This window comes from Peptococcus simiae (assembly GCF_046097595.1).
Classification (GTDB): Bacteria; Bacillota; Peptococcia; order Peptococcales; family Peptococcaceae; genus Peptococcus; species Peptococcus simiae.
This window is the reverse complement of the sequence record NZ_JBJUVG010000011.1, coordinates 1-57,671: the sequence shown is the minus strand read 5'-3', so window position 1 is coordinate 57,671 and position 57,671 is coordinate 1. Positions and strand designations below refer to the sequence as shown.

50 protein-coding genes (1 of these 50 running past the window's edge) are annotated in these 57,671 nt (G+C 53.8%); 49 read left to right on the top strand and 1 reads right to left on the bottom strand.

From position 1 onward, the window contains the following. The 27 genes from nifS to ACKQTC_RS07470 form a co-directional block, all read left to right on the top strand. On the top strand, positions 1–640 hold the 3' portion of the coding sequence (nifS, locus tag ACKQTC_RS07600) for a cysteine desulfurase NifS (RefSeq protein ID WP_408977844.1). It extends 566 nt beyond the left edge of the window; the window shows 640 of its 1,206 coding nt (coding positions 567–1,206); its start codon lies beyond the left edge, outside the window; it ends in the stop codon at positions 638–640. A 43-nt stretch (positions 641–683) separates the two neighbouring features. Continuing rightward, the gene (nifU, locus tag ACKQTC_RS07595; RefSeq protein ID WP_458295186.1) at positions 684–1,127 is read left to right on the top strand and encodes a Fe-S cluster assembly scaffold protein NifU; all 444 of its coding nucleotides are present in this window, start codon (positions 684–686) and stop codon (positions 1,125–1,127) included. A gap of 137 nt (positions 1,128–1,264) precedes the next feature. Beyond that, positions 1,265–2,005 (top strand): cysteate racemase, encoded by a 741-nt coding sequence (gene cuyB, locus ACKQTC_RS07590; RefSeq protein ID WP_408977843.1) that lies wholly within the window; start codon positions 1,265–1,267, stop codon positions 2,003–2,005. Then, on the top strand, positions 2,002–3,891 hold the full coding sequence (locus ACKQTC_RS07585) for an FAD-dependent oxidoreductase (protein WP_408977842.1): 1,890 nt from the start codon (positions 2,002–2,004) through the stop codon (positions 3,889–3,891). The genes cuyB and ACKQTC_RS07585 overlap by 4 nt, the downstream gene beginning before the upstream one ends. Before the next feature lie 22 nt (positions 3,892–3,913). Continuing rightward, a complete protein-coding gene (locus ACKQTC_RS07580) occupies positions 3,914–4,840 on the top strand; it encodes a DUF1385 domain-containing protein (protein ID WP_408977841.1) in 927 nt (308 codons plus the stop codon). Between the two features lie 23 nt (positions 4,841–4,863). Further along, positions 4,864–5,496, top strand: a complete 633-nt coding sequence (locus ACKQTC_RS07575; protein WP_408977840.1) for a GNAT family N-acetyltransferase — start codon at positions 4,864–4,866, stop codon at positions 5,494–5,496. Continuing rightward, on the top strand, positions 5,493–6,959 hold the full coding sequence (locus tag ACKQTC_RS07570) for a hypothetical protein (protein WP_408977839.1): 1,467 nt from the start codon (positions 5,493–5,495) through the stop codon (positions 6,957–6,959). Before ACKQTC_RS07575 ends, ACKQTC_RS07570 begins: the two co-directional genes overlap by 4 nt. 92 nt (positions 6,960–7,051) lie before the next feature. Next, entirely contained in the window at positions 7,052–8,131 is a 1,080-nt protein-coding gene (gene prfA / locus ACKQTC_RS07565; protein ID WP_408977838.1) for a peptide chain release factor 1, read from the top strand. Next, positions 8,118–8,954, top strand: coding sequence for a peptide chain release factor N(5)-glutamine methyltransferase (gene prmC / locus ACKQTC_RS07560; RefSeq protein ID WP_408977837.1), 837 nt, complete (start codon positions 8,118–8,120; stop codon positions 8,952–8,954). The genes prfA and prmC overlap by 14 nt, the downstream gene beginning before the upstream one ends. A gap of 1 nt (position 8,955) precedes the next feature. Beyond that, on the top strand, positions 8,956–10,380 hold the full coding sequence (locus tag ACKQTC_RS07555; protein ID WP_408977836.1) for a DHA2 family efflux MFS transporter permease subunit: 1,425 nt from the start codon (positions 8,956–8,958) through the stop codon (positions 10,378–10,380). 158 nt (positions 10,381–10,538) lie between these two features. Next, positions 10,539–10,793, top strand: coding sequence for a GlsB/YeaQ/YmgE family stress response membrane protein (locus ACKQTC_RS07550; RefSeq protein ID WP_408977835.1), 255 nt, complete (start codon positions 10,539–10,541; stop codon positions 10,791–10,793). 13 nt (positions 10,794–10,806) lie between these two features. Beyond that, positions 10,807–11,472 carry an HAD family hydrolase gene (locus ACKQTC_RS07545; RefSeq protein ID WP_408977834.1) on the top strand — a complete coding sequence of 222 codons (666 nt, stop codon included), beginning with the start codon at positions 10,807–10,809 and terminating at the stop codon, positions 11,470–11,472. A 60-nt stretch (positions 11,473–11,532) separates the two neighbouring features. Beyond that, positions 11,533–12,480 carry an NAD(P)-dependent oxidoreductase gene (locus tag ACKQTC_RS07540; protein WP_408977833.1) on the top strand — a complete coding sequence of 316 codons (948 nt, stop codon included), beginning with the start codon at positions 11,533–11,535 and terminating at the stop codon, positions 12,478–12,480. Between the two features lie 222 nt (positions 12,481–12,702). Further along, a complete protein-coding gene (gene mraZ / locus ACKQTC_RS07535) occupies positions 12,703–13,140 on the top strand; it encodes a division/cell wall cluster transcriptional repressor MraZ (RefSeq protein ID WP_408977832.1) in 438 nt (145 codons plus the stop codon). A gap of 8 nt (positions 13,141–13,148) precedes the next feature. Beyond that, the gene (rsmH, locus tag ACKQTC_RS07530) at positions 13,149–14,084 is read left to right on the top strand and encodes a 16S rRNA (cytosine(1402)-N(4))-methyltransferase RsmH (RefSeq protein WP_408977831.1); all 936 of its coding nucleotides are present in this window, start codon (positions 13,149–13,151) and stop codon (positions 14,082–14,084) included. A 14-nt stretch (positions 14,085–14,098) separates the two neighbouring features. Continuing rightward, positions 14,099–14,566, top strand: a complete 468-nt coding sequence (locus tag ACKQTC_RS07525) for a hypothetical protein (protein ID WP_408977830.1) — start codon at positions 14,099–14,101, stop codon at positions 14,564–14,566. Then, complete coding sequence (locus ACKQTC_RS07520) at positions 14,563–16,785, top strand: penicillin-binding transpeptidase domain-containing protein (RefSeq protein ID WP_408977829.1); 2,223 nt, start codon at positions 14,563–14,565, stop codon at positions 16,783–16,785. The genes ACKQTC_RS07525 and ACKQTC_RS07520 overlap by 4 nt, the downstream gene beginning before the upstream one ends. Positions 16,786–16,879: 94 nt before the next feature. Then, positions 16,880–18,247, top strand: a complete 1,368-nt coding sequence (locus ACKQTC_RS07515) for a UDP-N-acetylmuramoyl-tripeptide--D-alanyl-D-alanine ligase (RefSeq protein ID WP_408977828.1) — start codon at positions 16,880–16,882, stop codon at positions 18,245–18,247. A gap of 18 nt (positions 18,248–18,265) precedes the next feature. Beyond that, the gene (gene mraY / locus ACKQTC_RS07510; protein ID WP_408977827.1) at positions 18,266–19,261 is read left to right on the top strand and encodes a phospho-N-acetylmuramoyl-pentapeptide-transferase; all 996 of its coding nucleotides are present in this window, start codon (positions 18,266–18,268) and stop codon (positions 19,259–19,261) included. Between the two features lie 3 nt (positions 19,262–19,264). Then, a complete protein-coding gene (murD, locus tag ACKQTC_RS07505; protein WP_408977826.1) occupies positions 19,265–20,614 on the top strand; it encodes a UDP-N-acetylmuramoyl-L-alanine--D-glutamate ligase in 1,350 nt (449 codons plus the stop codon). Continuing rightward, positions 20,607–22,067: an FtsW/RodA/SpoVE family cell cycle protein gene (locus ACKQTC_RS07500; protein ID WP_408977825.1), complete on the top strand. Its 1,461-nt coding sequence runs from the start codon at positions 20,607–20,609 to the stop codon at positions 22,065–22,067. Before murD ends, ACKQTC_RS07500 begins: the two co-directional genes overlap by 8 nt. A 51-nt stretch (positions 22,068–22,118) precedes the next feature. Next, complete coding sequence (gene murG, locus ACKQTC_RS07495) at positions 22,119–23,234, top strand: undecaprenyldiphospho-muramoylpentapeptide beta-N-acetylglucosaminyltransferase (protein ID WP_408977824.1); 1,116 nt, start codon at positions 22,119–22,121, stop codon at positions 23,232–23,234. A 17-nt stretch (positions 23,235–23,251) separates the two neighbouring features. Then, positions 23,252–24,631 carry a UDP-N-acetylmuramate--L-alanine ligase gene (murC, locus tag ACKQTC_RS07490; RefSeq protein WP_408977823.1) on the top strand — a complete coding sequence of 460 codons (1,380 nt, stop codon included), beginning with the start codon at positions 23,252–23,254 and terminating at the stop codon, positions 24,629–24,631. Positions 24,632–24,659: 28 nt separating this feature from the next. Continuing rightward, entirely contained in the window at positions 24,660–25,628 is a 969-nt protein-coding gene (locus tag ACKQTC_RS07485) for a cell division protein FtsQ/DivIB (protein WP_408977822.1), read from the top strand. A 100-nt stretch (positions 25,629–25,728) separates the two neighbouring features. Further along, positions 25,729–26,814 carry a cell division protein FtsZ gene (gene ftsZ, locus ACKQTC_RS07480; RefSeq protein ID WP_408977821.1) on the top strand — a complete coding sequence of 362 codons (1,086 nt, stop codon included), beginning with the start codon at positions 25,729–25,731 and terminating at the stop codon, positions 26,812–26,814. A gap of 173 nt (positions 26,815–26,987) precedes the next feature. Then, positions 26,988–27,197 carry a hypothetical protein gene (locus tag ACKQTC_RS07475; RefSeq protein WP_408977820.1) on the top strand — a complete coding sequence of 70 codons (210 nt, stop codon included), beginning with the start codon at positions 26,988–26,990 and terminating at the stop codon, positions 27,195–27,197. Between the two features lie 23 nt (positions 27,198–27,220). Further along, positions 27,221–27,616: a PWWP domain-containing protein gene (locus ACKQTC_RS07470; protein WP_408977819.1), complete on the top strand. Its 396-nt coding sequence runs from the start codon at positions 27,221–27,223 to the stop codon at positions 27,614–27,616. 52 nt (positions 27,617–27,668) lie between these two features. Here ACKQTC_RS07470 and ACKQTC_RS07465 read toward each other — a convergent pair whose 3' ends face one another. Further along, complete coding sequence (locus ACKQTC_RS07465; protein ID WP_408977818.1) at positions 27,669–28,244, bottom strand: 5-formyltetrahydrofolate cyclo-ligase; 576 nt, start codon at positions 28,242–28,244, stop codon at positions 27,669–27,671. A gap of 187 nt (positions 28,245–28,431) precedes the next feature. Between ACKQTC_RS07465 and ACKQTC_RS07460 the strand changes: the two genes are divergently transcribed. From ACKQTC_RS07460 to ACKQTC_RS07355, 22 genes are all read left to right on the top strand, one after another. Next, a complete protein-coding gene (locus ACKQTC_RS07460) occupies positions 28,432–28,719 on the top strand; it encodes a co-chaperone GroES (RefSeq protein ID WP_408977817.1) in 288 nt (95 codons plus the stop codon). Positions 28,720–28,763: 44 nt separating this feature from the next. Then, positions 28,764–30,389 (top strand): chaperonin GroEL, encoded by a 1,626-nt coding sequence (groL, locus tag ACKQTC_RS07455; RefSeq protein WP_408977816.1) that lies wholly within the window; start codon positions 28,764–28,766, stop codon positions 30,387–30,389. 138 nt (positions 30,390–30,527) lie between these two features. Then, positions 30,528–32,381: an asparagine synthase (glutamine-hydrolyzing) gene (asnB, locus tag ACKQTC_RS07450; RefSeq protein ID WP_408977815.1), complete on the top strand. Its 1,854-nt coding sequence runs from the start codon at positions 30,528–30,530 to the stop codon at positions 32,379–32,381. A 73-nt stretch (positions 32,382–32,454) separates the two neighbouring features. Next, positions 32,455–32,730, top strand: a complete 276-nt coding sequence (locus tag ACKQTC_RS07445; RefSeq protein ID WP_408977814.1) for a GIY-YIG nuclease family protein — start codon at positions 32,455–32,457, stop codon at positions 32,728–32,730. After that, positions 32,727–35,315, top strand: a complete 2,589-nt coding sequence (gene polA / locus ACKQTC_RS07440; protein ID WP_408977813.1) for a DNA polymerase I — start codon at positions 32,727–32,729, stop codon at positions 35,313–35,315. Before ACKQTC_RS07445 ends, polA begins: the two co-directional genes overlap by 4 nt. A gap of 14 nt (positions 35,316–35,329) precedes the next feature. Beyond that, on the top strand, positions 35,330–36,160 hold the full coding sequence (mutM, locus tag ACKQTC_RS07435; protein ID WP_408977812.1) for a bifunctional DNA-formamidopyrimidine glycosylase/DNA-(apurinic or apyrimidinic site) lyase: 831 nt from the start codon (positions 35,330–35,332) through the stop codon (positions 36,158–36,160). Positions 36,161–36,169: 9 nt separating this feature from the next. Next, positions 36,170–36,757 (top strand): dephospho-CoA kinase, encoded by a 588-nt coding sequence (gene coaE, locus ACKQTC_RS07430; RefSeq protein WP_408977811.1) that lies wholly within the window; start codon positions 36,170–36,172, stop codon positions 36,755–36,757. Then, positions 36,758–37,939 (top strand): MFS transporter, encoded by a 1,182-nt coding sequence (locus ACKQTC_RS07425; protein WP_408977810.1) that lies wholly within the window; start codon positions 36,758–36,760, stop codon positions 37,937–37,939. Between the two features lie 137 nt (positions 37,940–38,076). Continuing rightward, entirely contained in the window at positions 38,077–38,796 is a 720-nt protein-coding gene (rpsB, locus tag ACKQTC_RS07420; RefSeq protein WP_408977809.1) for a 30S ribosomal protein S2, read from the top strand. 80 nt (positions 38,797–38,876) lie between these two features. Next, positions 38,877–39,536, top strand: a complete 660-nt coding sequence (tsf, locus tag ACKQTC_RS07415) for a translation elongation factor Ts (RefSeq protein ID WP_408977808.1) — start codon at positions 38,877–38,879, stop codon at positions 39,534–39,536. 58 nt (positions 39,537–39,594) lie between these two features. Then, positions 39,595–40,323 carry a UMP kinase gene (gene pyrH, locus ACKQTC_RS07410; protein ID WP_408977807.1) on the top strand — a complete coding sequence of 243 codons (729 nt, stop codon included), beginning with the start codon at positions 39,595–39,597 and terminating at the stop codon, positions 40,321–40,323. Further along, positions 40,316–40,873, top strand: a complete 558-nt coding sequence (gene frr / locus ACKQTC_RS07405) for a ribosome recycling factor (RefSeq protein ID WP_408977806.1) — start codon at positions 40,316–40,318, stop codon at positions 40,871–40,873. The genes pyrH and frr overlap by 8 nt, the downstream gene beginning before the upstream one ends. A 174-nt stretch (positions 40,874–41,047) precedes the next feature. Next, positions 41,048–41,812, top strand: coding sequence for an isoprenyl transferase (locus ACKQTC_RS07400; RefSeq protein WP_408977805.1), 765 nt, complete (start codon positions 41,048–41,050; stop codon positions 41,810–41,812). After that, on the top strand, positions 41,809–42,600 hold the full coding sequence (locus ACKQTC_RS07395) for a phosphatidate cytidylyltransferase (RefSeq protein WP_408977804.1): 792 nt from the start codon (positions 41,809–41,811) through the stop codon (positions 42,598–42,600). The genes ACKQTC_RS07400 and ACKQTC_RS07395 overlap by 4 nt, the downstream gene beginning before the upstream one ends. Before the next feature lie 18 nt (positions 42,601–42,618). Beyond that, entirely contained in the window at positions 42,619–43,767 is a 1,149-nt protein-coding gene (gene dxr / locus ACKQTC_RS07390; RefSeq protein WP_408977803.1) for a 1-deoxy-D-xylulose-5-phosphate reductoisomerase, read from the top strand. After that, complete coding sequence (rseP, locus tag ACKQTC_RS07385) at positions 43,764–44,834, top strand: RIP metalloprotease RseP (RefSeq protein WP_408977802.1); 1,071 nt, start codon at positions 43,764–43,766, stop codon at positions 44,832–44,834. The genes dxr and rseP overlap by 4 nt, the downstream gene beginning before the upstream one ends. Before the next feature lie 5 nt (positions 44,835–44,839). Continuing rightward, positions 44,840–45,916: a flavodoxin-dependent (E)-4-hydroxy-3-methylbut-2-enyl-diphosphate synthase gene (ispG, locus tag ACKQTC_RS07380; protein ID WP_408977801.1), complete on the top strand. Its 1,077-nt coding sequence runs from the start codon at positions 44,840–44,842 to the stop codon at positions 45,914–45,916. Further along, on the top strand, positions 45,913–47,622 hold the full coding sequence (locus tag ACKQTC_RS07375; protein ID WP_408977800.1) for a proline--tRNA ligase: 1,710 nt from the start codon (positions 45,913–45,915) through the stop codon (positions 47,620–47,622). Before ispG ends, ACKQTC_RS07375 begins: the two co-directional genes overlap by 4 nt. 9 nt (positions 47,623–47,631) lie before the next feature. After that, on the top strand, positions 47,632–51,312 hold the full coding sequence (locus ACKQTC_RS07370) for a PolC-type DNA polymerase III (RefSeq protein WP_408977799.1): 3,681 nt from the start codon (positions 47,632–47,634) through the stop codon (positions 51,310–51,312). Positions 51,313–51,533: 221 nt separating this feature from the next. Beyond that, on the top strand, positions 51,534–55,055 hold the full coding sequence (gene nifJ / locus ACKQTC_RS07365) for a pyruvate:ferredoxin (flavodoxin) oxidoreductase (protein ID WP_408977852.1): 3,522 nt from the start codon (positions 51,534–51,536) through the stop codon (positions 55,053–55,055). A 163-nt stretch (positions 55,056–55,218) separates the two neighbouring features. Then, positions 55,219–56,580: an aldehyde dehydrogenase gene (locus ACKQTC_RS07360; RefSeq protein ID WP_408977798.1), complete on the top strand. Its 1,362-nt coding sequence runs from the start codon at positions 55,219–55,221 to the stop codon at positions 56,578–56,580. Positions 56,581–56,654: 74 nt separating this feature from the next. Beyond that, entirely contained in the window at positions 56,655–57,344 is a 690-nt protein-coding gene (locus tag ACKQTC_RS07355) for a zinc ribbon domain-containing protein (RefSeq protein ID WP_408977797.1), read from the top strand. Positions 57,345–57,671 lie beyond the last annotated feature (327 nt).

The following is a 57,671-nucleotide window of genomic DNA, read 5'->3' as shown; positions in this document are numbered from 1 at the left end:
TGTCAAGGCCCAGAAGATTGACATGCTCTCCCTGTCCGGCCATAAAATCCATGCCCCCAAGGGAATTGGCGCTTTGTATGTTCGCAAGGGCATTATGCCGGTTAACCTCCTACACGGTGGCGGTCAAGAGAGAGGCCGTCGGGGCGGGACAGAAAATACCGCCTTCATCGTTGCCCTCGGCCAGGCCATTACCGATGCAGTGGAAAACATGGAAAAAAATACCGACCACTGCCGGCGGCTCCGCGACCGCTTAATCGAAGGCCTCTTGGCCATTCCGGCCACCCGGTTAAACGGGGCCCGGGATCCGCGTCTGCCCGGGAATGTGAACGTATCCTTCGAAGGGATTGAAGGGGAGTCCATCCTGCTCATGCTGGATGCTTACGGGATTTGCGCCTCCAGCGGGTCGGCCTGCACCTCAGGGTCCCTGGATCCGTCTCACGTGCTTTTGGCTCTGGGCCTGCCTCATGCCATTGCTCACGGGTCTTTACGTCTGAGTGTCAGTGAAAACAATACCGATGAAGAAGTCGATTACATCTTAGAACATGTGCCGGCCATCATTGAACGGCTGCGGAATATGAGCCCGGTCTGGGATAAGGAAAACCAGCGCATGATTATGGAAGATGATAACCTTAAAAAATAAGCCATCAGATTAGTGCCTTTAATTAAAGAGAGGAGTCTTCACCTTGTATACAGATAAAGTTATGGATCACTTCAGAAATCCCCGGAATGTCGGCGCCCTTGAAGATGCCAATGCCATTGGCGAAGTAGGTAACGCCAAGTGTGGCGATATCATGAAGATGTACCTTAAAATTGAAGATGACATCATCAAGGACATTTCCTTTGAAACCTTTGGTTGTGGGTCTGCCATTGCCACCAGCTCTATGGCCACTGAAATGGTCAAGGACCATCCCATCTCTGAAGCCATCAAGTTATCCAATGATGCTGTTGTCGAAGCCCTGGGTGGCCTACCGGCCAATAAAATCCACTGCAGTGTTTTAGCCGAACAAGCCATTAAGGCAGCCCTGGTTGACTACTACAACCGCCAGGGACAAGACGGCGAAGCCATGGTTGGCAAGCTCATGACTGAAGAAGAAATTGAAGCCACCAACCACATTGAGGAAGACTAAGGATAAAAAGCTGAATACAAAAACGTCTTTTACCTTTTGCGGTAAAAGACGTTTTTTACCTTGCTTGACGAGAGGCGGTCTCACTTATACAATATTGGGAGCATAAAAATTTAAAGACCGTTAAGGAGGGGTATGTCATGCGTGAGGCTGTAGGTGTTATTGGTGGCTTAGGGCCGGCTGCAACGGCTTATTTTATGGAACGGGTGATTGACTTTACCCAGGCCGACTGCGACCAGGGCCATATTAATATGATGATCTTTAACCACTGCACCATTGGCGACCGGACGGCGTATATTTCCGGGGCCTCATCTGAGGATCCCCTTCCCTTAATGATAGAGGATGCCCGGGACATGGCTGCCCTGGGCTGCCGTTTTATCGTCATTCCCTGTAATACGGCTCATTATTTTTATGAAGACATTCAATCAGCGGTAGACATCCCGGTGGTTAATATCGTGCGGGAGACCCTGCGCTATGCGAGCTGCGAGGCCCAGGATCCCCTTTGCATTGGGATTATGGCCACAGATGGTACCATTATGACGGAAAGTTACCAGAAGGCCGCCGAGGAAAGTGGCTGCAGCTGGGTCACCTGTGACCCGGGCATGCAGAAAAAGTTAATGGACATGATTTACCAGGGCGTCAAAGCCGGCCGACCGGTGGCCCTGGCGGATTTTGAGGAAATAGCCAACCACCTGCGCCAAAAGGGGGCCAATTGCCTTGTTTTAGGCTGCACCGAGTTGTCTGTTTTAAAACGCGACCTCGCCCTGCCGGATGAAGATGTCATTGATTCAATTGACGTCCTGGCATTAGAGACGGTACGTCGCAGTGGAAAACCCATGACCGCTGCCGCCTTGCGTGTGAAAGGAGTCAAGTGTAGATGAAAAAATGGAGGCATTTGCTCTGCCTGGTTGTCATTTTTGCCTTAGGCCTGACCGGGTGCAGCACAGGACAGAAGAGTACAGAAACAGTCGAGCGTCCGACCATCACCAATGCGGAAAAGGTCGCTGACCAATATGATGTCATCGTTGTCGGTGGGGACCCGGAAGGGATTGCGGCCGCTATTTCGGCTGCCCGCAATGGCCAGAAGACCCTTCTCTTATGTGCCTCAGATCAACTGGGGGGCCTCTATACCGATGGCGAATTAAACTTTATCGATGTGCCGGAAACCAGAGACGGCACTCAGCTGGTCCATGGGATTTATGATGAATTCTTCAAGGCTGTTGGCGGGTCAGGCTTTGATATTGATAAGGCCTGCCAGGTTTTCTTTGATATGGTCAAGGCCGAGGACAATATTACCCTGCGGGTCAATAGCCAATTCAAGAGCCCTATCATGGAGGGGAATACCCTGCGCGGGGTCATCGTCACTGAAGATGGGGCCGAGAAGGCCTACCGGGGCGATGTGATGATTGACGCCACCACTGATGCCGACCTGGCCGCAGCGACCGGGGCCCCCTACACCTATGCCGGGGAAGACATCGGTGAAAAAGACCGGGAAATGGGGGTTACCCTGGTTTTCGGTCTCAAGGGGCTCGATTGGGATAAAATTGTCCGCCATTTAACGGTCCAACGGGCCAAGGGCGAGGTTGGCAAGGGGTCAACGGATATGGGGGCCAAGGATAACATTGCCTGGGGCTACACCCGTGAAGGCTATGGCTATGAACCGAGCAATGATGCTGTCCGCCTGCGGGGCTTTAACATGAGTCGGCAAAGCGACGGGACCGTCCTCTTTAATGCCCTGATTCTCTTTGATGTTAACCCCTTGGACCCGGCCAGCCGGGCCGATGGCATCGCCCGGGGGCAGAAGGAACTGGAAAAAATCGTTCCCTATTTACGGGAAACCTGTGTCGGCTTTGAAAAGGCTGAGTTGGCCAACACCGCCCGAGACCTCTATGTCCGGGAGAGCCGTCACATTGAAGCTGAATACATGCTGACCATTGACGATGTCCTGGAAAACAGGCCCCAGCCGGATATGGTTGCCGTGAGTAATTACCCGGTAGACGTCCAGCCGACCAAGGCGCAAAAATTCGGCACCGTCATCGGCTTCCCGGACCAGTACGCCATTGGTCTCAGGTCCCTGGTGCCGAAAAATGTTGACCAGCTGTTTGTCGTCGGCCGGAGTGCCGGCTTCCGGTCCATGGCTGCCGGCAGTGCCCGGATTGTACCGACCGGGATGGCCTGTGCCCAGGGGGCCGGGGTTGCCGCAGCAGTGGCCCGGGAACGGGGCATGAGCCCACGGGCCCTCTGCTATGATGACGCTGGCATGAAAGAGGTACAGACCCGCCTCAAGGACCAGGGGGCCAACCTCAACCATGTGCAGACCCGAGAAGCCGTCATGGACCACTGGGCCTATCCGGGGGTCAAGACCCTGCGCAGCATGGGCTTTTTAGACGGGGGCTATGACAACAACTACAAACTGGATGACCTTTTAAGTAAAAACCGCTATCAGAATATGATCAACGGGTCCCTGCGCAAGCTCGGCTTCCCGCCGGACCCGGCTGTTTTAGTGAACGACAACCCACCGGTTCGCCAAGTGATCGGGACCATGGCCCGGGCGGCCGCCGAATTAGAAGGGCGGAAGCTGCCGGATGACTTCCAAACCTACCGCCACTACCTGATGGAAAAGGGCATCTTAACCCAAGACCTGGCGGCCTATTTCTCCGAACCGGAAAAACAGCCCCAGGGGGCTGAGGCCACCCAATTGGTCGCAAATTTTTACCAATGGGGGCGGACCCTGCCGGGTGCCCAACAATTAATCGGTGTTGAATAAATGATTTGTAAAGGAGGCGCTTATGCATAAATCTTATGGTGGACAAGCGCTCATAGAAGGCGTGATGATGCGGGGCAAGCACCACCAGGCCATGGCTGTGCGCCTAGATGATGGGCGGATAGAAAGCCTGGTAACGCCCTTTACCCCCTGGGGAGAGGCGCACCCGATTTTGCGCCTGCCTTTCATCCGGGGAAGCGTCAACATGGTTGAATCCCTGGTCGTTGGCATGAAGGCCTTGAGCTGGTCAACGAATGTAAACTTAAGCGGGGGGATGGATGCCGAAGAAGAGGCGGTCAAGCCCTGGCAAATGGCCTTAACCGTCCTCATGTCCCTTCTATTATCGATTGGGATTTTCTTCCTGCTACCGGTGCTTTTGGCCCATGCCGCCGGCCCTTGGATTTCCGGGGTCCTGGCCCAGAACCTCCTTGAAGGGGTCCTGCGGGTTGGGATTTTTCTCCTCTATATTTGCCTAATCGCACAAATGCCCGATATTCACCGGGTCTTCCAATACCATGGTGCTGAACACAAGAGCATCCACTGTTATGAGAAGGGGGCCCCGCTGGCGCCGGCTTCAGCCCGGCGCTTTTCCCGGCTCCACCCCCGGTGCGGGACCAGCTTTCTCTTTATCGTTATGGTCGTGAGTATTTTCGTATTTTCCTTTACCGGCGTGGATAATATCCTCTTACGGCTCTTTTCCCGGGTACTTTTGCTACCGGTCATTGCAGGGGTGAGTTATGAAATCCTCAAGTGGACCGGCCGGCATATGGACCGGCCAATCGTCCGCCTCATTGCCTGGCCGGGTATGCAGATTCAGCGGATGACCACCGCTGAACCGGATGAAGATATGCTGGAAGTGGCCCTGGTGGCCTTGGAAAAAGTCCGCTTAGCCGAAAAAGACCAAGAGCCGGTGCCCTTTACTCAGATGACCTATCTTGCCGCACAACATTAAGGGTGAAAGGAGATTACCGGCCCATGAAAGATATGGCCCATATTCGGTTGGCGACCGTAGAAGATGCGGAAGCCCTACTGGACATATACCGCCCCTATATCAGCATGACCTGGCTGACAACGGAGGCAGAGGTCCCGACGCCGGAGGCCTTCCGCACCCGGGTTGCCGACGTCCTTGAAAAATATCCCTTTGTCGTGGCCGAGGTGGGGGATGACCTGTGTGGCTATGCCTATGCGCACAGGTATCGGGCCCGTCCGGCCTACGATTGGAGCGCCGAGCTGTCTATTTATCTAGATGAAGACTGGTCCGGTTACGGCCTGGGTAAGCTCTTGTACGGCACCGTCATTCAATTGTTGGACTACCAGCATGTGCAGACCGTTTATGGTATGATTGTCCGGGATAATGAGCCCAGCGCCGGCCTCCACCTGGGTATGGGCTTTAGCCCCATCGCCACTTATTCCAAGGTGGCTTACAAGCGGGGGGCCTGGTTGGACCTCATGCTATTTGAAAAGGATATTGGCGACCACCCGATTCCGCCGCCACCCTTTTTACCCCTTCATAAAGTTAAGCCGGAAGCCCTAGAGGAAACGCTGACGGTAGCAACAAAAAAATTCATCAATGAGTTGGAACGGAAATCGGCAAGGAGGATGACATGAGTTCACAAAATAAGTATGACGAAGCAACCCCGGCAGGCAGCTACTGGGCAAGGGATGCCAAACATGTGGTGGTCAGGGCCCACCTGCCCGCCGGTCGCCTGTCGGTGACCCAGTGGCATACTTTAAGACAAATTTTAGACAAACACCCGGACCTGGACCTACGGATCACCACCCGGCAGAACGCCCGCCTGTATGGTGCCGACCCGGTTTTAGCGGAAAGTCTCCTGGAGGAAGTCAGCCAGGCCGGTTTCCAGCCCGTCGGTAAAAAAGGCGATGTGGTCATCAACCCGGATTCGGGTCTGCGCCAGGACGAGGCCTTTGACGTTTACCCCTATGCCCTGGCCATCAGTGAATGGCAGAGCAGTGGTCTGGGCCGGTCCGCCCAGGTGCCCGGAAAGTTAAAGCCCTCTATGACCTCTGCCCCGGATGCCCTGGCCTCGATTTCTTACGCCGATATTGGCTTTATCGCCAGACGGAATGAGGCCGGTGAAGCGGGCTTTACCGTTCTGGGCGGCGGAAGCCTGGGGGCCATGCCCCGCCTGGCCGTTACCCTATTAGACTTTATCCCGGCCAAGGATGTGTTACGGGCCATGGAGGCCTACGCCCAGGTCTTTATCGACCTCTTTGCCGATAGCAAGATTGGCAAAAAACGGATGCGGTTTAAAATCCGTGAGCTCGGTGAAGAAGGCTTTATCACCGTCTTCCAGAGGGCCTATGACCAGGTCAAGGCCAAGGACATTGCCGGCCTGCCCAAGGATGCCCTCCGCAAGAGAGACTGGGGAGAACTGGCTGACCGGACCCATCCCAACATGGTCCCGACCCGGTTTGAAGGCATTTACAGCGTCTACCTGCCGGTGCCTGCCGGTATTGTCCCGGTCGACTTCGTCCAGACCCTGGATAAGTTCGTAAACTACCTGGAATACCGGCCGGAACTGGCCCTGTCTGCAGAGCAGGAAGTGGTCGTCCGCGACTTAGCCGGGGACGACGCCCTGGCCCTTTTGGATATGATGGCCCCTTATATGGCGGCCCATGCCGTTGGCGACCAGCAGAATCGGATTGCCTGTGTCGGGGCAGACCTCTGCCGCTTTGGCCTGGCCCACAATTCGGCCGTCAATGACATTCTGAACAAGTTTGACCCGGACGACTTACCCAAGATGGGGATTTCCGGCTGCATGAACTCTTGCTCCGGTCACCAAGTCCGTCCCTTGGCCTTTTGGGGGAAGAAGTCTGACCATACGGATTTCGCCAACGATATCTTTGAGGTGGTTGTCGGCGGTTCAGCCACGGATGGCCAGGGGGGCTTTACCCTGGGCCAAAATATTGGCGCCATTGCCCTAAAAAACCTGGAAGCCTTCCTCCAAGACCTGATTCGTCGGCAAAAGGCTTCCGGCCAGTCCTGGGAGCCCTTCCTCCAAGACCATGTTGAGGAAATTAAGACCCTCCTCGAGACCTACCAAGGCTAGGCTTGCACATTTGCTGGGATAAGCGTAAAATATATATGCCCCTGGTTGCCAGGGGCATTATTTTGTACATACGACCTTAAAGGAGGAAGCCCATGTTTGAACAACTTCCCGCATTAGATAAACGCTTTGAAGAATTGAACCAGGCCATGGCTGACCCGGCCCTACTTTCCAATCAAGAAGAGTTTCGTAAAACGGCCAAGGCCCGGGCAGACCTGGAAGACGTGGTCATGGCCTGGCGTGAATACAGCGGCCTTTTACAGGAAAAAGAGGATACCAAGGAAATCATCGAAGCCGAAGATGACCAGGATATGGTGGACATGGCCAAGGAAGAGCTACACGAACTCAACGACCGGATTGCAGCCCTGGAGGAAAAAATCAACCTCCTGCTCCTGCCCAAGGACCCCAATGATGAACGGAATGTCATTATGGAAGTCCGGGCCGGCACCGGCGGGGACGAGGCCGCCCTCTTTGCCAGCGATCTCTTCCGGATGTATGCCCGGTATGCCGAAGACTGCGGCTGGAAAGTCGACATCATGAACTCCAATGCCACTGATGGCGGCGGCTACAAGGAAATCACCTTTATGATTGTGGGCAAGGGGGCCTATTCAAAATTAAAATTTGAAGGCGGCGTCCACCGGGTCCAACGGGTCCCGGCCACAGAAAGCGGTGGCCGCATCCATACCAGTGCTGCAACGGTCGCTGTCCTGCCTGAAGCAGAGGACGTAGAAGTGGACCTGGACATGAACGATGTCCGGGTAGACGTCTTTTGTTCCTCCGGCCCCGGGGGGCAGAGTGTCAACACCACCCAGAGCGCCGTCCGGGTTACCCACGAGCCTAGCGGCATTGTGGTCAGCTGCCAGGATGAAAAGTCCCAGCAGATGAACAAGGAAAAGGCCCTTAAGGTCCTCAAAAGCCGCCTGTATGAAAAGATGATGGCTGAACAACACGGGGCTGAAGCCGAAGCCCGTCGGTCCATGATTGGGTCCGGGGACCGCAGCGAACGGATCCGGACCTATAACTTCCCCCAGGGGCGGATCACCGACCACCGGATCAACCTGACCATCCACAAGCTGGACCAGGTCTTGGATGGGGAATTAGACGAACTCATCGATGCCCTTGTCTCCACCAACCAAGCCCGCCAATTAGATGAGGCTGCCCGTGACATCTCCTAAGACCTGGCAAGGCTTATTTGACGAGGCCCTGGCCCAAGTCGGCCGGGACCGGCGGCTGGCTGTGGAGCGGTTGATGGTCCATGCCCGGGATATGGACCGGGCCCTGGCCCTGGCCCACCTGGATGAGCCGGCTCTAGCGGCCGAGGAGGAGGTTTTTACCAGGGGGGTCCGGGAGCTTTTAGACCACCGGCCCCTGCAGTATATTTTAGGGGAGGCCCCCTTTGCCGATTTTTCCTTACAGGTCGGTGAAGGGGTTTTAATTCCCCGCTTTGATACGGAAATCCTGGTTGACCAGGTCCTGGCCCTGGTGCCTGAAGGGCCCTTCCGCCTGTTGGACCTATGTACTGGTAGCGGGGTGGTGGCCATTGCCCTGGCCCGGCGCTGTCCGGACGGGGAGGCCTTTGCCTCGGATATCAGCCTCGAGGCCCTGGACCAGGCCCGGGCCAATGCCCGGCGGCTGGCTGTCGAGATTACCTTTGCTGAAGGGGACCTCTTTGCCCCCTGGCAGGGGCAGACCTTTGATATCATCACCGCCAACCCCCCTTATATCAGTAGTGCAGATATGAAGACCCTGCCGGCAGAAGTCCGGCAGGAACCCCACCTGGCCCTCTGGGGTGGGGAGGATGGCCTGGATTTTTACCGTCGCTTGGCCCAAGAGGGCCCGGCCTACCTCAGACCCGGCGGCTACATGGCCTGTGAAATAGGGGCCGGCCAGGGGGAGGATGTGGTTCGCTTATTTCACCAGGCAGGCTTTCAAGACCTGGTCATCCATTATGATTGGCAAGGCCACGATCGCGTGGTCCTAGGAAGAAAGGAGAGGTAAGATGTCAGTGGCGCAAACGCCAACCGAAGCCGCCTTAGAGCGGCGGAAGCAGGAGCGGGCCATGGGGGCCATTATCATCATTGCAGCCTTCCTGGCCCTCTTCAATGTATCATCTGTCAATGTGGCTGTTCCCCGCTTTATACAGGAGTTTAATACCTCAGTGACCCTGGTCCAGTGGATTAGTATTGGTTACACCGTAGTGATGGGGGTTGTCAGCCCCCTGGCCGGTTATTTTACCCGGCTCTTTACCCTTAAAAACTATTTTATTATGAGCATGGGGGCCTATGTGGTCCTATCCATCCTGTCGGGCCTGGCCCCGAATATCTACCTGCTCATCATTGTCCGGGGACTTCAAGGTCTGGCCGGAGTTGCCTTAATTCCGACGACGATGATCATTATCTACAGCTACATCCCTCGCCATAGACAGTCCTTATACTTAACCATCCAAAATATGAGTCTGTCCCTGGGGCCGGCCCTGGGCCCGGTTATTGCCGGCTTGATTTTGGCCGCTGCCACCTGGAAGTGGATTTTCTGGTTTAACGTCCCCCTGGGCATCCTGGCCATTTACCTATCCCTGGCCTACCTGCCCAAGGAAGAGGCCCATACGACGGAACGGATTGACTGGCTCAGCTTTGCCTTTGTGGCTGTGGGTTGTCTGCCGGTCCTCTTGTCCTTTAGCCTGGCCACCAACTTGGGCTTTACTTCACCGATTGTCCTGGGGATGCTGGTTGGGGGGAGCTTCTTTGTCTTCTGCTTTGTCCACCGGCAACTCCACCTGACCAACCCGGTCCTGGACTTCACTGTCATGCGCAACCGGGAGTACACCCTGACCCTGGTCAGCAACGGGCTCCTGTCCATGGGGCTGGCCCTGGGGCCCTTTATCTTTTCCATCTACTTCCAGATGGTCAAAGGCTACAGCCCGCTGACCATGGGTCTCCTGCTCCTGATTCCCGCTATATTTTCAGTTGGCGGGGCCCCTGTAGCCCAGGCCATGTATGACCGGATGCCTTCCAAAACCGTTATTATCTTGGGCTGGGTGGCTCTGTGTGCCGGGAGCATCACCCTGGGCTTTTTACAATTGACAACCCCACTTGTCCTGGCTATGGTCTTTTTCTGCTTCCGCTACCTGGGCATCGGCCTCCTGGGCATGCCCATTACCGACCATGGGATGCGTGAACTGCCCAGAGAAAAGAGCGATGATGGGTCCACCTTAATCAACTGGATTAAGCTCATGATCACCGGCCTTTCCTTGTCTGTCTTCACCCTGATGTATGAAAAGGTAACGGCTTATTTTGCGGCCACCATGTCTACTGAAGGCGCTACCCTTATGGGGGTCGATGCCGTCTTTCTATCCTCTGGGCTGACCTGTATTATTGGCCTTGTTTTATCTCTGAAACTCAAGCGGCTCCATCCCAAGGATATGTAAAAAAGCTGTCGCCCCTTTCCGAACCCGGTTGATGCCGGCAAAGGCAGGGCGACTTTTTATTTGCCGCTGCTTTTGGGCATTCCTGTTTAAAAAGTAGCTGATCGCGGTTATATATAAGACAGGACTGATTGATGTATATATGAAAAGGAGGCTTTACTATGGGAATTATTTCTTGGTTAATCGTTGGTGCCTTAGCCGGTTGGCTTGCCAGCATCATCATGGGTAAAAACGCACAAATGGGTGCCTTAGCCAATATCGGTGTCGGCATTGTCGGGGCCTTTATTGGTGGTTTCCTGCTATCCTTCATCGGCCATGGTCAAATCACCGGGATTAACTTACCGACCATCGGGACCGCTGTCTTAGGGGCTGTTGTCCTGCTCTTTGTTGTAGGTAAGATTCAAGGAAGAAAATAAAAAGAGGTGTCATATGTCGATCAAAGGCATCATTTTTGATCTTGACGGGACGCTTCTGGATACACTAGATGATCTCGCAGATGGGGTGAATGCCGCTCTGCGAGATTTCTATTTTCCGGAGCGCAGCCGTGAAGAGGTGCGCCATTTTGTTGGGAATGGCGTGGGCAATTTAATCCGCCAGGCCGTCCCGGCCGGAACCGACTCAGCAACCCTTGGTCAGGTGCATGAGGCCTTTATGGCCCACTATACGGAAAACCTGATCCAAAAGACCCGGCCATATCCGGGTATCGTTGATCTACTGGAAACCCTGGCCCTTTCCGGCTATCACCTGGGGGTTTTGAGCAATAAACCCCACAGGGCAACGGAGACCCTGGTCCGCCACTTTTTCCCGGATACCTTTTCCTATATCCTGGGACATAAGGAGGAGAACCCTCGTAAACCGGACCCGACTACACTTTTAAAAATGGCCGGTGATATGGGACTGGATCCGGAAGAGATTTGTTATATTGGCGACTCGGAAGTGGATGTGGCTACCTGCCGGCAGGCCCAGGTCGCTGGGGCCTTTTGCCTTTGGGGTTTCCGGTCTGAAGAAGCCTTAAAAGAGGCCGGGGCTGGCCTTTTCTTAGATGAACCGGCTGAACTCTTGGCCCGGCTCCTGGCTGGGGAGGTCAGCTTGTAAAAACGACAGAATTGATGTATATTTTAGTTAATTCAATCCTCAAGGAAGAAAGGTGATCGTATGAAAAAAATAGTTGTGTTAGAGCCCTTGGCTGTGCCGGATGACCTGCTCCACCAGCTGGTTGATGAAAAGCTGGGCGGACAAGCTGACCTGGTGCTCTATGACCAACGGGCACAAAGTGATGAGGAAATGATCGAACGGGCGAAAGATGCGGAAATCGTCGTGATTGCCAACCAGCCGATGAGCGAAAAGGTTGCCCGGAGCCTGGAAAAAATTGAGCTCCTAGCGGTGGCCTTCACCGGCTTTGACCACATCCCTGTTGATGTCTTTAAAGAACGCGGCGTGACTGTTTGTAATGCCTCCGGCTACTCCAATGAAGCGGTCACAGACCTGGTCTTCGGGATGGTCATCACTCTCCTGCGGAATATCCGGGAATGTGACCAAGCAGTGCGCCAAGGCGGGACCAAGGATGGCCTGGTGGGCCAGGAACTGTCCGCCCTTACCTTTGGGGTCATCGGGGCCGGGGCCATTGGCCAGCAAGTCATCAAGGTGGCCAATGCCTTCGGTTGCCGGGTCCTGGCCTTTAACCGGAGCAAAAAAGAGGTGCCGAACTGCGAATTTGTAGACCTGGATACCCTGCTCAAGGAAAGTGATGTGGTCTCCATCCACCTGCCGAGCAATGCCGATACCAAGGGCTTTATCGGGGCAGATGAGCTGGCCAAGATGAAGGATACCGCCATCCTCATCAACTGTGCCCGGGGTCCGATTGTTGATATTGATGCCCTGGCCAAGGCCCTAAAAGACCAGTCCATTGCTGGGGCAGCGGTGGATGTCTTCTATACCGAGCCGCCCTTGGCAGCAGACAACCCCCTCTTCGATACCCCCAATACCCTTCTGACGCCCCACGTGGCCTTTGCGACAGATGAAGCCTTTGTTAAACGGGCCCATATCGTTTTTGGTAACATTGCCGCCTTCCTGGCCGGCAAGCCTGAGAACGTTGTCGTGTAAGTTTAATAAAATTAACAAATAGATATTCATAAACTGGGTTTATGATTTAGCCGACCGCTATAGGTCGGCTTTTTTGTTGGGAAAAAACGTTCGGAACATACGCTCCGGGGCTTTCTTATGGGGCTGGGGGCTGGATTAAAGAGGCAATGTGGTGTAAAGTGGTATAAAGTGGAGCAAAAGGGTTTCAAAAAGCAGAATTTTGTAGAGAAAGGGGGGCGGCAGATGTTCTTAGGCGAATATAGACACAGTTTGGATGCTAAGGGACGTCTGATCATCCCCAGCAAGTTCCGCGAAGGCCTGGGTAACCGGTGTGTGGTGACCAAGGGCCTGGATGGCTGCTTGTTTGTTTTTCCCATCGATGCCTGGGAGGCCCTTTCCAAGAAGCTGGCCCACCTGCCCTTGACCAGGCAGGATGCCCGGTCCTTCACCCGCTTTTTCTTTTCCAGCGCCAGTGAAATAGAGTGTGACAAACAGGGACGGATTGCCATCCCCCAGGGCCTGCAAGGTTATGCCGAATTAGATAAAAATGTTGTTGTCATCGGCATGAGCGAACGGATAGAAATCTGGGGTACCGATCGCTGGGAAGCCTATGAAGCTGGAAATGCCGGCTCTTTTGAGCAGTTGGCAGAGCTGATCGAACCCTTTGATATCGGGTTATAGGAGGAAGTATGTTTCAACATATACCGGTTTTAGCAGAAGAAGTCCTGGCCCACTTAGTGGTCAAGCCCGGCGGCATTTATGCCGACGGGACCCTAGGTGGCGGTGGTCATGCCGGCCTTATCCTAGAGGCCTCGGCACCGGATGGCCAGCTCATTGCGACAGACCGGGATGAAGTTGCCCTGGCGGCAGCCCGGGCCCACCTGGCCCCCTATGGTGACCGATTCAAGGCCTACCATGCGAATTATACAGAATTGGCGGATTTGATTGCCCGCGACTACCCTAAAGGGATTGACGGTATCTTACTGGATATCGGCGTTTCCTCGCCGCAAATAGATACTCCGGACCGGGGTTTCAGTTATATGCATGATGCCCCCCTGGACATGCGGATGGACCAGAGCCAGGGCCCCAGTGCCCGGGACCTGGTCAATGACCTGTCTGAGCAAGCCCTCCATGACCTCATTAAGGACTACGGAGAAGAGAAGTGGGCCGCTCGGGTTGCAGCGCTGATTTGTGAGCGCCGGGCCCTGGTCCCGATCGAAACTACCTTCCAGCTGGTTGATGTCATCGAACGGGCTATCCCCAAGGGGGCCCGGGAAAAGGACTCCCATGTGGCCAAGCGCACCTTTCAGGCCTTGCGGATTGCAACCAATGATGAACTAGGGGCCCTTGAAAAGGCCATTGACCGCCTGGTGGATGTTTTACAGCCTGGTGGGCGCCTGGCAATCATCACCTTCCATTCTTTAGAAGACCGAATTGTAAAAAATAAATTTAAATACTTAGCGGCCTCCTGTATTTGTCCTCCGAAATTGCCGGTTTGCACCTGTGATAAGGTGGCTACGGTCCGGATGGTGACCCGGAAGCCGATTACGGCCAGCGCTGCCGAATTAGACCATAATCGCCGGGCGGCCAGTGCCAAGTTGCGTGTTGCTGAAAAAATCATCTGACAGGAGAGATAACCATGACTCAGTCAGGCTACTACCATGACTATAAGGGTCGCCAGCAGGCTGGCAATCGCTTTGAAGCCCGGCCGGATGACCGGTATAAGCGGGCCTTACGCATAAAAGATAAGTCCAAAGACCAAGTGAAGCCCGCGGAAAAGAGCAAGGCCATCTTTAAATTTCCCCGCTTGCGGGCGGTGGCCCTTATTTTTGTCCTAGGCCTGCTTGTGGCGGCCCAATACAGTGCTGTCCAGACCATGGGTTACCGGGTCAGTGAGGCCCAGTCCCGCTTGTCCGAAATTAAGGCGGTTAATGCCCAGTTGGAGCAGGAATACGCTGCCCTGGGGAATCTGGCCCGGATTGAAAAGCAGGCCACTGAAAAGATGGACATGGTTATGCCTGACCGGGTCCTGACCTACCAGCCGTCCAAGGCTACCCTGGCGGCCCAGAAAAAAGAAGCTGAAGAAACCGCCGGAGGGCGTCGATGAGAAACAAAAATCGCATTGGCGTCATCATGGGCATCGCCTTTTTTATCGGTTTATTAATTATGGGTAAACTCCTTTATGTGCAGGTCTTTGCCAATGAATCCTTTAGCAGCATGAGCCTGTCCAACCGCTTACAGGAAGTCTCTGTCATGCCGGACCGGGGGCTCATTTACGACAGCAAGGGCGAGGCCCTGGCCATTAGTGTCAAAAGGAAGTCGGTATACATCACGCCGGCGGAAATTCGCAAGTTAAAGGATAAGGACAGGGTCATTGACACTTTGGCCAAAACCCTGGCCATGTCCAAGAGTGACGTCCTGGCCGCCGTGAATGATCAAACCAGTGACTTCCGCTGGCTGAAAAGACACGCCGACAACAAAGCTGTGGAAAAACTGCAAAAGGAAAACTTCCGTGGGGTCGGCTTTACAGATGAATATAAGCGGGAATACCCCAAAAGCCGCCTGGCTGCCCAAGTCCTGGGCTTTGCCGGGGTCGATAACCAGGGGCTCAGCGGCATAGAGCTCCAGTGCAACTCGATTTTAGCCGGCAACCCCGGTAAGCTCCTGGTCGAATATGACGGCAAAGGCAATATTATCCCCCAGTCCATCCGGGAGTCTATTCCGGCGACGGCCGGGGATGATGTTTACCTAACCATCGATGGTACCATCCAGTACATTGTCGAGCGGCAGCTGGCCAAGGCCTCAGAGCAGTTTGACCCGGAGGGGATTACCTGTATTGTCCAGGAAGTGGACACCGGGAATATCCTGGCCATGTGTAGCCTGCCGGATTTTGACCCCAATAACTACGCCAAGTCCGATGAGAAAAACTGGCAGAACCCGGCGGTATCCAAGGTGTATGAACCGGGGTCCGTCTTTAAGGTCGTCAGTGCCTCTATGTTTTTAGATGACGACGTGGCTACCCCCCAGAGCCAGTACAACTGCCCGGGCAGCATTTTAATCAATGGGCATGAATTGCGGTGCTGGACCTACCCGAACGGGCAAGGCCCCATGACCCTCCGGTCTGGTTTGGCCATGAGCTGCAACATCGTTATGGCCAAGAGCGTGGCCCGGCTGGGCAAAGAACGGTTTTATGACTACCTTCACGGCTTTGGCTTTACCCGTAAAACCAACATTGACCTCCCGGCTGAGTCTGACCCGGTCCTGGTCCCCAAGGACCAGGCCGTTCCCCTGGACCTAGCGGCCATGTCGATTGGCCAGGCCAATGCCTACACGCCCATCCAGATGGTCAATGCCATTTCGGCCATTGCCAATGGGGGAACGCTGATGAAGCCGCAAATCATTTCAAAAATCACCGAACGGGACGGCAAGACCATTAAGGAGGTCAAGCCGGAAGAAGTCCGCCGGGTTTTGAGCACCGAGCGAGCAGAACAAGTCCAGGAAATGATGGAAGCGGTTGTTACAGAAGGCATCGGGAAAGAGGCCGCTGTACCCGGTTACCGGGTAGCCGGTAAAACCGGGACGGCTGAAATCGCCCGGGAAGGCCGCTATGAAAAAGGCGACTACATCATGAGCTTTGGCGGTTTTGCCCCGGCCGGTGATCCTAAAATTGCCTGTATCGTTATCGTATCCAGCCCCAGGACCACAGCGTCCAGTGGGACAGTGGCAGGGCCGGTCTTTTCTGGGATTGTTAAGGATATCATGCGTTACTATGAAATCCCTTCCTCCCTGCCGGATAAGAGCATTGAAGAGCCGGAAGTCAAGAACCTGGTTCAAGTGCCTAAGGTTGACCTGCCCATGAATGCAGAAGCCTTTCGCCTCCGTATGCAGGAAGCCGGCCTCCAGGTCGAATTCGTTGGCAGCGGGTCAGACGTTGTAGCTGCCCTGCCCCTGGCCGGAACCCGCCTGGCAACAGGCAGTCAGGTCAAGGCCTACCTGAGTAATCCCAAGGCAGAGCAAGTCACGGTACCGGACCTGTCCGGCCTGACCCTGAAAGAGGTTGACCACCTGTTAACCGGCCTAGGTCTCAAGGCCAGCCTGGATGGCAGCGGCTTGTGCTGGTACCAGACCCCGGCGGCAGGGACCCCCGTCCGCACCGGGTCAACGGTATCTGTTAAATTTGCCTCTACCCGCGAACAATCCAATATCCGCGATGTAGAAGATGAGCGGGCCGCTGAAGAAGAGAAGAAGGCCCAGGAAGCTGCCAAGGAAAAAGAAAAAACCACTACAGATACCAAAAAATCAACTCCCTCATCTCAAGCCCCTTGAGATGGATTGATTTCATAGCTAGAAGAATGATCCGGGTTTTCCTTGCCGAGGACCCGGCTTCTTCGTTTTAGTCAGAAAAATATCGAGGTGTTTTATGTACCAACTAGATACAGACCAATTAGCCCATGCCCTGGGCTATCCCCACAAGGGGGAGGCTAAAATCCCGGCCCGGGTCGTCTTTGACAGCCGGGAAGTCTGCCCGGGGGACTTGTTTGTGGCCATCCAAGGTGACCGGGTCAATGGTGCAGATTACATTCCAACGGCCCTGGAAAAGGGGGCCATCGGCTACGTGGCCGGTGCCCAGTATGACCACCCCGGCGTCGCCCATATTGTAGCGGAAGATGGCCTGGCATTTATGCAGGCTCTGGGCCGTTTCATGCGAATCCGCTTCCAGGGGCCGGTGATTGCCGTCACCGGGAGCCAGGGTAAAACCAGTTGCAAGGACCTTCTGACCCATGTCCTCCGGCAAGACCACCAAGTGGTGGTGACCCATGAAAACCAAAACAATGAACTGGGTCTGCCCATGACCCTGACCCGGCTTACGGAGGAAACAGAGATCCTTATTGTGGAGATGGGTATGTCCGGTTTCGGGGAAATTGCCTTCCTGGCTAATATCGCCTGGCCCACCCATGCCCTCATCACCAATATCGGTATTGTCCATGCGGAAATCCTCGGCAGCCAGGCCGGCATTGCCAGGGCAAAAAGTGAATTATTCCCATATGTGCCACAAAATGGTACAATTGCAGTAAGGGCGGCCGACCAAGACCTCTTGGCCCCCTATTTGAAAGAAACGGCGGCCTCTTTTTTGTGGACCGGCCTTGAAGCCGAGGCCAATACACGTTACTCTGCTAGAGACCTGGACCTGGACACTGACCACAGTCGCTTTCGTTTTTGTGGCCCTGAAGGGACCTTCCCGGTTGACCTGCCCTATGCCGGTCAGCACCAGGTGGAAAATGCCCTCCTGGTCATTGCCACTGCCCTGGCCCTAGGTGAAAAGCCTGAAACCATTCAGAAAGGCCTGGCCGGGGCTGCTCCCCTGTCGTCCAACCGGATGGAGCAGGTGGTATCGGGCCAAAGGCTGATTTTAAACGATAGCTACAATGCCAACCCGGCCTCTGTCCAGGCCACCTTGAAAGTCCTGGCCGGCTACAAGGACCGGCCCCGTTGGGCTTGTATTGGCAATATGTATGAGCTGGGCCCCTATGAAAAAACGGGGCATGCGGCAGTTGGGGAAACCTTTGCTGCCCTGGCTTTGGAAAAATTAATTTGTGTTGGAGATTTGACGAAAGATACCGCCCAGGCAGCCATTGCTGCCGGCCTGCCTGCAGAGGCGGTGGTCACCGTGCAAGATAGCGCTGAAGCCTTGGCCTACCTACAGGCCCATCTACCGGCTGATGCGGTGCTCCTGGTGAAGGGAAGCCATAGTATGCACATGGATACCATTGTAGGCGGACTCATCTGACGTTTGGAGGGAACTATTTTGAATTTTATTCTGTCGATATTAGCTTTGGCCCTTGGCTTCTTTCTAACGGTTGTGGCCACCCGCAAGCTCATTCCAATCCTGACCCGGTTGAAATTCGGACAGGAAATTCGTGAAGAGGGGCCTCAGAGCCACCTGCAAAAGAAAGGCACGCCGACCATGGGCGGGGCTGTTTTTGCACCGGTCATGGCCCTGGCTGTCTTCCTGACCAATGGGGTGAACCGCTACTCTGTCTTCCTGGTCTTGTGCGCCACCCTCTTTGGCCTGATCGGCTTTTTAGATGACGGATTAAAATTGTTCAACCACCGGTCGCTGGGCTTACGGGCCTGGCAGAAGGTGGCCCTGCAACTGGTCATCGTCGGTGTGGTCTTGGCCTTGGGCCTTGGCCTGGTGGGCCTTGCCCCGGGCTTTTGGATCCCGGGCTTTCAACTGGCCCTCAAGCAACCTCTTTTTTATGTCGCCGTCATGGTTATTGTCCTGGTGGGGACGACCAATGCCGCCAATTTAACGGACGGCCTGGATGGGCTCCTGAGTGGGACCAGCCTGGTCATTGCCGTGGGCTTTTTTATCATCTCGGTATGGCATATGCTGCCGGCAGGGATGACCTTTTCGGCAGCCCTGATTGGCGTCCTCTTAGGCTTTTTTTACTTCAACCGCCACCCGGCCTCTATTTTCATGGGCGATACCGGGTCCTTTTTCATCGGCGGGGCCATGGCCGGCCTGGCCATGCTCACCAAGACCGAATTGCTCCTGCCCCTGATTTGCCTAATTTATGTCCTGGAGGCCTTATCGGTAATCATCCAGGTCCTGGTCTTCAAGCGGACCGGTAAGCGGGTCTTTCGGATGTCACCCCTCCACCACCACTTTGAGCTGGGTGGGCTGAAAGAAGAGCAGGTGCTGTATTTATTTATGATTATCACCGGGATCAGTGTGCTCCTGGCCCTCTTAGTGGTCCATGGGGCTGACCCGGCTTTACTGCAACAATTAAGGGGATAGCAAATGAAGCGTTACTTAATTATCGGGGCAGCCCGGAGTGGGCTGGCCTGTGCAGACTACCTGTTAAGAAAAAAAGATACCGAAGTCATCCTCGCAGACTCAGACCCAGGCAAAGAGGCGGCGACGGTGGAATACTTTGCCAACCGGCCTATCCAGCTGATCTGGGGTAGGCCTGATATTGATGCCCTGAAACCGGATATCCTGGTCTTGAGCCCCGGGGTGCCGCCGCAGATTGGACCGGTTCAAGAGGCCCTGGCGGCCGGCATCCCGGTGATTTCAGAACCGGAACTGGCCTACCGGGAAGGACGGGCCCGCTGGTTTGGCATCACCGGGACCAATGGTAAAACGACCACCACGGCCCTGGCGGCCCACCTCCTGGAGGGATTTGGGGCGCCGGTTTTTTGTGGGGGTAATATCGGGACTCCGCTCATTTCTGCGGTCCCGGACCTGCCGGAAGAGGCCGTAGTGGTGGCGGAACTATCCAGTTTCCAGCTGGAACTGATTGACCGCTTTCGCCCTAACGCAGCGGCCTACCTGAACCTGACCCCGGACCACCTGGACCGGCATGGGAACCTGGAGGCCTATGCCGAAGCGAAAGCCCGGATTTTTGAAAACCAAGGGCCGGAGGACCTCCTCATCGCCAACTACGATGACCCCACAGTCCGGGTCTTAGCCGAACGAGCAGGGGGGCAGGTTTGGTATTTCAGCCTGAAGGCGCAGCCGCCCCTGGGCATGTGGGAAAAAGAGGGGAAGCTGATGGTGCGCCTCCAGCCCCAAGACGCGCCTCACTGCCTGCTTGACCGGTCGGATATTGCCCTGCCTGGGGCCCACAATACCGAAAATATTATGGCAGCGGTCCTCGGGGCCTTGTATTTCGGGGCCAGTGAAAGCCATATTTGCCGGCAGTTGCGGACCTTCCACAGTGTGGCCCACCGGCTTGAACCGGTGAGGGACCTGGCCGGCGTCCGCTATGTCAATGACAGTAAGGGGACCAACCCGGATGCAACAGAAAAGGCCTTGCAGGCCTATAACGAGCCCATTGTGATTATCCTGGGCGGGCGGAATAAGGGCAATAGCTTTGACCCCTTAGTCCCCCTCATTCAGGAAAAATGCCGGCATGTGGTCCTGGTCGGTGAGGCCAAGGCGGACATCCGCCAGGCCCTTGACCGGTTTGCCTATCCAGACTACAGTCAGGCCGCAAGCTTTGAAGAGGCCGTCAGCCTGGCCCAGCAAGCGGCCCAGCCCGGGGACGTGGTCCTGCTCAGTCCGGCCTGTGCCAGCTGGGATATGTTCCCCAACTATGAAGTGCGGGGCGATTTATTTAAGAAGTTGGTGAACGAACTCGATGGCTAAAATTCCTAGAAACCGCTGGTCGGACCAGAGCGAGGCAGAAGAGCGGCGGAAAAAGTCGCAAAAGGCCAACCTGGTCCGCCACCTGGGTGGGGACAAACACCCGGACGAGGGTCCTGGCCGCCGCCCCCCGGACCGGCAGGGGACTCGCCCCCAGCCCCGGGTCGGGCGGCAAGACCAATCCCCCCACCGGGACCAGGGCGGTCCTGCTGGCGGCTCCCGCTTTCGGATCAAAGACCAGCCCTTCAAAGATAAGAAAACCAAAGGCAAGGAAGATAAACATAAAGACAAGAATAGCAAAAAAGGCTGGCTCAGCGGTTACCGCCGGGCCAGGTGGGCTGAGGTCCAGGGAGTCCGGACGGGCCCGGACCTGATGCTCCTACAGATTTCCCTGATTCTTCTGGCGGTGGGCCTGGTCATGGTCCTGTCTTCCAGTTCCTATGAGGGCCTCATGCTCCATGGGCAGGGGGGCTATTACTTTGCCCGCCAGCTCTTTATGACCATAGGCGGGGTCCTGGCCCTAGTCATCATGCTCTTTTTTAACCCGGAAATCATTCGCCGTTTTGCTCCTGTGGCCCTGGTTGTCGTCATTGGCCTTATTATCGTGGCCTCCTTCTTTACAGACGCCCAATATGGGGCCCGGCGCTGGATCAGCGTTTTCGGGATGAGCTTTATGCCCTCCGACTTAGCCAAGCCGGTCTTGGTGGTGGTTTTTGCCGGCCAGCTGGAAAAGGTCCGGGACCGGCTCGACGAATTACCGGAGTACGGTAAGACTCTGATTGCCATGATGGTCGTACCGGCCCTGGTGGTCATTGAAGACTTGGGCACCGGCGTTGTTTTGGCCGGCTGCCTCTTTGCCATGCTCTATATTGCCGGAGCTCCTAAAAAGTATATTTTGGGGACCATGGGCCTGGGCCTGGTGGCCTTCGGCGCTGCCGTTGCCTACAAGCCCTACCGCCTGGCCCGGCTCACCAGCTTTATTAACCCTATGGACCCGGAAAAGATGGAAGCTGGGAGTTTCCAATTGGTGCAAAGCCTCTATGCCTTTGGCGATGGCGGCCTTTTTGGGGTGGGCCTGGGCAATGGGGGACAGAAGTTAAGCCACCTCTTTGGGTCCCACACCGACTTCATCTATGCCGTTATCGGTGAAGAGCTGGGCCTCATTGGGGCAGGTTGTGTCCTGGCCCTCTTTATCGCCTTTGCCTGGCGGGGCCTGTGGATATCCATGCATATTCGTGACTTTTATAAGTCCCTGGTGACCTTTGGCCTAACGGTGATGATTTCCCTCCAAGCCTTTATCAATATGGGGGTCGCTGTTGGTGTCCTACCGGTCACTGGGATTGCCTTGCCCTTTATCAGTTACGGGGGGTCCTCTCTGATTGTTACCCTGGCGACAGTAGGCTATTTACTGAATCTTTCCCGGTATGTTAAACGGTCAGGGAAAAGTAATCAATGAATCCTCCCGCATTGCGTGATATAATAACGAGGATATGAGGGGAGCGAGACAATGGGTGTGATCGTTACCGGTGGTGGTACCGGCGGGCATATTTACCCGGCCTTGGCCATCGCTGAAGAAATAAAAAAAAGATATCCGCAAGTGGATATCCTCTATATTGGCAGTGAGACAGGCCTGGAAGCGGACATTGTGCCCAAGACAGGTCTGCCTTTTGCCGCTATTACAGCGAAGGGTTTTACCCGAAAATTATCCCTGGATACCCTTCGTACCCTGCAAGCTACGGGCAAGGGTTTTCGGATGGCCCGGCAGATTCTGAAAGATTTTAAGGCCCATACGGTCATCGGGACCGGGGGCTTTGTCTGCGGGTCTGTCATGCTTGCAGCCAAGGGGCAGGGCGCCCGGCTCTTTTTACATGAACAGAATGCCTACCCGGGGGTGACCAACCGCCTGCTGGCCCCCTTATCCGACGGGGTAATGCTGAACTTTAGCGAAGCCCGGGGTCGGTTTAAGGGTAAGACGCCGATGTATGTAACCGGACTTCCGGTCCGGGCCGATATCGGCCGCTATTCAAAGGCGGAAGGCCTGGCCCACTTTGGTCTGGCTGAAGATAAAAAGACCCTTTTAATCACCGGGGGCAGCCGAGGGGCCAGGACCATTAATCAAACGATGAGTCAAATCCTCCCGGCCCTCTTGAAAAGGGAGGATGTCCAGGTGATTTTTATCAGCGGACGGAATGGGTATGAGGAAACCCGGGGCCTAATCCGGGCAGCCGGCCTATCGGATACAGATACGCCGGGCCTTAAATTATTAGACTACCTCTACGAAATGCCCCTGGCCCTGGCCGCAGCCGACCTAGCCGTAGGCAGAGCCGGTGCGACCTTCCTGGCGGAACTTTCGGCCACCGGCCTGCCGGCGGTTCTTTTACCCTACCCCTATGCCAGCGAGAACCACCAGGCCCACAATGCCCAGGCCATTGTTGATGCAGGCGCTGCGGAGATGATTTTAGATGCCCAGTGCACCGGTCCGCTGATGTTAGAGACCTTAGAACGTTTTTTAGATGACGATGACTATCGCCGGGGAATGGCCAAGCAGATGAAAGCCTTAGCCAAACCCAATGCTTTAGCCGATATTATGGCCGTATTAGAAAAGCAGGGTAGTCTTCAGTAGGAAGGAGCTGCGCGCAGATGACGCTTGAAGGCAAGACAAAAATACATTTTATCGGTATAGGAGGCATCGGCATGAGTGCCATTGCCGAAATTCTCCTGGCGCTCGGGTATGAGGTGAGCGGTTCGGATGTGGCCCTATCTTCACGGGTCCAGCGTCTGATGACCCAAGGGGCCCGGATTGACATCGGTCAATCTGCCGACCACATACATAAGGACATGGACCTGGTCGTCCATTCCACGGCGATTCGGCTGGATAACCCGGAACGCCGGGCAGCAGAAGCCCTGCATATTCCCGTTTGCCACCGGTCAGAGGTATTGGGTGAATTAATGCGCCGACAAAAGGGCATCTGCGTTGCCGGGAGCCATGGAAAGACAACCACCAGCTCCATGGTTTCCCTGGTCTTAGAAAAAAATAACCTGGACCCCACCATTGTCGTCGGTGGCGTTATCAATGAAATCGGCAGTAATGCCAAGCTGGGCCGGGGGGAATACCTGGCTGCCGAAGCCGATGAAAGCGATGGCAGCTTCTTAAACCTCCACCCCTGGTATACTATCGTCACCAATGTAGAAGAGGACCACCTGGATCATTACAAGGATATCAAGGCCATCCAGGATATTTTCCGCCGCTTCGTCCAACTGACGGCAGTCGATGGCCACGTCCTCCTATGTGCCGACTGCCCCGAGGCCCTGGCCCTCAAAGAAGTGGCCCCGGCTGATGTAAAGACCTATGGCTACAGTGACCAGGCCGATTATCGGATTTGTAACCACCAGCAAAAGGGCAGCCTCAATGAGGCTGATATTTACCAGGGCAGCGACTATCTGGGTCGGCTGGAACTCATCATTCCCGGCCGCCACAATATGCAGAATGCCCTGGCAGCCACCATCTGTGCCATGGACCTCGGCCTGTCTTTTGAGGCCATTGCCGCGACCCTGCGGGGCTTCCATGGAACCAAGCGCCGCTTTCAGCTGGTTGGGGATGTGGCAGACATCCAAGTCGTCGATGACTATGCCCACCATCCCACAGAAATCAGTGCCACCATCCAGGCCGCCAAAGACTGTCACACCGGCCGGGTGGTCGCAGTCTTCCAGCCCCACCGCTATAGCCGGACCCAGTTTTTAGCGGATAAGTTCGCCGCAGCCCTGTCTGCAGCCGATGATATTTTTCTTTTAGACGTCTATCCGGCGGGGGAAGACCCCATCGAAGGGGTTTCTAGCCAACTGATTTTAGACTGCCTGCCTGCTGGCCGGACAGGAACCCTCTGCAAGGAAGAGGCCGTCGCCCAAGAATTGACCGGCCATCTTCAACCAGGGGATATGGTCCTGGTCATGGGGGCCGGCTCCATCTGGCAAGAGGCCCCGAATATTGTCGAGGCCTTAAAGGAAAAATACCTATCCTAACACTTTAGCGTCCACAAGGAGGTGAACGATGTTAAAAAGAAAGAAAAACGACCCAACCCCCTCGCCGGCAGAACCGGCTGACGAAAGCCCCAGCGGGCAGCTGGAAGAGCGGGCTGGCGGAAGAAAAAGGAAACTCTCAGCGGAATTTCAGCTGACGATTATCCTGTCTGTCATCTTTACCATCATCGTTTCCCTTGCCTTGTCGCCCCTGATGAATATCGATGCCGTTGCCATCACCGGCAACCAGGCGGTATCGAAACAGCATGTGACCCAACTGGCCAACCACCCCCAGGGGCAGAACCTTTTCCTATATAAAAAGGGGGAGGCCATCCGCTCTCTGGAAAGCCACCCCTATATTAAAGAAGCCAGCATCCACCGCCACCTGCCCCACAGCCTGAGCATTGAAGTCAAGGAACGGCGGGCTGTCGGTGTCCTGGTCAACCGGGGGATTTTTCTCCAGTTTAGCGCTGACGGGTTACTACTCAACAGCACCCCAACCCTAGAGAATACGACCATCCCCATCATTACGGGCATATCCTTAAAGGCCGTTCCCCAACCTGGTGGGAAAATAAAAAACGAAGCCTTTGAACAAGCCCTGGCCGTGGTCAACGCCATGCCCAAAGACTTGCTGGCCGGCATTCAGGAAATCAATATTGCCGAAAAGGATAATATCCTGGCCTACACCTCGAACGGTATTGAGGTCCGGATTGGCAGTATTAAAAAGATTGAGAGCCGGATGTCCGCCTTGAACGATATCATGAAACAAGTGATTCTTTCCAACGCCGTTCAGGGTAAGGTAGAGTATATTGATATGCGCTACAGCAAGTCGCCTATTTTAAAACTCAAGGGCCAGGATGGCAGCGCCATTCCCCTGGATATGGAAGGGGCAGGAATGCCCATTTCTGCAGAAAGAGAGGCCCAACGGGTTGAAGGCACCACGGAAGCCGTTGCTGAAGGAGACCCGGAAACGGGCCAGGATGAAAATGACCAGGCTTAGCCGATCCCACTCTTGCATCTTAAATTGAGAAATTAATTGCAAGAAAGGGTTATATGGTATATCATAAAGATAAATATTGCGATTTTTCGGAGGGGATAGCATGTTCCAACTTGATGATAATGTTGCAAACAACGCTGCGGTCATTAAAGTGATCGGCGTTGGCGGCGGTGGCGGAAACGCCGTAAACCGCATGATTGAAGCCAAAGTGCAAGGTGTTGAATTTATCGTTGCCAATACCGATGCTCAGGTGCTGGCACACTCAGAAGCAGACCAAAAAATCCAACTGGGGAGCAAGCTCACCCGGGGCCTCGGTGCCGGCGGTAACCCTGAAGTTGGTGAAAAGGCCGCAGAAGAAAGCCGGGAAGAAATAGCAGAAGCCCTTGAAGGCGCTGACCTGGTCTTTGTGACGGCCGGTATGGGCGGCGGGACAGGCACCGGTGCAGCACCGGTTGTTGCTGAAATCGCCAAAAGCCAAGGGGCGCTGACCATTGGCGTTGTCACCAAACCCTTTGCCTTTGAAGGGAAAAAACGCAAGAGCAATGCTGCCCAAGGGATTGCTGTTTTAACCGACAAGGTCGACTCTCTAGTGACCATTCCTAATGATCGCTTACTTGAAATTGCCAGCAAGGAAACCACCCTTGAAGAAGCCTTTGACATCGCTGATGATGTCTTAAGACAAGGGGTCCAGGGTATTTCCGATACCATTACCAAAGTGGCTATGATCAATTTGGACTTCGCTGACGTCCGGTCTACCATGCAAAATACCGGTACAGCACTGATGGGCGTTGGCTACGGCAAGGGTGAAGACCGGGCCGTTGCTGCCGCAAAAGCTGCTATTTCATCCCCTCTCCTTGAAACCTCTATAGATGGGGCTTCTGCTATCCTGATGAACGTTTCCGGGGACAACCCGACCCTCTTGGAAGCTCAAGCAGCAGCAGATTATATTTATGAAGCCGCCGGTGCTGACGCAGACGTTATCTTTGGGGCCATTAACGATCCGGATGCCAAGGACGACATCAAAATTACGGTTATCGCCACTGGTTTCCAACCGGATGACCGCAATACCTATGATACGAATGCCTACAAGGCTGGTGGCCAACAACGGACCAGCCGGTCCAGCAGCAAGGATAAATTTACGGATGTTCACATTCCGGACTTCCTGAAAAAAGGCAACCGTAACTTCTAATTGGGATTTACTGATCAGCGAGACCTTGGCGGCCTCGCTGATTTTTATTTCAAAGCAAAAAAAGCGAACATACAATCGAAAATCCTCTTGACAAGGTACATTTGTTTGGTAAAATATAAGAAAACACGTTCGGGGAACTTGGGTTCTCTTTTTCTTGTCAGGAGGAAGGACTTATGAAAGTAATTGGCGTAGCTTTAATGACCTGTGCATCCATCTTTTTATTCGTGATGTCGGTAGGACTTGTGGAAGACCCGACGGTGTCCTTGTGGATTACAACACCCATCTCTCTGCTCAGCATGGTGGGAATCTTTATTGGCTTGGCGGCCTTTCGCATTATAGAATTCCGTCCCTATTTACACCTTTCCGAATCACAGCGAAAATAGTGGGTGCCTGATAAGGAGGCCCTATGAGTAGGAAGCTATCTCGCAGTGGGAAAAAGAAAAAATCACAGTATCGCAAAACAGCCAAAGAACAGGCGGAAATGGCCAAGGAGGTCACCCCGGAAGAGCGGGGGATGGAGAAGAAGCGGTTACGGTTCAATGGGGTTGCCCTGGGTCTTTTAACCGCCGCCTTAATCCTCATGCTGGGCGCCCCGACCTTTGACCGGATGGGCTTCCTGCCCTATCAGGCCGGTACCATTTTAGCCTATGTCTGTTCGCTGGTGGCTGGTGCCCTGATGCTCTATTCTTTAAAATACACCCGGGAAGAGAAGAAAACCACCGGTCGGATTACCGGTGGCTTGATGGTTGGGGTTGGCCTGATTGGCTTGATTACCACCCTGTCACCCCTCTTGACCGGTTAGGCTCACCTAAAAAGACAGGTCACATCCCTTTTGGATGTGACCTGTCTTTTTCTTATGCCTGGGTATGGTAAGTGGCCTTTTCTGTAACGATAATGGATAGGGGGATATCGGTATCCTGCTGGGGAATCTTTTCACCCTTGACGACCTGGCAGTCATAGCCGGCGCCGATAATAGGGGTCCCCTCTTTTAAGCGGGGGAGGAAGCGGTCATAAAAACCGGCCCCATAGCCAATCCGGCCGCCGGTCTCATCAAAGACCAGGCCCGGTACCAGGCAGAAATCAATTTCTTCTATAGGGACCTCTTCAATAGCCTCGGGGGCAATTTCTTCCAGACCTAGACCGGTTGTAATGAGCGGCGTACTTGGCCGGTAGACAGAGAAAATCATCTGGTAGTTTTTTTGGCAGATGGGCAGTAGTACCCGTTTGCCTTCTGCGAAGGCGGTTTCGATTAAGTCCTGAGTTTTCAGTTCACTGCCGAAAGATAAGAATAAGGCCACGGTATCAGCCCGGAGCCATTCGGGCATGGCCGATAAACGGGCAGCGAAGGCCTTGCCGGCTAAGTCTCTTTCTTCCTGAGAGAGCGCCTTGCGGGCCTTGGTCATTTGATCGCGATAATCTTGTGCAGTCATAAGACCCCTCCTTTGTCGACAAGATTATAGCGAATGCAGCCGGTGATTGCAAGTTCCGTAAATTATCAGGGGATTGGGCAAAAAGGCTTGCATTTTTTTCTGAATCTGCTATTATATAGGTATGGTGTTAGCACTCGAATAGATTGAGTGCTAACACAAACAGGAAAGTCAATAAGGAGGCCATTTAATGAACATTAAACCGTTAGGCGACAAAGTCGTTATTAAACCCTTAAAAGTTGAGGAAAAAACCCAGAGCGGGATCGTTCTGCCCGGGTCCGCCCAAGAAAAACCCCACCAAGGGGAAATCATTGCCGTAGGTAGTGGGGTGTTGAATGAAAAAGGTGAACGCGTACCTTTGGAAGTAAAACCCGGCGATAAGGTCGTCTATGGCAAATTCGGTGGTACCGAAGTGAAACTGGATGACGAAGAAGTCGTCATCATCGCAGAAAAAGATATCTTAGTCGTTCTCGGCTAATTAAAGGTTATAGACGTTTTCGTTTTACTAGGAGGCTAATATAGATGGCAAAAGAAATTCGTTTTGGTGCAGAAGCACGTGCAGCCCTGGAAAAAGGGGTGAATGCAGTTGCTGACGCAGTGAGTGTAACCCTTGGGCCTAAAGGCCGTAACGTTGTTTTATCCAAACCCTATGGCACCCCTCTAATTACCAATGACGGGGTTTCCATCGCCCGGGAAATCGAACTGGAAGACGCCTTCGAAAACATGGGCGCCCAGCTCTTAAAAGAAGTATCCATTAAAACCAACGATGTCGCCGGTGACGGGACCACCACAGCTACGGTACTGGCACAGGCAATGGTTCGTGAAGGCCTCAAAAATATTGCCGCCGGTGCCAACCCTATTATTCTTCGCAAGGGGATGACGGCTGCTGCAGCCAAGGCTGTAGAAGCCATTGAAAAGGTATCCAGCCCCATTAAAAACAAGGAAGCCATCGCTCAAGTGGCAGCTATTTCTTCCGGGGACGAAGAAACCGGTAAACTCATCGCTGACGCTATGGAAGTGGTCGGCAATGATGGGGTCATCACCGTTGAAGACTCCCAGACCTTCGGCACCTCTTTAGATGTCGTTGAAGGGATGCAGTTCGACCGGGGTTATATCTCTCCCTACATGGTTTCCGATACGGAAAAAATGGTCGCTTCTTTAGAAGACCCCTATATCTTAATTACAGATAAGAAAATCAGTAGCGTTCAGGAAATTTTACCTGTCCTGGAACAAGTGGTGAAAACCGGCAAGGCCCTCCTGCTCATCGCTGAAGATGTGGAAGGCGAAGCCCTCACTACCATGATTTTAAATAAACTCCGTGGGACCTTTAACTGTGTTGCCGTTAAAGCCCCGGGCTTTGGTGACCGTCGTAAAGAAATGCTCCAGGATATCGCCGTCTTAACCGGGGCCACTGTAGTCACCGAAGAATTAGGCTACAAACTGGAAGATGCAACGGTAGACATGCTCGGTTCTGCCCGCCAAATCACCGTTACCAAGGACAACACCACCATTGTTGAAGGTAAGGGGAGCAAGGAAGGCATTGACGGCCGGGTGGCTCAAATCCGTGTCCAATTAGAGGAAACCAGCTCTGACTTTGACCGGGAAAAACTGCAAGAACGCTTGGCTAAACTGGCCGGCGGGGTAGCAGTGATCCAAGTTGGGGCTGCCACCGAAACGGAACTGGCTGAAAAGAAACTCCGGATCGAGGATGCCCTTTCCGCAACCCGGGCTGCAGTGGAAGAAGGGATTGTCGCCGGCGGCGGTACGTCCTACATTTCTGCGATGGCTGCCCTGGATGACCTCCAACTGGACGAAGCAGACGCAATGACCGGTGTGGCTCTGATTAAAAACGCCCTGGAAGCCCCGGTTCGCCAAATCGCTGAAAATGCCGGGATGGAAGGGTCTGTTGTCGTTGCAGCTGTCAAAGAAAAAGACCAGGGGATTGGCTACAATGCCCTCGCTGACCGCTACGAAGACATGATTGAGGCTGGGATCATTGACCCGGCTAAGGTCACCCGCAGTGCCCTGCAAAATGCAGTGTCCATCGCTTCTATGATTCTGACCACTGAAAGCCTGGTGGCAGATGTCAAAACCGAAGACCCGATGGCCGGTGCCGGTGCAGGCGCCCCCGGCATGGGTATGATGTAAGCTTCAAAAGACTTTTAAACGGACGTAGACCTACGTCCGTTTTTTTATTTACCGGGGCAAAAGCTTGAGCCGGGCTTCTCATTCCAGTATAATAACAAGAAGTGTAAAAAGGTACAGTCAAGCTAGAGGAGGCTACTTATGTGCGGTATTGTCGGCTACATGCCGGGAAATAAGGAAATAGACCATGAGGCGGTCATTAAGGATATGTGTGACGCGATGGTCCATCGGGGGCCGGATAGCGACGGCACCTTTATCACCGACCAAATCGTCCTGGGTTTTCGGCGGTTGAGCATCATTGACTTAAGTAATGAGGCGGACCAGCCTCTTTTCAATAAAGATAAGACCTTAGCCTTGATTTTCAATGGCGAAATCTACAACTACAAGGAACTGCGGGAAGACCTGGTCAAGCAGGGCTATACCTTTATTTCTGAGACAGATAGCGAGGTCTTGGTCCATGGCTATGATGCCTGGGGCGAAGGGATCTTGCATAAGGTCCGGGGGATGTTTGCCTTTGCCATCTGGGACGCGAAGAAGGAGGAGCTCTTTTTAGCCCGGGACTTTTTCGGTATTAAGCCCCTTTACTATGGCGCCGCCTCCGATGACGGCAGTTTTTTCTTCGGGTCAGAAATCAAGTGCTTTTTAGAACACCCTTCCTTCCGGAAGGCTGTCAACCCCAAGGCCCTCCGGCCCTACCTGACCTTCCAGTACCCGGCAACAGAAGAGACCTTTTTTAAGGGCATCTACAAGCTGAGCCCGGGCACCTGGATGCGGGTCAAGGACGGGAAAATTACCGACCGGGGCCGGTACTGGGACTTCAACTACCGGGATGCCGGCCTGACCGATGATGAGGCCGTCACTGCCATTGGGGATGTCCTGCGGGAGAGTGTCCGCTACCACCAGATGGCAGACGTCCAGGTCGGAGCCTTTTTATCCGGTGGGATTGATTCGAGCTTCATCACTGCCCTCTTCCGGCCGGAAAAGACCTTTTCCGTTGGTTTTAAGGACTATGATGGGGTCTTCAATGAAACAGATCTGGGCCGTCGGCTATCGGAAATTTTAGGCTTTACCCACTACAAGCGCCTGATCAGCGGCGATGACTTTTTCGAGGCCCTACCGACCATCCAATACCATATGGATGAGCCCCAGTCCAACCTGTCTTCGGTGCCCCTTTACTTCCTGGCCCAGCTGGCCTCTGAACACGTTAAAGTTGTCCTTTCAGGGGAAGGGGCGGATGAGCTTTTCGGGGGCTATGACAGCTACATGGATACGCCCCACCTGGCCCTCTATAAAAAACTCCCGGCCTTTGTCCGCCGGGGGCTTTACCAAACGGTCGGGAAGGCCTTTCCCCATTCCCGCTTGGGCGACCTGGCCATCCGGGGCGGTCAGCCCCTCCGTGAACGCTTTGTAGGCCAGGCCCGGATTTTTCCTGATGATGAAGCGGCAGCCCTCCTAACCCCGACCTACCGGGGCGGTCCGTCAGCAACAGAGCTCCTGGCCCCTGAGTACGACCGTCTTCATGGGACAGACGAACTGACTGCCAAGCAGGTCATCGATATCCGGACCTGGCTGCCCGGGGATATTCTCTTAAAGGCAGACAAGATGAGCTCCGCTCATTCCCTGGAACTCCGGGTCCCCTTCCTGGACAAGGAAGTCATCCACCTGGCAACCCAACTGTCGCCGGACCAGCGGGTCCGCGATGGGGTGGCTAAGGTATCCTTGCGGAAGGCAGCCCTGGCAGAACTGCCGGAAGAATGGGCCAAACGCCCGAAGGTCGGTTTCCCGGTGCCCTTGCGGGACTGGCTCTGCCAGGAAAAATACTACCAGGCGGTTAAGGCCATCTTTGAGCGGCCCTATGTGAGCGAGTTTTTCAACCAAGATAAGCTCTTGACCTACCTCCAAGAGCACTATGAAGGTAAGGCCATGCGGCAGCGCTATATTTACACCGTGCTCTGCTTCCTGATTTGGTATGACGAATATTTTGTAAAGAGATAAGTCAACGGGGCCTAGCCCCGTTTTTTCTTGCTATCGTTTGGGAGACAAGGGTTATAGTGTATAATGATTAAATATGAAGAGAGAAATGAAGACCTATTATACCTACCTGCTTAAGTGTGCAGACAATACGCTCTATTGCGGCTATACTGTTGACCTGGACCAGCGGCTTGCCAAGCATAATGCCGGCAAGGCCAGTAAGTATACCAGGGCACGGTTGCCGGTGGAGCTGGTTTACTGGGAGGCCTTTGCCAGCCAGCATGAGGCCATGGCCCGGGAATACCAGCTCAAACAGTGGACCAGGGAAGAAAAGTTGGCCTTGATAAGTAACAGGAAGACAGGTGACGCATGAATACTTTTTTTATTGTAGATGGAAATAGTATTGCCAACCGCGCTTTTTACGGGGTACCCCCTTTGACCACCAAAGATGGGACGCCAACCAATGCAGTGGTGGGCTTTTTAAATATGCTGAAGAAATTAATCGGAGACGGCACAGACGCCTACCTGGCTGTGGCCTTTGATGAGCGGGGTAAGGTTTTCCGCCATGAAAAATTTGTTGACTATAAGGCCAACCGCAAGGGGATGCCCGATGACTTGGCGGCTCAAATGCCCCTCATCAGGGAGGTCCTGACCCTGATGCAGGTCCCCATCTTGAGCATGCCCGGCTACGAGGGGGATGACATTTTAGGTACTCTGGGCAAAAAGGCCAAGGCGGCCGGCTTTGACGTGGCCCTGGTCAGTGGGGACCGGGATACCTTTCAATTGATTGAAGACCATATTAAGGTCATCTACCCCCGCCGGGGCCTTTCTGATACGGAGGTCATGGACCTGCCGGCCCTCAAGGAAAAGTATGACCTCAGCCCAACCCAGATCATCGACCTCAAGGGACTCATGGGCGATGCCTCAGACAATATCCCCGGGGTACCCGGTGTCGGCGTTAAGACGGCGACCAAGTTCTTGCAAAAGTATGGGTCTATGGAGGGCCTATACGACCATATTGAAGACTTCGACGGCAAGAAAATGGGCGATAAGCTGACCGAATATAAGGACCAGGCCTTTATGAGTCGGGACTTAGCGACGATTACCACAGATGTGCCCCTGGAAATTCCGCCCATGGAGGCTTTCCGCCTGAAAGAACCGGACCTGGATGGGCTCCGGGCCTTTTACAGCCGGCTGGAGCTGCGCCAATTCCTCAACCAGCTGGACGAGGGTCGGGCGCCTGAGGCCCAGCCCGAAGGGGAAGTGCACAGGGACCTGGCCGCCATCCGGGCCTGCCTGGATGACCTGGCCGATGCCGACCAGCTGGTCATTATTTGCCGGCTGGACGACGGACGCAAGACCCTGACCGACCTGGCTCTCAGGGGCAAGGGCACGAACCACCACATCCCTTGCGCTGACCATGAAGCGGAAGTGGCAGAGGGCCTGGCGAACCTGCTCCAGGCCCATGATAAGCCGGTCATCACAGATGATGCCAAGGCCTTTTACACCGCTCTGGCCCTGTGTGACATAAAAGCAGTGCCGGTTGCATGGGATGCGGTCCTTTCGGACTACCTCCTGGACCCGGAATCCGGGGACCACAGCCTGGAAGGGCAACTGCAAAAACGCTTCCAAACGGTCTTCTCAGAGGACCCCTCGGAAAAATACCATGCCCTCCTAGAGGGCTTGGAAAAGCTCCAAGAACCGACCATGGAAGCCCTGCGGGAAGCAGACATGGCGGACCTCTACTATGCCCTGGAGCTCCCCCTGGCCCAGGTCCTGGTCAATATGGAACAGACCGGGGTCCGGCTAAATATCCCCTACCTCCAGGCCATGGAAGAAGAGTTCGCCGGCCGGCTGGACAAGCTCACCAATGACATCTACGACCTGGCCGGTGAGCCCTTTAACATCAATTCTCCCAAGCAATTGGGCCAGGTCTTATTTGACCAGCTGGGCCTGCCGGTCTTGAAAAAGACCAAGACCGGCCCCTCAACCAATGCAGAGGTCTTAGACCAGCTTAGGAAAGAGCACCCCATTGTGCCCCTGATCCTGGACTACCGCCAGTTGAGCAAGTTGAAGAGCACCTATATTGACGGGCTCCTGGCCCTGGCCGATGAAGAGGGGAAGGTCTACACCCACTTTAACCAAACCCTGACCGCAACCGGCCGCCTGTCCTCCAGTGAGCCCAACCTGCAGAATATCCCGGTCCGCACCGAGGAGGGTCGGCGGATCCGCCAGGCCTTTATCCCCTCTGAAGAGGGTCAGGTTCTCATCTCTGCCGACTATTCCCAAATCGAACTCCGGATTTTAGCGGCCATGTCGCTGGACGGCAGTCTGGTGAATAGCTTTAGAAGTGAAGAGGACATCCACCGGCGGACCGCCTCGGAAGTCTTCCATGTGCCCATTGACCAGGTGACCAGCCTGCAGCGGTATGCGGCCAAGGCCGTTAACTTTGGGATTATTTATGGGCAGACAGACTTTGGCCTGGCCCGAGAACTGGGCATCAGCCGGAAGGCGGCCCAGGAATACATTGACAAGTACTTTGAACGCTATCCCCTGGTGCAGAAGTGGATTGATGAAGCCGTGGAGGCAGCCCGGGAAAATGGCTATGTCAAAACCATCCTCGGCCGGCGCCGGTATATCAGGGATATCCACAGCAAGAACCAGCACCAACGCCACTTTGCCGAACGGACGGCGGTTAATGCTCCCATCCAAGGCAGTGCGGCGGATGTCATCAAGCTGGCCATGCTCGACGTCAATCGACGGCTAGAGGCTGATGACTACCGGGCCCGGATGCTCTTACAGGTCCACGATGAACTTATCTTTGAAGCACCGCCAGAAGAGGCGGGCATGCTCATTCAGATGGTCCATGAGGCCATGGAAGAGGTTTTAGAGCTGCCGGTTCCCCTCCATGTTGAGGTGAAGGTTGGCTTTAACTGGGAAGAAATGGAAACCGTTTAGGAGGAGAGACCGCTATGCCCGAATTGCCAGAAGTAGAAACGGTACGCCGGGGCCTGGCGGATAAACTGGTCCAGGCCAGGATTGAGACGGTCCGGGTCAGCCTGCCCAAGCAGGTCAAAAGGCCCCAGGGCGATGCCCGGGCCTTTAGCCAAGGGCTCTGTGGCCGGACCATTCAAGCCATTGACCGGCGGGGCAAGTACCTGGTTTTTACCCTCTCCGGCGGGCACTGGCTGGTCGCCCACCTGGGTATGAGTGGCCGCCTTTTGGTCAAATCCAGCCAGGCGCTGCCGGCTGCCCATACCCATATCATCCTGACCTTTGACAGGGGCCTGGCCCTGCACTACCAAGACGTCCGCCAATTTGGTGGTCTGGCCCTATGGACAGAAGACCCCTACTTGCAGGCGCCGCTGGCCAAGCTGGGGCCGGAGCCCCTAAGTGACGACTTTACCGCTGAAGGCCTTTACCAAAAGAGTCGGGGGCGGAAGCTGGCCGTCAAAAGTTTTATTCTGGACCAAAAAATCATCGCCGGCGTGGGCAATATCTATGCCGACGAGGCCCTTTTTCGGGCCGGGCTGCGGCCTCGCAAGGCCGCCGGCCGGCTGTCGCGCAAGGACTGCCAGGGCCTCCACCGGGCCATCTGCCAGGTGCTTGAAGAAGGCATCGCCGCCGGCGGCAGTTCGATCCGGGACTACGTCGGGGCCGATGGCCATACTGGCGGCTACCAGCTCACCCACCGGGTCTACGGGCGGAAGGGGCAGGCCTGCCTGGTCTGCGGCAGGCCTTTAAAGAGCATTATTGTTGGCGGCCGGTCCAGTGTTTACTGCCCCCACTGCCAGTCATCATAAGGAGGGCCTATGGCAAAATATATTGGTATTACCGGTGGGATTGCTTCAGGCAAGTCTGCAGTCGGCGACTACCTGGCCAGCCTGGGCTACCCGGTCATCGATGCAGACCTGATTGCCCGGGAAGTGGTAGAGCCCGGCAGGGAGACATTAGCGGCCTTGAGGGAGGCCTTCGGACCGGGGATTCTTTCGCCGGCAGGAGACCTGGATCGACGCGCCCTGGCAGCGGTCATCTTTAAAGATGATCAAAAGCGGGCCCAGCTCAACCAAATTATGCACCCCGCCATTGACCGGGCAATGCAGAAAAAGATGGCGGCAGCCCAGGACCAGCCCCTGGTTTTTCTGATGGTTCCCCTCTTATACGAGACCGGCTTTCAGAAACACTGCGATGAGGTCTGGCTGGTTAGGGTCAGCCGGGAAACTCAAGTCCGCCGGCTCATGGCCCGGGATGACATTGATGCGGGTTACGCCGACCATAAAATTAAGGCCCAGATGACCGATGAAGACCGGCTGGCCTATGGGCCGCAGGTCATCAATAACGATGGGGACCTGGATGCCCTCCACGCCCAGGTTGATGAACTTTTAAGGGAGGTGGGCTAGATGGCCAGGTCAACAACTGAGGGCCGGGACAAACTCTGGACCGGCCCCTTTATTTCTATTGTGGTCATCAACCTGGTCCTCTTTTTAAGCTTCCAGGTTCTGACCCCAACCCTCCCGGTCTACGCCCAGTCCATCGGGGCCGGGGACCGGAGCATTGGCCTCTTGATTGGCCTGGTCTCTATTTCATCAATTATTACCCGCCTCTTGGGCGGCATGCTCCTGGACCGGTTCGGACGGAAGCTTATTTTTCTACTGGGCCTATTGGGGATGACGGCCTTTACCTTCGGCATTGGCTTTGTCACCACCGTCGGCCTCCTGCTCCTGGTGCGAACGGTCCAGGGTCTGGCCTGGGGGGTGGCCAGTACCGCTTCCAGCACCATGGCCGCAGACAGCATCGCCCGGTCCAGGCTGGGAGAGGGGATGGGCTATTATGGCCTATCGACCTCCCTGGCCCTGGCCATTGCCCCGGCCCTGGGCTTATTTGTCCTCCAGGCCTATGGCTTCCATTGGGTGACCCTGATAGGGACCCTTCTGTTACTGGTCTGCCTGGTCCTCGTCGCCCTGACCCCGGAGCCTGCCTATGAGCGGGCAGCTCAGCCGGCAGAGGGGGCCAGCCTCCTGGCGGCCATGTACGAAAAAAAAGCTCTCTTACCGGCCCTGATGATGATGGCTCTGACAGCTGTCATGGGGGCCAACTCAGCCTTTATTGCGGTTTCAGCCTATAGCCGGGGGGTCCGGAACATTGGCCTTTACTTTATCGTCTATGCCCTAGCTATGATTCTCTCCCGGCCTCTGGTTGGTAAGGTTGTCGACCGGTATGGTCTAAGGGTTGTCGTCTTGCCCACCCTGGCCTGTATGGGCCTTTCCTTGGTCATGACAGCCTTTGCCGGCCATATCTGGGCTTACTGCCTGGCTGGCGCCCTTTTCGGAACAGGCTTTGCGGCCGGACAAACGGCCTTTCAGACCATGGCCGTCACCCTGGCCCCCCGGGGACGGATTGGGGCAGCCAACGGGACTTTTTTCGTTGGCTTCGATGGCGGGATGGCCATTGGCTCGGTTCTGGCCGGCCTGGCTGCGGACGCCTGGGGCTATGCCGGCATGTACCTCTTTCTGCTGGTCTTTATCCTCCTGGCCGCCGTCTTATTTTTAACGGTCGGGAAAAAAAGACTTGGCAGCCGGTAAATGCTTGCTTAATGATATCCTGTATGCTATACTGTCTGAGGTAAAAAAACACACGGTTTCCATTGCCTGCCCTTGGAGCGAAAGTCGTGGCAAGGCATGAGGAGGCCGGAGGAAAAATCCAGAAAGGAGGTGCCCAAATGTCCGTCGTTTCTATGAAACAATTATTAGAAGCCGGTGTGCATTTTGGACATCAGACGCGCCGTTGGAACCCTAAAATGGCGCCTTATATCTTTGCTGAACGCAATGGTATTTATATTATTGACTTACAGAAAACTGTACGTCTCATGAAGGAAGCCTTTGACTTTGTCAAAGAAACAGTTGAGGATAACAAGCCTATTCTCTTCGTTGGGACCAAAAAACAGGCCCAAGAATCTATCCGTGATGAAGCAATCCGTGCGGGTGAATACTATGTGAATGAACGTTGGTTAGGCGGTATGCTGACCAACTACAAGACCATCAAAGCCCGTATCAAACGCCTCTTCGAGCTGGAAAAGATGGAAGAAGAAGGGACCCTCGAGTTACTCACCAAAAAAGAAAAATCCTTGCTCTTAGCTGAGAAAGAAAAACTCGAACGTTACCTCGGCGGCATCAAGAACATGCCTGAACTTCCGGGCGCTCTTTTCGTTATCGATCCGCGGAAAGAAAAAATTGCCGTTCATGAAGCCCGTAAGCTTGGTATCCCCGTTATTGCGGTTGTTGATACCAACTGTGACCCGGATGAAATTGATTATGTCATCCCGGGTAATGACGATGCCATTCGTGCCGTCAAATTGCTGACTTCCGTAATTGCAGATGCTGTCGTTGAAGCTAAACACGGCTTTGAAGAAGACACTGTCGCTGAAGCAGAAGCTGAATAATTGACTAACAGGTAACCGGTTGGCTTTGCCATTGGTTACCTTTTTTAAAGAAAGCTGTTAATGACTAAGGAGGTATCTTTGTGGCAAATATTACCGCTTCTATGGTAAAAGAACTTCGTGAAAAAACCGGCTCCGGCATGATGGATTGCAAGAAAGCCCTGCAGGAAACCGATGGCGACCTGGAAAAGGCCATTGACCTTTTGCGGGAAAAAGGAATGGCTGATTCCGCTAAAAAAGCTGGCCGGATTGCAGCTGAAGGGGTTATCGCTTCCTACCTGCACATGGGTGGCCGCATTGGGGTTATGGTTGAAGTCAACTGCGAAACCGACTTCGTAGCTAAAACCGATAACTTCAAAGAATTTGCGCAAAATATCGCTATGCATATTGCTGCAGCCAATCCGTCCTACTTAACCGCTGAAGAAGTGCCCGAAGAAGAACTGAACCACGAACGGGAAGTTTTAAAGGCACAAGCCTTAAACGAAAACAAACCGGAACACATCGTCGACAAAATGGTCGAAGGCCGGTTGAAAAAATACTATGCTGAAAATTGCCTCATGCAACAAGCCTACATCCGGGCTGAGCATGATGAAACCATCGAAGATGTGGTTAAGGCAGCAATCGCTGAATTTGGGGAAAACATCAAAATTCGCCGGTTTACGCGCTACGAAATGGGCGAAGGCTTAGAAAAACGTTCAGAAGACTTTGCTGCTGAAGTAGCTGCACAAGTCGGTCAAGGTTAAGCCAAAGGGGTCCATTTCATAGGAAATGGGCCCTTTTTTCTATATCTAGGAGGTTTGTATGGAAACACCTAAGTATAAACGCGTCATTATCAAACTGTCCGGGGAAGCCCTGGCCGGTGACCAAGGCTTCGGCCTGGAAAATAGCGTCCTGGATTCCTTGGCCGAACAAATCGGTGATATCATTGATTTGGGCGTTGAAGTGGCTGTCGTTGTTGGCGGCGGAAATATTTGGCGTGGCGTGGCCGGGTCCAAAAGGGGCATTGACCGGGCGACAGCCGACTACATGGGCATGCTGGCTACGGTGATTAACGCCCTGGCCCTCCAGGACATCCTTGAAAACCATGACATCGACACCCGGGTCCAGACCGCCATTGAAATGCGCCAGGTGGCCGAGCTCTATATTAAGCGCCGGGCCATCCGCCACTTGGAAAAGGGACGGGTCGTGATTTTTGGGGCCGGGACCGGGAATCCCTTCTTTTCGACAGATACTACTGCCGCCTTACGGGCAGCGGAAATTGAAGCGGAAGTCATCCTTATGGCGAAAAAGGTCGATGGCGTTTATGATTGCGATCCACAAACCAACGCCGATGCGAAGAAATTTGACCGCTTGTCCTATATCGATGTCTTGAACCGTGGCTTAAAGGTCATGGACAGCACGGCAACCTCTTTATGCATGGATAATGATATCCCCATCATCGTCTTCAACATGATGGAACGCGGGAATATGAAACGCGCACTTATGGGAGAACCTATTGGCACCTATGTAGGGAGTGAACAAGATGATTAATGACATTTTGAAAGACACTGAGAACCGGATGCAGTTATCGATTGAATCCTTGCGCACCGAGCTCAGCCGGATTCGTACCGGAAAGGCCAACATCTCTTTGCTCGACGGTATTACCGTTGAATACTATGGCACCCCGACGCCTTTAAACCAAGTGGCCAATATCAGCGCGCCGGAACCCCGGCTCTTAACGGTCCAACCTTGGGATAAGACCGTCGTCCAGGATATTGAAAAAGCCATCCTGGCCTCTGACCTGGGCATTACCCCCAATAACGATGGGCAGATCATCCGCCTGCCCCTGCCCCAGCTGACCCAGGAAGTCCGGGAAGACTTAGCCAAACAAGCCCGCAAGCGGGGCGAAGATGCTAAGGTCAGCGTCCGGAATATTCGCCGGGATGCGAATGACCAGGTCAAAAAGCTGGAAAAGAGCAAGGAAGTGGCTGAAGACGAAGCCAAATCCGCCCAGGATGACATCCAAAAATTAACCGATGACGCCGTTAAAAAGATTGACGCCGTTATCAGCGATAAAGAAAAAGAAGTCATGGAAATTTAACCTTAAGTCGGGCCTGGCCCGACTTTTTTTCTTGCCCGGAAAAGCCTTCCGGGCTTCTTCTATAATGGTCTTCATGAAGTCTTAATAGGCTAAGCCTGTTCACCTGCCGACGCTTATGATAAAATAGACCTATAATTTTATCTACAAGGTTAGAACGAGAGATGGGGTGGACGAATGAGCCATGCTGATGCAATAGAGACACGCATAAACCAACTGAAAGCGGGGAGCATCCCCCGGCACATCGGGATTATCATGGATGGCAATGGCCGCTGGGCAACCCTGAGGGGCTTGGCCCGGTTAAAGGGCCACCGGGCAGGGGTGGAAGCTGTTGACCGGGTCCTTGAAACGGTGATGGCCCTGGGCGTTGACTATCTAACGGTTTACGCCTTTTCAACAGAAAACTGGAAGCGCCCCACAGCAGAAGTCAGGGGGTTAATGGCCCTCCTGGTTGAATACCTGGATGCCAAACTGGACAAGCTCATGGCCAATGGCGTCTGCCTCAAGGCCATCGGTGACAAGGCCGGTTTGCCGGAAAAGGTGCAAGCAAGCTTAAAGCGGGTAGAAGAGAAGACCAAGGCCAATACAGGCCTGTATTTTAATATTGCCCTCAATTACGGTGGTCGCCAGGAAATCGTGCGGGCGGCCCGGGCCCTGGCTGAAGAAGTCCAGGCCGGCAGCCGGTCCCTGGAAGAGATTACCGAGGAAAGCCTGGCCGATAAGCTCTATACCGCCGGCCAACCGGACCCGGACTTCATCATCCGGTCCTCCGGGGAATTTCGGATTTCCAACTTTATGCTGTGGCAAATGGCCTATGCTGAGCTATGGCTGACGGATACCCTGTGGCCGGATTTTTCTGCAGACGACCTACTGGATGCAATCGCTGACTACCAAAAACGCAACCGGCGTTTTGGTGGCATCGATGCGAAAGGAAAAGTATGAGACAACGTATTATTACCGGGGTTATAGGCATCCCTGTGATTCTGCTTTGCCTATTTACAGTGCGGCCGCTCATGGTCCTTTTGGTGGCCGCCTTAATGGCCGCCGCCCTCTATGAACTGGCCCGGATGTATGCGCCGAAAAGGCTTGCCGCCTTCCTCTGGCTGCCGGCTTTGGGGGCTGCGGGCTTCCTCTTGACCTACCTCCTGGGCTGGTCAGACTGGCAGGGGATTGTGCTGGCCGTTTACCTGGTGGTCCTGGTGGCCCTGGGGGTCTTTGCTTATCCCCGGATTCCCATTCAGGATATCGCCTTTATGCTCCTGATGCTGGTCTATGGGGCCTGGACCTTCATGCATGCCCTGGCCCTTTACGATGTGCCCCGGGGCAGCTGGCTCCTCCTGATGGCCTTCCTGACGGTCTGGTTTTCAGACAGCGGGGCCTATTTTGTGGGCCGGGCCTTTGGCCAGCGGAAAATGGCTCCCCAACTGTCCCCGAATAAGACTATTGAAGGGGCCCTCGGGGGCCTGGCCTTTGCGGTCCTGGCCCTGCTCATTGCCAATGCCTTTATTAAGGCCCTGCCCAGCCCCCTGGCCACGATTTGTTTTGCCCTGGCCATCGCTGTGGTGGGAATCATAGGGGACCTTTTTGAAAGCTTATTAAAGCGGACTTTCGATGTCAAAGATTCAGGAAACATCCTTCCCGGCCATGGCGGTATCCTAGACCGCTTTGACAGCTTTATGCTGGTCTTGCCGGTGGTGAGCTACCTGCTGCCTTTCCTGGCGACTTTATAGAGATGAGAAAGGATAAGTATGACAAATATAGCAGTATTGGGCGCAACCGGCTCAATCGGTCAACAAACGCTCCAAGTGGTGGACGAACATCCATCACTTTTTTCTATAAGCGTCCTGGCCGGTTACCACAACGGGGCTCTTTTACGAGACCAAGCCCTGAAGTATAGGCCGCAAGCGGTTTTTATAACGGATGCCGCGACTTACAAAAGTTTACAGGCTGAGCTGACCCAGGCCGGGATTACTGTCCTGGATAGCTGGGACCAGCTGGCAGCCTTTTTAGCAGATGTGGATATCGTCCTCGGGGCCATATCCGGTGCGGCCGGCATTGAACCGACCTTAATCGCCCTGAAACTGGGAAAAACCGTAGCCCTGGCCAATAAGGAAACCCTGGTCGCAGCCGGTGACCTGGTGGCGGAGGCCTTGGCCAAGTATGGCGGGCGGATTATTCCGGTCGATAGTGAGCATTCAGCGATTTTTCAATGCCTGGAGGCCAATGGCCAGCCAGCTAAAATTTTACTCACTGCTTCCGGTGGCCCCTTCCGCCATTGGGCCAAAGATAAACTGGTAGGGATCCGCCCGGCAGATGCCCTCAGCCACCCCACCTGGGATATGGGCCGTAAGATAACCATTGACTCAGCGACCTTAATGAACAAGGGCCTTGAAGTCATTGAGGCCGTCCGCCTATTTGATATGCCGGGGGAAAAAATCCAGGTCCTGGTCCATGAAGAAAGCGTTGTCCACTCCATGGTCCAATGGGTAGATGGGACCGTCATGGCCCAACTGGGGACCGCCGATATGCGGCTTCCCATCCAATATGCCCTGGCCTGGCCCAAGCGGCTGGAGAATACCTTCCCCACCCTGGATTTGGCCGCCATCGGCACCCTTCACTTTGCCGAGCCCCGCTGGGAGGACTTTCCGGCCCTGAACCTGGCCTATAAGGCCCTGGACCGCGGGGGGATTATTCCGGCTGTCTTAAATGCAGCCAATGAAGTGGCTGTAGACCAGTTTTTGAAGGAGAAGATTGGCTTTTTGACCATCGCCGAGGTGGTGGCAACGACCATGCAGGCCTTTCAGGCGGAAGGGGTTGAGAGTCTGGCCCAGCTGCAAGCAATCGATGCCGAAGCCCGGGCTAAGGCCTTGACGATTTGTGCAGGTGATGGCCTATGATGTCCTTTATTATTGCTGTTTTGCTCCTGGGCTTTTTGGTATTTGTCCATGAATTTGGCCATTTTATTATTGCTAAAATTTCCGGGATGAATGTAGAAACCTTCAGTATCGGCATGGGGCCGGCGATATCTACCTTTAAAAAAGGCGGGACCGAGTACGTCATTGCGGCCATTCCAGCTGGTGGCTATGTCAGTGTGACCGGGGCCACCGGGGACCTGGACGAAGAAGACGCCCTAGACCCGGATGACCCCCGCCGCTACCCCAACCGGCCCCTCTTGCACCGGGCCTTTTTTGCCGCCGCCGGTCCCTTGATGAACCTCTTGGTTGCTGTCTTGATCTTTATGCTGGTGTTTATGTCGGTAGGCGTTGAAGTGCCTAAAATGGAAACGGATACCATCATCTCCACAGTTACTGATAAGAGTCCAGCCCAGGCGGCAGGTCTCCAGGCCGGTGACCGGGTCCTGGCGGTGGATGGCCAGGCGGTCAACAGCTGGGCCGCCTTGCAAAAGGCGATTGGTGACCAGAAGGGGGCGGCCCTCAACCTGCAAATTGACCGGCAGGGTCAGGTCCAGGAAGTGACCTTGATGCCCAAGTGGGACAAGAGCGAGGAGCGCTACCTCATCGGCATTGCCCATAAGACAGAGTATGAACAGCGGCAGCTATCCCCGCCGGAGGCCGCCAAGGCCAGCGTCAAAATGACCAAGCAAATGTCCATGCTCATTTTTGATGCAGTGGGTAACCTGGTTACCGGCAAGGCCTCCGTCAGCGATAAAGAAGAGGGCCTGGCCGGCCCGGTTGGTATTGTCAAAGCCATCGATGAATCCACCCAGCATGGCCTGGTCAATGTACTGATGCTGACCGCTGCCCTATCGGTCAACCTGGGCCTCCTAAACCTCTTGCCCATTCCCGCCCTGGACGGGAGCCGGCTCCTTTTCCTCTTACTGGAAGCGGTGCGAGGGAGACCGGTCAGTGCCGAAAAAGAAGGCCTGGTCAACCTGGTCGGTTTTGCCTTCTTAATGGGCTTGATGATTTATGTTACCTTTAACGATATATCACGATTGGTGTGAATAAAATGCTAGGAATGCGACATAAGACGCGGTCTTTCTACGTGCGGGACCTGGGCTTTGGGGGAGACCATCCCATTGTTGTCCAGTCTATGACCAATACGGATACCCATGACCTGGCGGCCACCCTGGCCCAGATTCGGGCCCTGGACCAAGCCGGGGCCCAACTGGTCCGGCTGGCTGTGCCGGATAAGGCGGCCATCCCGTTCCTGGAAAAACTGCTTGACCAGAGCCCGGTCCCTCTCGTGGCCGATATTCATTTTGATTATCGTTTGGCCTTGGCCGCCATTGCCTGTGGCGTCGATGGGGTCCGGATCAACCCCGGCAATATCGGTGGCCTTGACCGTTTCCGCCAGGTGATTAAGGCCTGTCTGGAAAAAGACACCCCCATGCGGATTGGGGTGAACTCCGGGTCTGTTGAAAAGAAATTACTGGAAAAATATGGCGGGCCCACACCGGAAGCCATGGTGGAAAGTTTATGCCAGCATGTCCGGGTCTGTGAAGAGGCCGGCTACGGCAAGCTGGTCCTGTCGGTCAAGGCCTCTAGTGTGCCGGAAATGGTCCGGGCCAACCGCCTGGCCGCTCAAGAACTGGACTACCCCCTCCACCTGGGGGTGACTGAAGCCGGTGGTGTCCGGATGGGGACCATTAAGTCTGCCGTAGGCATTGGGGCTCTCCTGGTCGACGGCATTGGCGATACCCTCCGGGTCTCCTTAAGTGGAGACCCTTTAAACGAACTGCCGGTGGCCTACGATATCCTCAAGGCCAGCGGTCGGCTCAAGCAGGGGGTCAATATCATTGCCTGTCCGACCTGTGGTCGGACGCAAATCGACCTGGTCCCCCTTTTGGAAGCCGTTGAAGAACGGACCCGCCACATCCAGCGGCCTTTAAATATTGCCGTCATGGGCTGTGCCGTCAATGGCCCCGGTGAAGCCCGGGAGGCCGATATCGGCATTGCCGGCGGTAAGGGAATGGGCCTTATTTTTAGAAAAGGCGAAATCGTGGCCAGGGCCAGCGAAGACCAGCTTCTGGCCAGCTTTGACCAACATTTACAACAACTCTTAATGGAGGACTCTGAATCATGAGAATGACGAATGCACTAATCCCAACCTTACGTGATGTGCCGGCTGATGCAGCGGTACCTAGCCACCAGTTGCTCCTCAAAGGCGGCTACATCTTACGGACGGCCGCCGGTTTATATAACTACCTCCCCCTAGGCCACCGGGTGCTGGCCAAGGTTGAAGCCATTGTCCGTGAAGAAATGGATCGGTTTGGGGGCCAGGAAGTTCTGATGCCCATCCTCCAGCCGGCCGAATTATGGGAAGAAAGTGGCCGCTGGGAGGTCTACGGTGAAGAACTCATGCGGATCAAGGACCGGCATGACCGGCAATTTTGCCTGGGGCCTACTCACGAAGAAGTCATCACCGACCTGGTCCGCCAGACCATTGGCTCTTACAAGGCCCTGCCCCTCCGGCTCTACCAGATGCAGAACAAGTATCGGGATGAGCGGCGGCCCCGGTTCGGTTTAATGCGGGGCCGGGAATTTGTCATGAAAGACCTCTATTCCTTTGACTTGGATGAAGCCGGTCTGGATGCGGCCTATGAAGATATGTACCAGGCCTACACCAATGTTTTTAACCGCTGTGGCCTGACCTTCCGCCCGGTATTGGCAGATGCCGGCCAAATCGGTGGGGGTTACACCCATGAATTTAACGTCTTAGCGGAGAATGGGGAGTCCGTCCTGGCCATTTGCCCGGATTGCGACTACGCCGCCAACCAGGAAATTGCCGAAGTCAAGGCCAGCCCGGTGACCTATCCGGCTGATGAGGCGGCCCTGGAAAAGGTTCATACCCCGGATGCGAAAACCATTGATGCCGTAGCGGCCTTTTTACAAGTCGACGAAAAACAATGCGCCAAGACCATGATGTTTGAAGCCGATGGAGACCTCATCTGTGTCCTCACCCTGGGCAATGATGAAGTAAATGAAGTGAAAATCCAAAAAATCCATCCCTGCGACCAGCTGGTCCTGGCCGACCAGGCCACCATTCGGACCTGGCTGGGGGCAGATCCCGGTTCCCTGGGCCCGGTGGGCATGCCGGAAGACATTCCCATCTATGCCGACCAGGCCCTCAAGGGTGGCCAGGGGCTTGTCGTGGGCGCCAATGAAAACGACTACCACTACACCCATGTGAACCTAGACCGGGATGCCAAGGTAGCCGCCTATGGCGACTTGCGGATGGTCGTAGAAGGGGACGCCTGCCCTGCCTGTGGGGCCCAATTGACTTTTACCCGGGGTATTGAAGTCGGGCAGATCTTTAAACTGGGGACCAAGTATTCAGAAGCCATGGGGGCCACCGTTCTAGATGAAAACGGTAAAGCCCGGCCGCTGATTATGGGTTGCTACGGCATCGGGGTTAGCCGGACAGTGGCTGCCGCTGTCGAGCAGCACCATGATGACCGGGGGATTATTTGGCCCAAGAGCCTCGCCCCCTACCAGGTTCACCTGATTGCCGTCAACATGAAAGATGAAACCCTGGCAGCCATCGCTGAAAAGACCTATAAAGCCTTAACGGATGCAGGCCTTGAAGTTTTATTCGACGACCGCAAGGAGCGGGCTGGCGTGAAGTTTAACGATGCCGACTTAATCGGTATCCCCATCCAGCTCATCATCGGTAAAGGCACCGTCGAAAATGGTGAGATTGAATGGAAGGACCGCCGGACCGGTGAAAAACAAATGGTCCAGCCCGCGGCCCTCATCCAGGCAGTTAAAGCATTTTATGATTATGAATAGGGGGATTTTATGTCGATTCTAGTCAAAAAAGATTTTACCGAAGGACTAGAAGAACATGTAAAAGACTTTCTTGAACGCGCGACCATCCAGCAGCTGGAAATCCAGACCCGGTCGAAGCGGATTTTAATGACCCTCAAGGTCCCGTATTGGCCGGCGGTTCAGCTTAAAACAGAAATCAACCGCTACCTGCAGGGCTGCTACCCGGCAGATGTCCAGCTGGATATCAAGCTGGTCTGTCAGCAGCTGACGGCCATCAGCGACCTCCTACAGGCGCCCAAACTCTTTTTGGCCTACCTGGGGGAAGACTACCCCCAGTTGACACCCTGGTTGTCTGAATGCGATTTTACTGACGGGGCCAAGGGCCTCCAGGTCAATGTCCACTCGGATATGGTCCTCCGGCGCTTGCAAAAGGCCGGCGCCGAGAGGTGCCTGGCCCAATGGCTGGAAGAGCGGGGGAGGGCAGGGGCCGTAGTGACCCTGGTCCGGAGCGACGAGGAAGAACCGCCTGCAGAACCCTTAAATATGCTCAAGGAAGAGCCCACGCCGGTGCCGGCAGTTCCCAGCTGCCGGCGTGGGGTGAGCCCGGCCGCGGCTGCAACCGGGGCCAAGGGGGCCCATATCATTTATGGCAAGACCATCAACCAGGTGCCGGTGGAGATTGCTGAAATCACCGAAGAGGAAAATAAGGTCTGCTGTGCCGGCCGACTCTTTGACATCGACGGTCGGGAGCTGAAGAGCGACCGGGGCCTCATTGTTTTCAGCATTACCGACCAGACAGACAGCATTGAATGCCGGCTCTTCTGCGATAAAAAGGAAGTCAAAGACCTCCTGGACCAGCTGAAAAGTGCCGATGGGGTCTGCTTAAATGGTCGAGCCCAAGTCGACCGCTATAGCCAGGAGCTGGTCCTTATGGTTAATAACATCAACCATAAGACCCTGGCCTGCCGGATTGACCAGGCCACAGAAAAACGGGTGGAACTCCACCTCCACACCCAGATGAGCAATATGGATGGGGTGTCCAGCCTCAAGACCCTGGTCTCCCTGGCAGCCCAGCTGGGCCATTCAGCCATCGCCATTACTGACCACGGGGTGGTCCAGTCCTTTCCCCAGGCCTATGACCTGGGCAAAAAGTTGGGTATTAAGATTATTTACGGGATGGAGGCCTATATCTTTGATGACGCTATCCCGGAGAACCAAAAGCCGAAAACCTACCACTGTATTCTCCTGGTTAAAAATATGACCGGCCTACTGAACCTCTATAAGCTGACCACCGAATCCCACCTCCGCTATTACAAGAGACGACCGCGGATTCCCAAACGGCTCATCAACTATGCCCGGGAAGGGCTCATCATCGGTAGTGCCTGTGAAGCCGGTGAGCTCATGCAGTACCTGATCCACCATCCGGATGATGAAGCCGGCCTGGAAGACCTGGCTCAGTTTTATGACTATGTGGAAATTCAGCCGGTGGACAACAATGCCTTTATGATTCGCAAGGACATTGTCAGCAGCCGGGAGGACCTCCAGGACTTAAACCGCCGCCTCTTCAGCCTGGGGCGGAAGCTGGGCAAGCCGGTCGTGGCCACCTGTGACGTCCATTTTGCCAATGCTGAAGATGCCATTTTCAGGACCATCCTCATGGCCGGCAAGGGTTTCCAGGATGCCGAACAGCAGGCCCCCCTGTATTATCGGAATACCGATGAAATGCTGGCCGAGTTCGCCTACCTGGGGGAGGAAGATGCCTACGATGTAGTGGTCACTGCCCCCAACCGGATTGCAGACCAGATTGAAGAAGTCAAACCCGTGCCGGATGAACTTTTTCCGCCGGAAATAGAGGGGGCTGAAGAAGAAATCAAGCGGCTCACCTATGAAAAGGCCCATGCCTTATATGGTGACCCCCTGCCGGATATCGTTGAAGCCCGGATTGGAAAGGAACTCAAGGCCATTATTGGGAACGGTTTTTCCGTTCTCTACCTGATTGCCCATAAGTTGGTCAAAAAATCCAATGAAGATGGCTACCTGGTCGGGTCCCGGGGGTCAGTCGGCTCGTCCGTGGTGGCCTACTTCACAGATATTACAGAGGTAAATGCCTTACCGCCCCACTACCGGTGCCCGGCCTGCCAGTACAGCGATTTTGCCAATGAAGCCGGTGCCGGTACAGGGATTGACCTTCCGCGCGAAACCTGCCCCCACTGCGGAGCGGATTTGGAAAAAGATGGCTTTGATATTCCCTTTGAAATTTTCCTGGGCTTTAAAGGAGATAAGGTTCCTGATATTGACCTGAACTTTTCCGGCGAATACCAGCCTTCAGCCCATGCCTTTACCGAGGTTCTTTTCGGTAAAGACAATGTTTTCCGGGCCGGCACCATTGCAACAGTGGCTGAAAAAACAGCCTATGGCTATGTGCGGAAATTTTACGAAGAACGGGGCGAAGTCCACCGAAGTGCAGAAATGAATCGGCTTCGGAACGGGTGTACCGGTGTGAAGCGGACCACCGGTCAGCATCCCGGCGGCCTGATGGTTATCCCCAAGGGATTAGATGTCCACCAATTCACCCCCCTGCAGCGGCCGGCTGATGATGTGAAAACAGAAATCGTCACCACCCACTTTGACTACCACTCCATCAACGACCGCCTGGTTAAACTGGATATCCTAGGCCATGATGACCCGACTGTCATCAAAATGCTGGGAGACCTCACCGGTCTGGAGGCCCGGCATGTGCCCCTGGATGACCCGGCCACCATGTCCCTCTTTTCCTCGACCGAGGCCCTGGGGGTCAGCCCGGAAGCCCTGGGTTCACCGGTGGCAACCTATGGGGTCCCCGAGTTCAATACCAAGTTTACCCGGCAGATGCTGGAGGACATCAAACCGCAAACCTTCGCCGAATTGCTCCGTATCAGCGGTTTTTCCCATGGGACAGACGTGTGGCTGAATAATGCCCAGGACCTGATTCGGAGTGGGACGGCCACCGCCACGGAAACCATATCGACCCGGGATGACATCATGCTCTTTTTAATTGATAAAGGCATGGACTTCAGCCTTTCTTTTAAAATCATGGAAAGTGTGCGGAAGGGGAGAGGGCTTAGCGAAGACCAGCATGCTGCAATGGTCGAAAGCCATATCCCCGACTGGTTTATAAAATCCTGTGAAAAAATCAAGTACTTATTCCCCAAGGCCCACGCCGTTGCCTATGTAATGATGGCCTACCGGATTGCCTGGTTTAAGATTAACCATCCCCTGGCCTTTTACGCCGCCTACTTCACCGTCCGGGGGGCAGATGAGTTCGACTTAGAGACTGTCCTTGGAGGAGAGACGGTTGTACAGGGGAAAATTAAAAACATTTACAATAGCGGCCGGGACGCCTCAGCCAAAGACAAGGCCTCCGTTAGTGTCCTGGAAGTCGCCTTGGAACTTTTGCTCCGGGGCTTTCATGTCCTGCCGGTTGATATTAAAAGCTCTGACCCGACCAAGTTTACCATTGTAGGTGACGCCCTTTTGCCGCCACTGGTGGCCATTCCCGGCCTGGGTCAGACCATCGCCAATACCATTGCTCTGGCCCGAGAAGAGAAAGCCTTCATTTCTATTGAAGACCTGAAAGGCCGGGGAAAGGTTGGCGAGACCATGGTGGCAGAAATGGCAAGAATGGGCATTTTGAAGGACATGCCTGCAAGTAATCAAATCAATCTTTTCTAAGCCCTTTTTAACTGTTGAAATCTACAAAAAGCAGCAATAAGAAAAACTTATTGAAAATCCGCTACAGATGGATGGTTAAAATTGAATTAGAAAGCTAAATATGTTAAAGTAGAGCTAAGGGGTATACAACTTATTCAATTTTGAGGAGGAAAACCGTGTCTATTAAAGAAAAAGAATCGGTTGCTTCAACTGCTGCTGCAGAAGGCAAAAAACCGAAAAACATGAAAACAATGGACGGTAACACCGCTGCTGCTCACGTATCTTACTTATTTACCGATGTTGCAGCTATCTACCCGATTACGCCGTCTTCCCCGATGGCAGAAAAAGTCGACGTATGGAGCGCTCAAGGCCGTAAGAACCTTTTCGACCAAACTGTTAAAGTTGTCGAAATGGAATCTGAAGCCGGTGCTGCTGGTGCCGTTCACGGCTCTTTAGCTGCCGGTGCCCTGACTTCCACTTATACATCTTCCCAAGGCTTACTCTTAATGCTGCCGGTTATGTATAAGATTGCCGGGGAATTACTTCCGACTGTTTTCCAAGTGGCTGCACGTGCTGTCGCTACCCACGCTTTATCTATCTTCGGCGACCATTCCGACGTTATGGCTTGCCGGGGTACCGGTTTTGCTATGTTGGCCAGCTCCAGTGTTCAGGAAGTTATGGACATCGGGAGTGTCGCTCAACTCTCTGCCATCAAAGCCCGTTTACCGTTTATCCACTTCTTTGACGGTTTCCGGACTTCTCACGAAATCCAAAAAATCGAAGTCATTGATGAAGATTTCTTAAGAAGCCAAGTAGACTACGAAGCGGTTAAAGAATTCCGTGAAAGAAGCCTCAATCCGGAAAAACCGGTCATCAAAGGGACCAACCAAAACCCGGATATCTTCTTCCAACAACGTGAAGGTATCAACCAAAACTATGTTGACGTTGTAGGCGTTGTAGAAGACTACCTGAAAGCCGTTTCTGAAGAAACCGGCCGCGACTACAAAATCTTCAACTACTATGGTGCTGAAGATGCAGAAAACATTGTTGTTGCTATGGGTTCTGTTTGTGAAGCTCTTGAAGAAGTTATCGATTACAAAGCCGCTCAAGGCGAAAAAGTCGGTATGATTGAAGTTCACCTGTTCCGGCCCTGGAGCAGCAAGCACTTCTTTGATGTATTACCGAAAACCGTTAAAAAAATCAGCGTCTTAGACCGCTCCAAAGAACCGGGCTCCCTCGGCGAAGCGCTCTATGAAGACGTTAAGACCATGTTCTATGATGCTGACATTCATCCGCTCATCATCGGTGGTCGTTATGGTTTAGGTTCTAAAGATGTCACCCCGGCACAACTGATCGCCGTTTATGACAACTTAGCTAAAGAAGAACCGAAAAACCACTTCACCGTCGGGATTGTTGATGACGTTACCCATACTTCCCTGGAAGTTGGCGCACCTGTCACCACCAGCCCGGATGACTGCATTGCTTGTCGGTTCTGGGGTTACGGCTCTGACGGTACCGTTGGTGCAAACAAAGACGCTATTGCCATCATTGGTGACAATACCGATATGTATGCCCAAGGTTACTTCTCCTATGACTCCAAAAAATCCGGTGGTGTTACCATTTCCTCTTTACGTTTCGGGAAATCCAAGATTCGCTCCACCTACCAAATCGACCAAGCAGACTATGTTGCTTGCCATAAATCCAGCTATGTGAACTCCTATGATGTCCTCGAAGGCTTAAAACCGGGCGGCACCTTCCTGCTCAACTGCACCTGGAGCGATGAAGAGCTGAACACCCACCTGCCGGCTCATATGAAACGCTACATTGCTGAAAACGACATTAAATTTTACACCATTGATGCGGCTACCGTAGCTCAAGAAATCGGCTTAGGCAACCGTACCAACATGGTTACCCAAACAGCTTTCTTCAAATTGACCGAAGTTATTCCTTTTGAAGATGCCGTTCGTCTCCTCAAAGAAGCCATTCAAAAAACCTATGGCAGAAAAGGTGACGCCGTTGTTAACATGAACAACGAAGCTGTTGATAAAGCAATCGAAGTTCTCCACAAAGTCGAAGTACCGGCTGACTGGAAAAACGCTGAAGATGGCGCAGAAGAAGGCGTTCGTTGCTCTCACGAACCTGAATTCATCCGCAAAGTCTTCCGCCCGATGCTGGCTCAAGCCGGTGACAAACTCCCGGTTAGCGCCTTTGTCGGCTTAGAAGATGGTGCTTATCCGAGTGGTACCACCAAATTCGAAAAACGTATGCCGGCCCTCTTCGTTCCTGAATGGATTCCGGAAAACTGCATCCAGTGTAACCAATGCTCCCTGGTTTGCCCGCATGCTGTTATCCGTCCCTTCGTATTAGACGAAGAAGAAGCTGCCAACGCACCTGAAGACATGACCCTGGTTGACGCTAAGGGTAAAGAATTTGCAGGCATGAAATTCCGCATGCAAGTTAGCCCGATGGACTGCTTAGGCTGCGGTAGCTGCATTAACACCTGCCCGGCTAAAGAAAAAGCCCTCAAATTTGCTCCGGTGGAACAAGAAGCCGAAAAAGAACGCGACCATTGGATCTACATGACCCATAAGGTCAGCAACAAGGCTCACTTAACCAACACCACCACCAGCAAAGGCGTTCAATTCAAGGTTCCTCTGCTTGAATTCTCCGGCGCTTGCGCAGGTTGCGGCGAAACCCCGTATGCTAAACTGATTACCCAATTCTTCGGCGATCGGATGATGATTGCAAACGCTACCGGTTGCTCCTCCATCTGGGGCGCTCCGGCACCGAGCCTGGCTTACACCACCAACGAAAAGGGTCAAGGTCCTGCTTGGCAGAACTCTCTGTTCGAAAACAACGCTGAGTTCGGTATGGGTATGGTTGTTGCTGACAAGCAAATGAAACTCAAATTAAAAGACCTGCTCAAACAAGTTTCTGAAGGTAGCTATGACGCTGACCTGAAAGAAGCTGCTGACAAATGGTTAGCCAATATCGATGACCGTAACGTTGAAGAAGTTTCTGCTGCTGCAGACGTTATCGTTAAGGCTGTTGAAGGTTCTGACGATGAAGTCCTTCACGCCATCGACGATGTCCACGGCTTCCTCAAAGTTCGTAGCCAATGGATCTTCGGCGGCGACGGCTGGGCTTATGACATCGGTTACGGCGGCTTAGACCACGTTCTGGCTTCTGGCGAAAACGTCAATGTCTTCGTATTTGACACTGAAGTTTACTCCAACACCGGTGGTCAAGCATCTAAATCCACCCCGACTGCAGCTATCGCTCAGTTCGCTGCTGACGGTAAACGTACTAATAAGAAAGACCTTGGTATGATGGCTGTTACCTATGGTAACGTTTATGTTGCTCAAATCGCTATGGGCGCTAACATGAACCAAACCTGTAAAGCCATCCAGGAAGCTGAAGCTTATGATGGGCCGTCCCTCATCATCGCTTACGCAACCTGCATCAACCACGGTATCCGTAAAGGCATGGGCGTCAGCCAAGCCCACATGAAAGACGCTGTTGAATGTGGTTACTGGCACCTGTGGCGCTACAATCCGGAACTCAAAGACCAAGGGAAGAACCCCTTCATCCTTGACTCCAAAGAACCGGATTATGATAAGTTCGATGACTTCATCAAGAGCGAAGTTCGTTACACCTCTCTTGCTAAAGCGCTTCCTGAAAAAGCTCAACAGCTTTTCGATCTCACCAGAGAACGCAGCAAAGAACGTTACGACTCCTACAAAGCCCTGGCCAACCAAGAATAATTGTATACCAAAAGGAACCGGACACTTGTCCGGTTCCTTTTTTTGCTTTTCTGAAGAAATGATGGACGCATCACTTCGGTTTTTTATGCAGCTCTTTTATAGGTAACGTGCTATACTATATAAAATAGGCGGTTAAGACACTTTCGGAAAATGGAGTGGTACGATGATTAAAAACAGGCTCGATAAGCAAAAACACTACTTTAATACCGGCGTGACCCGTAGCCTGGCGTTTCGCAAGCGCGTCCTCCTGGCCTTAAAAGCAGCCATCCAGCGGTATGAAAAACCCCTGGTTGAAGCTCTGGCAGCAGACTTGAACAAGTCTGCCTATGAAAGTTACATGACCGAAATTGGCCTGGTTATCCAGGAGATTAACCACCATCTCAAGTCCGTGGACAAGTGGATGAAGCCTGTGCGTCATCGGGTGGGTCTCAATGCTTTCCCGGGGAAGGCCTATACCTTAGCAGAACCCTATGGCCTCGTCCTCATCTTATCACCCTGGAATTATCCTGTGAACCTGACCCTCATGCCCCTGGTAGGGGCCTTAGCCGCCGGTAACTGTGTAGCCTTAAAACCGTCGGAGTTTTCGCCCTATACCACGGCTGTCTTGCAAAAAATGTTCCAGGAAAGCTTTTCAGACCAGCTCATCAGCGTCTTCGTCGGGGATGCCAGCCTGAGTGAACGCCTCCTGGAAGAGCGCTATGACTACATCTTCTTTACAGGTAGCAGCCCTATTGGCAAAAAAGTCATGAGCGCCGCTGCCAACCACCTGACCCCGGTCACCCTTGAACTAGGTGGAAAGTCGCCCTGCATCATCACTGCCGATGCCGACTTGTCCCTGGCGGCCAAGCACATCGCCTTTGGTAAAATCCTTAACGCCGGCCAAACTTGCGTAGCGCCGGACTACGTCCTAGCTGATGCCAAAATCCTGGATCGGTTTGTCCTTGCTTTTTCCCAGGCTGTCCAAGACCAACTACCAGATGGACTAAACACAAAGGACTACCCTAAAATCATTAATCGCCAACACTTTGACCGCCTTTTGCGGCTCATGGCAGATGGCGAAATCCTCGTCGGTGGCCAAGTCGATGCAGATAAGCACCGCATTGCCCCGACGGTCATCAGCCAGCTTTCGGCAGATGATGCCATCATGCAGGAAGAAATCTTTGGCCCCCTGCTGCCTATCCTACCTGTTCAGTCAGAGGAGGAGGCCCTTGACTTTATTAGCCAACGGGAAAAACCCCTGGCCACCTATATCTTCAGTCAAGATAAGCAAAAGCAAGAGCGACTATTAAGGTGCCTGTCTTACGGGGGCGCTTGCATTAACGACACCATTTCCCAGATTACCTGCCAAGGCCTGCCCTTTGGTGGGGTGGGCTATAGTGGCATGGGCGCCTACCATGGGGCCTATAGCTTCCGGACCTTTAGTCATGAGAAAAGCATCTATAAAAAATCCCCCATCTTTGACCTGCCGGTGAAGTATGGCCCCTATCCTCGTAGCTACCGGCTACTCAAGTGGATTATGCGGTAAGTCAATCAAAGGACAATAAAGGCTAAACCGTTAATCTAATAAATCTGTGCAAAAGTTTAAAGTAGGAGGTATCTATGTATTGCCCAAAGTGTGGTAAGGAAATAACCAATAAAGCAAAAATTTGTACCAATTGTGGCGAAAATTGTGGCCCATTGTTTCAAAAAAAGACAAAAAACAAGAAGACCATTGGTATTGTCATTGGGGTCATCCTCGGGCTATTCTTAATTGTTGCCGCCATCAATGCTTTCGGTGTAGGTGAGGCTGGAGAGGATGCGGGTGCTGGAGATAAAATAGCGGCTAAGCTATTAAATAATTTTGATGGAGCGGAGGAAGTCCGTCTAGTGGAAGGGTATTACGGCTCCTTAGTCGATTTCTTGAAAAGCGATGGTGAAGATGCCAGTATCTATAACTACCTATCTTCTGACAGCCCGCTGGCATCCGATTTAAATTCAAACAGTGGCACAGGAGTGAATGCGGATATGATCCTTGGTCTGGCGAATGAATCGCTGAGCAGCTCCCGCGTGGGCAAATTTATCCAGTTAGATATCGAATCAGAAACAGCCGGTTCCTATCTAGAAGATAGCACAATAAAAACAGGCGCCGACCAGGCAAGTGCCGAATATACCGTTCAACTAACACTGCAATTAATGACAGGCATATATAATCCCAAGCAAACAGGCGAGGATCATGTTAGAGTTGATTTTGTGAAAGAAGAGGGCGAGTGGAAAATTTACGATATAGAGAGCCTAGAAACAAGTGCTTAGGTAGACTGGCAAGTCGCTTATATAAGCACTTGCCTGGCCTTTGCAACATCGCCATTTTGGAGGTATTTTTAGGGTAGGTAAAAATATCCTGTAAAAAGCCTTGCAAGCATAAAAGACAATATAATAGCACCATTTCATCCTTGTCCCTGATCAATTAGAATTTGGTCAGGGACAACATATTTTCTCTTGCAATTCCAGACGCTATCTGATAAGATGGATATCCAATCAAGAAGTGCCATCTGAAAAATTTACAGACTGGAAACTTCCACTTGACATAATTGGGGATTATTGGTAAAATAATTCATGCCTTTTAATAAGGTGACCAAT

Excerpts from the sequence above, each read along its gene's own strand:
- murC (WP_408977823.1), top strand. The coding sequence starts at position 23,252 with ATGACGCTTGAAGGCAAGACAAAAATACATTTTATCGGTATAGGAGGC.
- ACKQTC_RS07375 (WP_408977800.1), top strand. The coding sequence starts at position 45,913 with ATGAGAATGACGAATGCACTAATCCCAACCTTACGTGATGTGCCGGCT.
- ACKQTC_RS07575 (WP_408977840.1), top strand. The coding sequence starts at position 4,864 with ATGAAAGATATGGCCCATATTCGGTTGGCGACCGTAGAAGATGCGGAA.
- ACKQTC_RS07540 (WP_408977833.1), top strand. The coding sequence starts at position 11,533 with ATGAAAAAAATAGTTGTGTTAGAGCCCTTGGCTGTGCCGGATGACCTG.
- ACKQTC_RS07520 (WP_408977829.1), top strand. The coding sequence starts at position 14,563 with ATGAGAAACAAAAATCGCATTGGCGTCATCATGGGCATCGCCTTTTTT.
- ACKQTC_RS07555 (WP_408977836.1), top strand. The coding sequence starts at position 8,956 with ATGTCAGTGGCGCAAACGCCAACCGAAGCCGCCTTAGAGCGGCGGAAG.
- cuyB (WP_408977843.1), top strand. The coding sequence starts at position 1,265 with ATGCGTGAGGCTGTAGGTGTTATTGGTGGCTTAGGGCCGGCTGCAACG.
- ACKQTC_RS07475 (WP_408977820.1), top strand. The coding sequence starts at position 26,988 with ATGAAAGTAATTGGCGTAGCTTTAATGACCTGTGCATCCATCTTTTTA.
- ACKQTC_RS07355 (WP_408977797.1), top strand. The coding sequence starts at position 56,655 with ATGTATTGCCCAAAGTGTGGTAAGGAAATAACCAATAAAGCAAAAATT.
- ACKQTC_RS07460 (WP_408977817.1), top strand. The coding sequence starts at position 28,432 with ATGAACATTAAACCGTTAGGCGACAAAGTCGTTATTAAACCCTTAAAA.
- groL (WP_408977816.1), top strand. The coding sequence starts at position 28,764 with ATGGCAAAAGAAATTCGTTTTGGTGCAGAAGCACGTGCAGCCCTGGAA.
- ACKQTC_RS07395 (WP_408977804.1), top strand. The coding sequence starts at position 41,809 with ATGAGACAACGTATTATTACCGGGGTTATAGGCATCCCTGTGATTCTG.
- nifJ (WP_408977852.1), top strand. The coding sequence starts at position 51,534 with ATGAAAACAATGGACGGTAACACCGCTGCTGCTCACGTATCTTACTTA.
- ACKQTC_RS07550 (WP_408977835.1), top strand. The coding sequence starts at position 10,539 with ATGGGAATTATTTCTTGGTTAATCGTTGGTGCCTTAGCCGGTTGGCTT.
- ACKQTC_RS07515 (WP_408977828.1), top strand. The coding sequence starts at position 16,880 with ATGTACCAACTAGATACAGACCAATTAGCCCATGCCCTGGGCTATCCC.
- ACKQTC_RS07580 (WP_408977841.1), top strand. The coding sequence starts at position 3,914 with ATGCATAAATCTTATGGTGGACAAGCGCTCATAGAAGGCGTGATGATG.
- ACKQTC_RS07445 (WP_408977814.1), top strand. The coding sequence starts at position 32,455 with ATGAAGAGAGAAATGAAGACCTATTATACCTACCTGCTTAAGTGTGCA.
- ACKQTC_RS07400 (WP_408977805.1), top strand. The coding sequence starts at position 41,048 with ATGAGCCATGCTGATGCAATAGAGACACGCATAAACCAACTGAAAGCG.
- ispG (WP_408977801.1), top strand. The coding sequence starts at position 44,840 with ATGCTAGGAATGCGACATAAGACGCGGTCTTTCTACGTGCGGGACCTG.
- ACKQTC_RS07570 (WP_408977839.1), top strand. The coding sequence starts at position 5,493 with ATGAGTTCACAAAATAAGTATGACGAAGCAACCCCGGCAGGCAGCTAC.
- frr (WP_408977806.1), top strand. The coding sequence starts at position 40,316 with ATGATTAATGACATTTTGAAAGACACTGAGAACCGGATGCAGTTATCG.
- ACKQTC_RS07545 (WP_408977834.1), top strand. The coding sequence starts at position 10,807 with ATGTCGATCAAAGGCATCATTTTTGATCTTGACGGGACGCTTCTGGAT.
- rpsB (WP_408977809.1), top strand. The coding sequence starts at position 38,077 with ATGTCCGTCGTTTCTATGAAACAATTATTAGAAGCCGGTGTGCATTTT.
- ACKQTC_RS07470 (WP_408977819.1), top strand. The coding sequence starts at position 27,221 with ATGAGTAGGAAGCTATCTCGCAGTGGGAAAAAGAAAAAATCACAGTAT.
- polA (WP_408977813.1), top strand. The coding sequence starts at position 32,727 with ATGAATACTTTTTTTATTGTAGATGGAAATAGTATTGCCAACCGCGCT.
- ACKQTC_RS07425 (WP_408977810.1), top strand. The coding sequence starts at position 36,758 with ATGGCCAGGTCAACAACTGAGGGCCGGGACAAACTCTGGACCGGCCCC.
- ACKQTC_RS07585 (WP_408977842.1), top strand. The coding sequence starts at position 2,002 with ATGAAAAAATGGAGGCATTTGCTCTGCCTGGTTGTCATTTTTGCCTTA.
- rsmH (WP_408977831.1), top strand. The coding sequence starts at position 13,149 with ATGTTTCAACATATACCGGTTTTAGCAGAAGAAGTCCTGGCCCACTTA.
- murG (WP_408977824.1), top strand. The coding sequence starts at position 22,119 with ATGGGTGTGATCGTTACCGGTGGTGGTACCGGCGGGCATATTTACCCG.
- pyrH (WP_408977807.1), top strand. The coding sequence starts at position 39,595 with ATGGAAACACCTAAGTATAAACGCGTCATTATCAAACTGTCCGGGGAA.
- ACKQTC_RS07370 (WP_408977799.1), top strand. The coding sequence starts at position 47,632 with ATGTCGATTCTAGTCAAAAAAGATTTTACCGAAGGACTAGAAGAACAT.
- rseP (WP_408977802.1), top strand. The coding sequence starts at position 43,764 with ATGATGTCCTTTATTATTGCTGTTTTGCTCCTGGGCTTTTTGGTATTT.
- asnB (WP_408977815.1), top strand. The coding sequence starts at position 30,528 with ATGTGCGGTATTGTCGGCTACATGCCGGGAAATAAGGAAATAGACCAT.
- ACKQTC_RS07465 (WP_408977818.1), bottom strand. The coding sequence starts at position 28,244 with ATGACTGCACAAGATTATCGCGATCAAATGACCAAGGCCCGCAAGGCG.
- ACKQTC_RS07485 (WP_408977822.1), top strand. The coding sequence starts at position 24,660 with ATGTTAAAAAGAAAGAAAAACGACCCAACCCCCTCGCCGGCAGAACCG.
- murD (WP_408977826.1), top strand. The coding sequence starts at position 19,265 with ATGAAGCGTTACTTAATTATCGGGGCAGCCCGGAGTGGGCTGGCCTGT.
- ACKQTC_RS07500 (WP_408977825.1), top strand. The coding sequence starts at position 20,607 with ATGGCTAAAATTCCTAGAAACCGCTGGTCGGACCAGAGCGAGGCAGAA.
- prfA (WP_408977838.1), top strand. The coding sequence starts at position 7,052 with ATGTTTGAACAACTTCCCGCATTAGATAAACGCTTTGAAGAATTGAAC.
- ACKQTC_RS07360 (WP_408977798.1), top strand. The coding sequence starts at position 55,219 with ATGATTAAAAACAGGCTCGATAAGCAAAAACACTACTTTAATACCGGC.
- dxr (WP_408977803.1), top strand. The coding sequence starts at position 42,619 with ATGACAAATATAGCAGTATTGGGCGCAACCGGCTCAATCGGTCAACAA.
- ACKQTC_RS07525 (WP_408977830.1), top strand. The coding sequence starts at position 14,099 with ATGACTCAGTCAGGCTACTACCATGACTATAAGGGTCGCCAGCAGGCT.
- ftsZ (WP_408977821.1), top strand. The coding sequence starts at position 25,729 with ATGTTCCAACTTGATGATAATGTTGCAAACAACGCTGCGGTCATTAAA.
- coaE (WP_408977811.1), top strand. The coding sequence starts at position 36,170 with ATGGCAAAATATATTGGTATTACCGGTGGGATTGCTTCAGGCAAGTCT.
- mraZ (WP_408977832.1), top strand. The coding sequence starts at position 12,703 with ATGTTCTTAGGCGAATATAGACACAGTTTGGATGCTAAGGGACGTCTG.
- mutM (WP_408977812.1), top strand. The coding sequence starts at position 35,330 with ATGCCCGAATTGCCAGAAGTAGAAACGGTACGCCGGGGCCTGGCGGAT.